Origin of the sequence: Myroides gitamensis, assembly GCF_029894455.1 — a bacterium.
Classification (GTDB): Bacteria; Bacteroidota; Bacteroidia; order Flavobacteriales; family Flavobacteriaceae; genus Flavobacterium; species Flavobacterium odoratum.
Genome location: NZ_JARYHN010000001.1, coordinates 3,862,677 through 3,920,347 on the forward strand (window position 1 = coordinate 3,862,677; position 57,671 = coordinate 3,920,347).

General features: G+C 36.6%; 60 protein-coding genes, 2 tRNA genes and 3 rRNA genes (2 of these 65 cut by a window edge). 60 read left to right on the forward strand and 5 right to left on the reverse strand.

Annotated elements, in window-relative coordinates; all coding sequences use genetic code 11:
* The 6 genes in view from M2306_RS17135 to M2306_RS17160 are tightly spaced (at most 53 nt apart) and all read left to right on the forward strand, a layout consistent with a single transcriptional unit that may run on beyond the window.
* A protein-coding gene (locus M2306_RS17135; RefSeq protein ID WP_002987540.1) for a Na+/H+ antiporter subunit C crosses the window boundary here: on the forward strand, positions 1-267 show its 3' portion. The gene continues 87 nt to the left of window position 1, outside the view; only the last 267 of its 354 coding nucleotides appear in the window; the start codon falls outside the window, past its left edge; its stop codon occupies positions 265-267.
* Complete coding sequence (locus M2306_RS17140; protein WP_259188811.1) at positions 264-1,775, forward strand: proton-conducting transporter transmembrane domain-containing protein; 1,512 nt, start codon at positions 264-266, stop codon at positions 1,773-1,775. The genes M2306_RS17135 and M2306_RS17140 overlap by 4 nt, the downstream gene beginning before the upstream one ends.
* A gap of 8 nt (positions 1,776-1,783) precedes the next feature.
* Positions 1,784-2,269 (forward strand): Na+/H+ antiporter subunit E, encoded by a 486-nt coding sequence (locus M2306_RS17145; protein WP_002987538.1) that lies wholly within the window; start codon positions 1,784-1,786, stop codon positions 2,267-2,269.
* A complete protein-coding gene (locus tag M2306_RS17150; protein WP_002987537.1) occupies positions 2,266-2,541 on the forward strand; it encodes a cation:proton antiporter in 276 nt (91 codons plus the stop codon). The genes M2306_RS17145 and M2306_RS17150 overlap by 4 nt, the downstream gene beginning before the upstream one ends.
* Positions 2,534-2,938 (forward strand): monovalent cation/H(+) antiporter subunit G, encoded by a 405-nt coding sequence (gene mnhG / locus M2306_RS17155; protein WP_115091714.1) that lies wholly within the window; start codon positions 2,534-2,536, stop codon positions 2,936-2,938. Before M2306_RS17150 ends, mnhG begins: the two co-directional genes overlap by 8 nt.
* Positions 2,939-2,991: 53 nt before the next feature.
* Entirely contained in the window at positions 2,992-5,148 is a 2,157-nt protein-coding gene (locus M2306_RS17160) for a S46 family peptidase (protein ID WP_259188804.1), read from the forward strand.
* A gap of 491 nt (positions 5,149-5,639) precedes the next feature.
* On the opposite strand, the gene M2306_RS17165 is transcribed toward M2306_RS17160, so the two are convergent.
* Positions 5,640-6,080 (reverse strand): DUF4190 domain-containing protein, encoded by a 441-nt coding sequence (locus tag M2306_RS17165; protein WP_002987533.1) that lies wholly within the window; start codon positions 6,078-6,080, stop codon positions 5,640-5,642.
* Positions 6,081-6,353: 273 nt separating this feature from the next.
* Here M2306_RS17165 and M2306_RS17170 point away from each other — a divergent pair, with 273 nt between their 5' ends.
* The 3 genes from M2306_RS17170 to M2306_RS17180 all read left to right on the forward strand — a co-directional run bounded on the left by M2306_RS17170 (position 6,354) and on the right by M2306_RS17180 (position 9,336).
* Positions 6,354-7,706 carry a UDP-N-acetylmuramate--L-alanine ligase gene (locus tag M2306_RS17170; protein ID WP_259188803.1) on the forward strand — a complete coding sequence of 451 codons (1,353 nt, stop codon included), beginning with the start codon at positions 6,354-6,356 and terminating at the stop codon, positions 7,704-7,706.
* A gap of 133 nt (positions 7,707-7,839) precedes the next feature.
* Entirely contained in the window at positions 7,840-8,580 is a 741-nt protein-coding gene (locus tag M2306_RS17175; RefSeq protein ID WP_259188801.1) for a JAB domain-containing protein, read from the forward strand.
* A 57-nt stretch (positions 8,581-8,637) separates the two neighbouring features.
* A complete protein-coding gene (locus M2306_RS17180) occupies positions 8,638-9,336 on the forward strand; it encodes a YjjG family noncanonical pyrimidine nucleotidase (protein ID WP_259188800.1) in 699 nt (232 codons plus the stop codon).
* 15 nt (positions 9,337-9,351) lie between these two features.
* On the opposite strand, the gene M2306_RS17185 is transcribed toward M2306_RS17180, so the two are convergent.
* Positions 9,352-10,629: a replication-associated recombination protein A gene (locus tag M2306_RS17185; RefSeq protein WP_259188798.1), complete on the reverse strand. Its 1,278-nt coding sequence runs from the start codon at positions 10,627-10,629 to the stop codon at positions 9,352-9,354.
* Between the two features lie 153 nt (positions 10,630-10,782).
* Here M2306_RS17185 and M2306_RS17190 point away from each other — a divergent pair, with 153 nt between their 5' ends.
* Positions 10,783-11,523, forward strand: a complete 741-nt coding sequence (locus tag M2306_RS17190; RefSeq protein ID WP_115091706.1) for a rhomboid family intramembrane serine protease — start codon at positions 10,783-10,785, stop codon at positions 11,521-11,523.
* Between the two features lie 462 nt (positions 11,524-11,985).
* On the opposite strand, the gene rlmB is transcribed toward M2306_RS17190, so the two are convergent.
* Complete coding sequence (rlmB, locus tag M2306_RS17195) at positions 11,986-12,720, reverse strand: 23S rRNA (guanosine(2251)-2'-O)-methyltransferase RlmB (RefSeq protein WP_002987526.1); 735 nt, start codon at positions 12,718-12,720, stop codon at positions 11,986-11,988.
* Positions 12,721-12,741: 21 nt separating this feature from the next.
* Entirely contained in the window at positions 12,742-14,478 is a 1,737-nt protein-coding gene (locus tag M2306_RS17200; protein WP_498882904.1) for a BamA/TamA family outer membrane protein, read from the reverse strand.
* Between the two features lie 183 nt (positions 14,479-14,661).
* On the opposite strand from M2306_RS17200, the gene rpsL reads away from it, so the two are divergent.
* The 43 genes from rpsL to M2306_RS17415 all read left to right on the forward strand — a co-directional run bounded on the left by rpsL (position 14,662) and on the right by M2306_RS17415 (position 44,985).
* Positions 14,662-15,042: a 30S ribosomal protein S12 gene (rpsL, locus tag M2306_RS17205; protein WP_002987523.1), complete on the forward strand. Its 381-nt coding sequence runs from the start codon at positions 14,662-14,664 to the stop codon at positions 15,040-15,042.
* Positions 15,043-15,067: 25 nt separating this feature from the next.
* Complete coding sequence (gene rpsG / locus M2306_RS17210) at positions 15,068-15,544, forward strand: 30S ribosomal protein S7 (protein WP_002987522.1); 477 nt, start codon at positions 15,068-15,070, stop codon at positions 15,542-15,544.
* Between the two features lie 21 nt (positions 15,545-15,565).
* A complete protein-coding gene (gene fusA, locus M2306_RS17215; protein ID WP_115091704.1) occupies positions 15,566-17,701 on the forward strand; it encodes an elongation factor G in 2,136 nt (711 codons plus the stop codon).
* A gap of 12 nt (positions 17,702-17,713) precedes the next feature.
* The gene (gene rpsJ / locus M2306_RS17220) at positions 17,714-18,019 is read left to right on the forward strand and encodes a 30S ribosomal protein S10 (RefSeq protein ID WP_002987520.1); all 306 of its coding nucleotides are present in this window, start codon (positions 17,714-17,716) and stop codon (positions 18,017-18,019) included.
* A 113-nt stretch (positions 18,020-18,132) separates the two neighbouring features.
* Complete coding sequence (rplC, locus tag M2306_RS17225; protein WP_115091703.1) at positions 18,133-18,750, forward strand: 50S ribosomal protein L3; 618 nt, start codon at positions 18,133-18,135, stop codon at positions 18,748-18,750.
* Complete coding sequence (rplD, locus tag M2306_RS17230) at positions 18,750-19,379, forward strand: 50S ribosomal protein L4 (RefSeq protein ID WP_002987518.1); 630 nt, start codon at positions 18,750-18,752, stop codon at positions 19,377-19,379. The genes rplC and rplD overlap by 1 nt, the downstream gene beginning before the upstream one ends.
* Before the next feature lie 7 nt (positions 19,380-19,386).
* Positions 19,387-19,677, forward strand: coding sequence for a 50S ribosomal protein L23 (gene rplW / locus M2306_RS17235; protein WP_002987517.1), 291 nt, complete (start codon positions 19,387-19,389; stop codon positions 19,675-19,677).
* A gap of 6 nt (positions 19,678-19,683) precedes the next feature.
* Positions 19,684-20,508, forward strand: coding sequence for a 50S ribosomal protein L2 (gene rplB / locus M2306_RS17240; protein WP_115091702.1), 825 nt, complete (start codon positions 19,684-19,686; stop codon positions 20,506-20,508).
* A gap of 11 nt (positions 20,509-20,519) precedes the next feature.
* Positions 20,520-20,798 (forward strand): 30S ribosomal protein S19, encoded by a 279-nt coding sequence (gene rpsS, locus M2306_RS17245; protein WP_002987514.1) that lies wholly within the window; start codon positions 20,520-20,522, stop codon positions 20,796-20,798.
* A 9-nt stretch (positions 20,799-20,807) separates the two neighbouring features.
* On the forward strand, positions 20,808-21,218 hold the full coding sequence (gene rplV / locus M2306_RS17250; RefSeq protein ID WP_115091701.1) for a 50S ribosomal protein L22: 411 nt from the start codon (positions 20,808-20,810) through the stop codon (positions 21,216-21,218).
* 8 nt (positions 21,219-21,226) lie between these two features.
* Positions 21,227-21,949, forward strand: coding sequence for a 30S ribosomal protein S3 (gene rpsC / locus M2306_RS17255; protein WP_115091700.1), 723 nt, complete (start codon positions 21,227-21,229; stop codon positions 21,947-21,949).
* 18 nt (positions 21,950-21,967) lie between these two features.
* Positions 21,968-22,387, forward strand: coding sequence for a 50S ribosomal protein L16 (gene rplP, locus M2306_RS17260; RefSeq protein ID WP_002987510.1), 420 nt, complete (start codon positions 21,968-21,970; stop codon positions 22,385-22,387).
* Positions 22,388-22,399: 12 nt separating this feature from the next.
* A complete protein-coding gene (rpmC, locus tag M2306_RS17265; RefSeq protein ID WP_002987509.1) occupies positions 22,400-22,591 on the forward strand; it encodes a 50S ribosomal protein L29 in 192 nt (63 codons plus the stop codon).
* A 17-nt stretch (positions 22,592-22,608) separates the two neighbouring features.
* Positions 22,609-22,866: a 30S ribosomal protein S17 gene (rpsQ, locus tag M2306_RS17270; protein WP_002987508.1), complete on the forward strand. Its 258-nt coding sequence runs from the start codon at positions 22,609-22,611 to the stop codon at positions 22,864-22,866.
* Positions 22,867-22,868: 2 nt separating this feature from the next.
* Positions 22,869-23,237, forward strand: coding sequence for a 50S ribosomal protein L14 (rplN, locus tag M2306_RS17275; protein ID WP_002987507.1), 369 nt, complete (start codon positions 22,869-22,871; stop codon positions 23,235-23,237).
* 12 nt (positions 23,238-23,249) lie between these two features.
* Positions 23,250-23,567, forward strand: a complete 318-nt coding sequence (rplX, locus tag M2306_RS17280) for a 50S ribosomal protein L24 (RefSeq protein ID WP_115091699.1) — start codon at positions 23,250-23,252, stop codon at positions 23,565-23,567.
* Between the two features lie 2 nt (positions 23,568-23,569).
* Positions 23,570-24,121, forward strand: coding sequence for a 50S ribosomal protein L5 (rplE, locus tag M2306_RS17285; RefSeq protein WP_002987504.1), 552 nt, complete (start codon positions 23,570-23,572; stop codon positions 24,119-24,121).
* A 5-nt stretch (positions 24,122-24,126) separates the two neighbouring features.
* On the forward strand, positions 24,127-24,396 hold the full coding sequence (rpsN, locus tag M2306_RS17290; RefSeq protein WP_002987503.1) for a 30S ribosomal protein S14: 270 nt from the start codon (positions 24,127-24,129) through the stop codon (positions 24,394-24,396).
* 22 nt (positions 24,397-24,418) lie between these two features.
* Positions 24,419-24,817, forward strand: a complete 399-nt coding sequence (gene rpsH, locus M2306_RS17295; RefSeq protein ID WP_002987500.1) for a 30S ribosomal protein S8 — start codon at positions 24,419-24,421, stop codon at positions 24,815-24,817.
* Positions 24,818-24,834: 17 nt separating this feature from the next.
* Entirely contained in the window at positions 24,835-25,377 is a 543-nt protein-coding gene (gene rplF, locus M2306_RS17300; RefSeq protein ID WP_259188788.1) for a 50S ribosomal protein L6, read from the forward strand.
* A gap of 11 nt (positions 25,378-25,388) precedes the next feature.
* Complete coding sequence (gene rplR, locus M2306_RS17305) at positions 25,389-25,739, forward strand: 50S ribosomal protein L18 (protein ID WP_002987498.1); 351 nt, start codon at positions 25,389-25,391, stop codon at positions 25,737-25,739.
* 6 nt (positions 25,740-25,745) lie between these two features.
* Positions 25,746-26,270: a 30S ribosomal protein S5 gene (rpsE, locus tag M2306_RS17310; protein WP_002987497.1), complete on the forward strand. Its 525-nt coding sequence runs from the start codon at positions 25,746-25,748 to the stop codon at positions 26,268-26,270.
* A gap of 11 nt (positions 26,271-26,281) precedes the next feature.
* Positions 26,282-26,464: a 50S ribosomal protein L30 gene (rpmD, locus tag M2306_RS17315; protein WP_002987496.1), complete on the forward strand. Its 183-nt coding sequence runs from the start codon at positions 26,282-26,284 to the stop codon at positions 26,462-26,464.
* Between the two features lie 12 nt (positions 26,465-26,476).
* Positions 26,477-26,929: a 50S ribosomal protein L15 gene (gene rplO, locus M2306_RS17320; protein WP_002987495.1), complete on the forward strand. Its 453-nt coding sequence runs from the start codon at positions 26,477-26,479 to the stop codon at positions 26,927-26,929.
* Between the two features lie 16 nt (positions 26,930-26,945).
* A complete protein-coding gene (secY, locus tag M2306_RS17325; protein WP_002987494.1) occupies positions 26,946-28,292 on the forward strand; it encodes a preprotein translocase subunit SecY in 1,347 nt (448 codons plus the stop codon).
* Between the two features lie 5 nt (positions 28,293-28,297).
* Complete coding sequence (gene infA / locus M2306_RS17330; protein ID WP_002987492.1) at positions 28,298-28,513, forward strand: translation initiation factor IF-1; 216 nt, start codon at positions 28,298-28,300, stop codon at positions 28,511-28,513.
* A 13-nt stretch (positions 28,514-28,526) separates the two neighbouring features.
* Positions 28,527-28,643 (forward strand): type B 50S ribosomal protein L36, encoded by a 117-nt coding sequence (ykgO, locus tag M2306_RS17335; RefSeq protein ID WP_002987490.1) that lies wholly within the window; start codon positions 28,527-28,529, stop codon positions 28,641-28,643.
* 2 nt (positions 28,644-28,645) lie between these two features.
* Positions 28,646-29,020, forward strand: a complete 375-nt coding sequence (gene rpsM / locus M2306_RS17340; protein ID WP_115091697.1) for a 30S ribosomal protein S13 — start codon at positions 28,646-28,648, stop codon at positions 29,018-29,020.
* A gap of 11 nt (positions 29,021-29,031) precedes the next feature.
* Positions 29,032-29,415 carry a 30S ribosomal protein S11 gene (rpsK, locus tag M2306_RS17345; RefSeq protein WP_002987484.1) on the forward strand — a complete coding sequence of 128 codons (384 nt, stop codon included), beginning with the start codon at positions 29,032-29,034 and terminating at the stop codon, positions 29,413-29,415.
* 84 nt (positions 29,416-29,499) lie between these two features.
* A complete protein-coding gene (rpsD, locus tag M2306_RS17350) occupies positions 29,500-30,105 on the forward strand; it encodes a 30S ribosomal protein S4 (protein WP_002987483.1) in 606 nt (201 codons plus the stop codon).
* Between the two features lie 25 nt (positions 30,106-30,130).
* Entirely contained in the window at positions 30,131-31,123 is a 993-nt protein-coding gene (locus M2306_RS17355) for a DNA-directed RNA polymerase subunit alpha (protein ID WP_060874048.1), read from the forward strand.
* Between the two features lie 33 nt (positions 31,124-31,156).
* Complete coding sequence (gene rplQ / locus M2306_RS17360; protein ID WP_115091696.1) at positions 31,157-31,636, forward strand: 50S ribosomal protein L17; 480 nt, start codon at positions 31,157-31,159, stop codon at positions 31,634-31,636.
* 101 nt (positions 31,637-31,737) lie between these two features.
* Positions 31,738-32,847, forward strand: coding sequence for a glutamine-hydrolyzing carbamoyl-phosphate synthase small subunit (gene carA, locus M2306_RS17365; RefSeq protein ID WP_259188759.1), 1,110 nt, complete (start codon positions 31,738-31,740; stop codon positions 32,845-32,847).
* Positions 32,848-32,956: 109 nt separating this feature from the next.
* A complete protein-coding gene (gene eno, locus M2306_RS17370) occupies positions 32,957-34,246 on the forward strand; it encodes a phosphopyruvate hydratase (protein ID WP_259188758.1) in 1,290 nt (429 codons plus the stop codon).
* A 280-nt stretch (positions 34,247-34,526) separates the two neighbouring features.
* Positions 34,527-35,813 carry a citrate synthase gene (locus M2306_RS17375; protein WP_115091694.1) on the forward strand — a complete coding sequence of 429 codons (1,287 nt, stop codon included), beginning with the start codon at positions 34,527-34,529 and terminating at the stop codon, positions 35,811-35,813.
* Positions 35,814-36,041: 228 nt separating this feature from the next.
* Positions 36,042-36,956 (forward strand): dimethylarginine dimethylaminohydrolase family protein, encoded by a 915-nt coding sequence (locus tag M2306_RS17380; RefSeq protein WP_115091693.1) that lies wholly within the window; start codon positions 36,042-36,044, stop codon positions 36,954-36,956.
* Positions 36,957-36,966: 10 nt separating this feature from the next.
* The gene (gene ctlX, locus M2306_RS17385; RefSeq protein WP_115091692.1) at positions 36,967-37,902 is read left to right on the forward strand and encodes a citrulline utilization hydrolase CtlX; all 936 of its coding nucleotides are present in this window, start codon (positions 36,967-36,969) and stop codon (positions 37,900-37,902) included.
* Between the two features lie 141 nt (positions 37,903-38,043).
* Entirely contained in the window at positions 38,044-40,167 is a 2,124-nt protein-coding gene (locus tag M2306_RS17390) for a TonB-dependent receptor plug domain-containing protein (protein ID WP_115091691.1), read from the forward strand.
* 2 nt (positions 40,168-40,169) lie between these two features.
* Positions 40,170-41,618, forward strand: coding sequence for an HmuY family protein (locus M2306_RS17395; protein WP_259188752.1), 1,449 nt, complete (start codon positions 40,170-40,172; stop codon positions 41,616-41,618).
* A 250-nt stretch (positions 41,619-41,868) separates the two neighbouring features.
* Positions 41,869-42,525, forward strand: coding sequence for a class I SAM-dependent methyltransferase (locus tag M2306_RS17400; RefSeq protein ID WP_259188750.1), 657 nt, complete (start codon positions 41,869-41,871; stop codon positions 42,523-42,525).
* 143 nt (positions 42,526-42,668) lie between these two features.
* Positions 42,669-43,235, forward strand: coding sequence for a xanthine phosphoribosyltransferase (gene xpt, locus M2306_RS17405; RefSeq protein ID WP_259188747.1), 567 nt, complete (start codon positions 42,669-42,671; stop codon positions 43,233-43,235).
* Between the two features lie 155 nt (positions 43,236-43,390).
* Positions 43,391-44,398 carry an LLM class flavin-dependent oxidoreductase gene (locus tag M2306_RS17410; RefSeq protein ID WP_115091688.1) on the forward strand — a complete coding sequence of 336 codons (1,008 nt, stop codon included), beginning with the start codon at positions 43,391-43,393 and terminating at the stop codon, positions 44,396-44,398.
* A 38-nt stretch (positions 44,399-44,436) separates the two neighbouring features.
* Complete coding sequence (locus M2306_RS17415) at positions 44,437-44,985, forward strand: hypothetical protein (protein WP_259188743.1); 549 nt, start codon at positions 44,437-44,439, stop codon at positions 44,983-44,985.
* 35 nt (positions 44,986-45,020) lie between these two features.
* On the opposite strand, the gene M2306_RS17420 is transcribed toward M2306_RS17415, so the two are convergent.
* On the reverse strand, positions 45,021-47,186 hold the full coding sequence (locus tag M2306_RS17420) for a M3 family metallopeptidase (RefSeq protein WP_259188742.1): 2,166 nt from the start codon (positions 47,184-47,186) through the stop codon (positions 45,021-45,023).
* 1,227 nt (positions 47,187-48,413) lie between these two features.
* Here M2306_RS17420 and M2306_RS17425 point away from each other — a divergent pair.
* From M2306_RS17425 to def, 7 genes are all read left to right on the forward strand, one after another.
* A 16S ribosomal RNA gene (locus tag M2306_RS17425) occupies positions 48,414-49,931 on the forward strand.
* Between the two features lie 71 nt (positions 49,932-50,002).
* Positions 50,003-50,076 (forward strand) — tRNA-Ile (locus M2306_RS17430).
* A gap of 87 nt (positions 50,077-50,163) precedes the next feature.
* Positions 50,164-50,237 (forward strand) — tRNA-Ala (locus M2306_RS17435).
* Positions 50,238-50,359: 122 nt separating this feature from the next.
* Positions 50,360-53,238 (forward strand): 23S ribosomal RNA (locus tag M2306_RS17440).
* Between the two features lie 116 nt (positions 53,239-53,354).
* Positions 53,355-53,464: ribosomal RNA gene (rrf, locus tag M2306_RS17445) — 5S ribosomal RNA — on the forward strand.
* Together the 16S, 23S and 5S rRNA genes with 2 tRNA genes alongside form the textbook arrangement of a ribosomal RNA operon.
* Positions 53,465-53,844: 380 nt before the next feature.
* Positions 53,845-57,108 carry an AsmA family protein gene (locus tag M2306_RS17450; protein ID WP_259190750.1) on the forward strand — a complete coding sequence of 1,088 codons (3,264 nt, stop codon included), beginning with the start codon at positions 53,845-53,847 and terminating at the stop codon, positions 57,106-57,108.
* Between the two features lie 95 nt (positions 57,109-57,203).
* On the forward strand, positions 57,204-57,671 hold the 5' portion of the coding sequence (def, locus tag M2306_RS17455) for a peptide deformylase (protein ID WP_002987451.1). The gene runs 123 nt beyond the window's last position; 468 of the gene's 591 nt are visible here — the first part of the coding sequence; it begins with the start codon at positions 57,204-57,206; its stop codon lies off the right edge, out of view.

The window sequence follows — 57,671 nt, forward strand, 5'->3', positions numbered from 1 at the left end:
CTCGGATTAATGATGTTGGGAAATGGTGCCAATATCCTTATTTTCTTAATGGGAGAATTAACCAAAGGAAAAGCACCAATTATTGATGAAGAACATAAACAGTTCTTTGATGCTTATGCCGATCCCGTGCCACAAGCACTAATTTTAACCGCAATTGTAATCAGTTTCGGTTTAACCGCTTTCGCTATTGTTTTATTGAATAAGGTATATAGTACAACCGGTACAGATGATTTAGATTCCCTTAATATTCAAGATTTAGATATATGATTTCAAACTTCATATTAGCGCCAATTTTTGCTCATATGTTTACGGCGGTTGTTTTATTAATTTTTTGGAAGAATGTCAAAATCCAAAAAATAATAAGTATCGTTGGTAATAGTATTGCTTTTCTGTTGTGTTGGAATTTATTTGCCGCAACGTGGGAACATGGCGCAATTACATTACAATTGGGGAGTTGGAAAGCTCCTTTTGGTATCACCTTTGTCGCTGATACACTGAGTGCGGTGATGGTACTCCTCACAGCAACCGTAGCACTAGCCGTAGGGATTTACTCTACATCTGCGATTAATATTAGCCGCATCAAATTCGGGTATTTTATTATTTTCCACTTTTTGATTATGGGATTGTTAGGTGCTTTCTTAACGGGAGACATCTTTAATTTATATGTTTGGTTTGAGGTCGTGATTATCTCTTCCTTTGTCTTGTTAACCTTGGGAGGTAAAAAAAGACAAATGGAATCTGCGGTCAAGTATGTGACCATGAATATGCTAGCTTCAACTATTTTCCTAACGGCTATTGGAATTTTATACGGAATTACGGGAAGTTTAAATATTGCCGATTTAGCGCATCAAGTGTCTATTGTTGAAAATAGAGGATTAGTGTCCGTAACGGCTTTGCTATTCTTTGTCGGGTTTGGTATTAAATCCGCCGTATTCCCGATGTATTTCTGGTTGCCTTCTTCTTATCATACACCGCCATCGGCAATTGGTGCTATTTTTGGTGGATTGTTGACTAAAATGGGAGTGTACTCCATGTTCAGAGTGTTTACCATTATATTTCAACCAGACGATTTTGTCTTAGGTGTTTTTGTGGTGATCGCTATTCTAACTATGATTAGTGGTGCTTTAGGGGCCATTAATAAAAGAAATATCCGCCGTATCCTTTCTTACTTTATTGTATGTCACATCGGATACTTAATTGCGGGATTTGGTTTATATACAGAACTCGCTTTTGTAGGGGTTGTCTTCTACTTAATTCACGATGTCATTGTAAAAAGTAACCTTTTTATGATGAGCGGATTGATACAGAAAATTAGAGAAACACAAGATATTAACCGTTTAGGAGGATTGTATAAAGACTATCCAAAATTGTCCATCTTGTTCGCTGTTATTTTGTTTTCTTTGGTAGGAATTCCTCCTTTATCTGGATTCTGGCCTAAAATCATGTTATTCCAAGAAGCATTCCGATTAGAACAGTACGTTTTATTAGGGACGTTAATCTTTGCGAGTTTCGTTACTTTATTTATCGTGGCGCGAATCTGGTCTGAAGTGTTTTGGAAAGACCTACCTAAACCCAATAGTGAAGAAATTGACCACTTTGCACCTTTTGTGAGCTCTGGAAAAGTAGCCTTAATTTTACCAGTAGTCGCCTTAGCAGGGGTATCCCTCTTTATAGGATTAAATGCGCCATTAATTTTCAAGGTTTCTGAACGTGTAGCACATGAAATGATGAATCCTTCGATATATATAGAATCAGTTTTACAAGGCATAAAATAACGAGAAGTATGTTAAAATATTTTTTACTTAATATCTTATTGACCTTTGTTTGGGTTGCGCTAACAGGACAACTAAACTACGCCAACTTCTTCTTTGGAGGGGTAGCTGGTTTCTTTATCCTATGGATGTTAACGAAAACCTCTTCCAATAAAGCCGATAAGGAATACTTTTATCGCGTACCTAAAATTATCGTTTTTATTTTTTACTTCTTTGTGGATATGCTACAGGCAAATTTACAAGTGGCGATTGATGTAATTACACCCAATTACCATACAACGCCAGGAATTATTAAATACGAAATCGATGCGGAAACAGATTTTGAAATTACCATGTTAGCGAATATTATTGCACTTACACCCGGAACAATGGTAATTGATATTGCAGACGATAAAAGCCATATCTTTATTCATACCATGTATCTGAAGGATAAGGATAAATTCATTCAACGCATGAAAGAAAGAACTGAAAAGAAACTATTAGCTATTTTACGATGAGAGTAGAAACCTATTTAATCTATGTGGTAATGCCTATCATCTGTTTGTCCTTAATCTTAATTTTTATTCGATTTTTAAAAGGACCAACAGTGGCGGATCGCGTCGTGGCTATTGATTTACTTATAACCGTAGGCGTTGGATTTATTGGACTATTTAGTTTAATCGCCAATAACCCTATTTTCTTAGACGTGGCGGTCATCATGGCGCTAATTGCGTTCTTGAGTACTGTAGCCTTTTCGTTTTACCTAGATAAAAGAGATAGAGATGACTGATTTACTAATCATGATATTGAGCACACTAGGAGCAATTTTTATTTTAATTGCTTCTATCGGTATTTTTAGAATGCCCGATTTTTATACAAGACTTTCCATCACAATCAAAGCCGCAACATTGGGAATCGGATGTATTCTCGGAGCTGCAGCAATTCACTTTTCAGAGTTCTCTATTACAACCAAAGTGTTTGCGATTGTCTTCTTTTTGTTTATTACCTCACCAGTAGCTGCATTCTTAATCGCAAGAACTGCGTATATGACAGGAATTAAACTGTGGAACAAGTCTGTAATCGATGAACTAAAAGACAAATATGGTTTTGATGAATCTTGTGAAATAGAGGAGAAAAATACCAATTTGAACCCGAATACCAATAAAAATGATGAAGAGAAGGATTAATTATTTTGTTTATTAAACTATCTTCGCAAACTAAGTAACATACTATTATAATTATGAAAAAAATCGTTTTATTACTGACCGCATTTTTACTTGTTGCGCCTATCAAATTGAAGGCTGATGAGGGAATGTGGTTTTTAATGTTCATTGAGCGTTTGAATCAACGCGATATGGAAAAAATGGGATTACAGCTTACGGCTGAAGAAATTTACAGTATTAATAACCACTCATTAAAGGATGCAATTGTGCAATTTGATGGAGGGTGTACTGCAGAAATAATCTCAAATCAAGGACTGGTTTTGACAAACCACCACTGTGGATATGATAAGATTGCAAGCTTATCTACACCAGAAGATGATATTTTAACTAACGGGTTTTGGGCGAAAGACAAAGCATCAGAAAGACCAGCAAAAGGTTTATCTGTTCGTTTCTTCGTTCGTATGGATGACGTGACTAAACGCATCATCTCTCAGGTTAATAATAACATGACGGAAGAGGAAAGAGAAAAAGTAATCAACCAAGAGATTGCTAAAATTCAAAAAGAAAATGATGGCGGTGGAAAATATACCGTATCAGTAAAGTCTTTCTTCCAAGGAAATGAATACTACTATTTCGTATATGAAGATTACAATGATGTTCGTTTAGTAGGTACACCTCCTAATAGCATTGGGAAATTTGGTGGAGATACTGACAACTGGGAGTGGCCACGTCACACAGGAGATTTCTCTATGTTCCGTGTTTACACAGATAAAAATGGTAACCCAGCAGAATATGATGCTGCAAACGTTCCAATGAAACCGAAACATGCGTTACCAGTTTCTATCGCTGGAATTAAAGAAGGTGACTTCTCTATGATCTTAGGATATCCTGGAAGAACAAACCGTTGGATGCCTGCACAAGGAGTAGAGCAAAATATTAAATTCGCATACCCAGCTTGGGTAGAGGGATCTAAATTAGGAATGGATGTGATGAAAAAACACATGGCTAATGATGATGCAGTGCGTTTAAATTATGCTTCTAAATATGCAGGTGTAGCAAACTACTGGAAAAACAGACAAGGGATGATTGATGCTTTAAATCAACACCAAACAGTAGCGACGAAAACAACAGCAGAAAAAGAATTCCAACATTGGGCTGATAAGAAAGATAATAAAGCAGAATTCGGAAACGTAATTAGCGATATTAACGCGTTTTATAATGCAACTAACGCAAAAGCTCGTCATGATAATTATTTGATGACTTTATTGCGTACTTCAGGATTAGCTGCTGCTCCTTACCGTTTATCTGGTGGAATGGAAGCTTATGCTGCTGGTGATGATAAGAAAAGAAAAGAAATGCACGATGAGTTCGTAGCTTATGTAAATGATATCTATGACGGACAAAGTGAAGCATTAGAAAAAGAAATGTTGGCAAAACAATTAGAATTGTATGCTACAAAATCTGAAGGATATGCAATCGCTCCTTATGTAGCGCAAATTCAAAAAGAATACAACGGTGACTTCGCTAAATTTGTGGATAAAGCATTTGAAGAAAGTGTTTTTGCAAACAAAGAAAGAGTGTTAGCTTTCATCGCTAAACCAACAAGTGCAACAATTAGTAGAGATCCATTATTGAAATTATCAGTTTCTATTATGGAGCAATACCGTGCGAAAAGTGATGAATTGGCTAAACTAGAAGATAAGTATCAAAAAGCATATCGTTTGTTTGTTGATGGTGTAAGACGTAGTAACCCAACAGGAAAATACTACCCAGATGCTAACTCAACATTGCGTTTAACTTATGGAACAGTAAAAGGTTTGCCAAGAGGCGAAAAAGCGAATGATGCAAAAGAAAACTGGTATACAACATTAAAAGGTACAGTTGCTAAACATATACCAGGAGATGAAGAGTTTGATGTACCACAGAAATTAATGGATTTGTATAAAGCTGGTAATTATGGTATGTATGCAGATAAAGAAGGACACTTACCAGTAAACTTCCTAACAAACCACGATATTACAGGAGGTAACTCTGGTTCACCTGTATTAAACGGAAAAGGAGAGTTAATTGGATTGGCTTTTGACGGAAACATCGAAGCAATGGCAGGAGACGTAATTTACGACCCAGAATTGCAACGCACAATCAACGTTGATATCCGTTATGTGTTGTTTATTATTGACAAGTTTGCTGATGCAAAACACATTATCGAAGAGATGAACATTGTGAAAAAATAAATAGAGAGACAGTAGTAAACATTGGTTTACTACTGTTTTTTTTATATCGGCTTTATGTTTTCAAACAATAGGGCACAAATAAAAACAGCTTGCATTTGCAAGCTGTTTTTATTTTTTTAAGTCAATCCTAACAGAGGTAGAAAAGCATATAAAAAGAAAAGACAAAGTATAACGATATCAACGACTAGTATTTTTTTGTTGTAAAGTCTAGTAGGTAGTAAAAGTAACATACCTCTTGAAACCCCAACATAAACAAAAAATAAAAATATCGAATAGCTATAAGGATTAATCAACTCTTTTTTACCCCTTACTAAGGCCATAAAGTCTCGGGTTAATCCTCTACTTTTACACAAAGCTTCTGGTAGTCCTTCACAGGCGGAACGAATGCTTAGCGTGGTTGAGGTTGTGGTAGTGAGTAGAAAAATATACCCAAACAAGCACAACATTAGCAAGAAAAAAATCCAATTGATAATCCTGTAATTTGTCACTCTTTATTCTGCTACTTGTTCTTCTATGTATAAACTGTCTTCTTGATTTTGAAGTGAATCTGACTCATCTTCTTCGTAGTATTCGTAATCTTGATTATTCATACTATCTAACTCTTTCTGAACTTCATCAATGTTTTTGATTGCTGCTGTTGTTACAGATGCAAATAGAAGTCCCCAAAGTAAAATGATAGTGAAGCTAATCGCTCCAAGAACTAGACCAGCAACTCCTAAACCTTTAGATTCGCTGTGTTTTTTAGCGCTAGAAATAGCCAAGATTCCCAATACAATAGCTGCGATTGAAACAATAATTGCAATCATTCCAAAGCAAGGGATGAAAGAAGCAGGTAAAGCAATAATACCTGAAACAAGTGATATAATACCTAAAACTTGTGTGTTATTACCACTTTTCTGTGGTGGTAATGGTGGTGGAATGTAATTGTCCATAGGGCGATTTTTTGAATAAAATTTTGACGAAAATACGATATATTTTTTCTTAAATGTTAATAAAATAGTAAAAATGACGGGTGAGTAGGGAACTTAAAGTTGAATTTGACGGCAAAACACCTGAAAGTAAAGAAGTAATGTGTTAGAGAAATTAAAAAAATCAAAGACAAGAATCAGCTGTTTTTTCATGAAGCATTGTGAAAATTAACCTGTTTTTCAGTAATAAAATCGTAATTTTAACGCCAATTACAAATCGACTTAAATAGATAGATAATGCGCATACATTTTATTGCAATCGGAGGAAGTGCCATGCACAATTTAGCTTTAGCCTTACATGCAAAAGGCGATGTTGTTACTGGAAGTGATGATGCTATTTTTGAACCCTCTAAAACACGATTGGCAAAACAAGGATTGTTGCCAGAACAAGAAGGATGGTATACAGAGAAAATTACAGCTGATATTGATGCCGTAATCTTGGGTATGCATGCAAAAGAAGATAATCCAGAGTTGATTAAAGCAAAAGAATTAGGGCTCAAAATATATTCGTACCCCGAGTTTATTTATGAGCATGCAAAAAATAAAACGCGTGTAGTCATTGGAGGATCTCATGGTAAAACAACCATTACTTCTATGGTGTTACACGTATTGAATTACCACGGTGTTGAGGTAGATTACCTAGTAGGTGCACAACTAGAAGGATTTGATCGTATGGTCAATCTAACAGATGAGAATGATTTTATGCTGATAGAAGGGGATGAATACTTATCTTCTCCTATTGATAGACGACCAAAGTTTCATCTATATGAACCCAATATAGCTTTGCTTAGTGGTATCGCTTGGGATCATATTAATGTGTTTCCAACATTCGAGAACTACGTAGATCAATTCCGTATTTTTATTGATAAAATTACCAATGGTGGTATTTTAATCTACAACGAAGAGGATGCTATAGTGAAACAAATTGCAGAGGAAAGCACAAACCCTATTCGCAAAATTCCTTATACAACATTGGAAAATGAAATTGTAGATGGAGTCGCTTATCTAGTTACTTCAGAGGGACCAATGCCATTAGAAGTATTTGGTCAACACAATATAAATAATATTAGTGGAGCTAAATGGGTATGTCAAAACATGGGAATTGACGAGGATGATTTCTTCGATGCAATTACAAGTTTTAAAGGGGCTTCTAAACGCTTAGAAAAATTGTATGATGACGGAACTACAGTAGTGTATAAAGACTTTGCACATTCACCAAGTAAAGTAAAAGCAACAATGAAAGCAGTTCGTGAACAATACCCCAACAAGCAGTTAGTGGCTTGTTTAGAATTGCATACCTATAGCAGTTTAAATGCGGACTTCTTATCAGAATATAAAGGAAGTTTAGAGACGGCTGATCAAGCAGTGGTGTTTTATTCTTTGCATGCATTAAAGATCAAACGCATGCCTGAAATTACGGCCGAGCAAATGAAGACAGCTTTTGAATTGCCTGCTTTGACAACGTATACCAATGCAGATGATTTTAAAACCTACATCAAAGCGTTAGATTTAAAAGATAGTGTATTGCTATTTATGAGTTCTGGAGATTATGGCGGACTTGATTTGAATGAATTTGTTCAAACCTTATAACTAAAACAAACAATCCTTTCATTGAAAGGATTGTTTGTTTTTAGATATTTACTAATCGAAGAATTAGAGCAAGGGTATGGAGTTGTGGAGTGATTTTTGAAGTAGATAGAGTAATCCTACTAAGTAAACAATCATGTCCGATACAAAAAAACCGATTAACGCTTGGGCTGAAGACGATCGCCCTAGAGAAAAACTTATGCTCAAAGGAAAAAGCGCTTTGAGTGATGCTGAGCTAATTGCGATTTTAATTGGTTCCGGAAATAAAGAGGAATCCGCAATTGACCTTAGTCGTCGAATTTTAAAAGACAATGAATCCAGTTTGGCAGAACTAGCGAGACAATCCGTCTTAAACTTGCAGCGCTTTAAAGGAATTGGAGAAGCCAAAGCAATTGCTATTGTAGCCGCATTAGAACTAGGACAACGTCGACGAATCGCAGATAAAGTGAGTAGAAATAAAATAGGCTCCAGTCAAGATGTATTTGAATTGATGCAACCTAAAATAGGAGAGCTGACGCATGAAGAATTTTGGGTTATCTTTTTGAATAATGCCAATCACGTCCGAGGGGTTGTGGCTAATCATACTGAACCTTTCATCAAACACCAGCTCATTGATACAGTCAATATCAGCAAAGGAGGTATGACAGGAACGGTAGTTGATTTGAGAATTTTATTTAAACTGGCATTGGAAAAACAAGCTACGGGCGTAATTCTAGTGCACAACCATCCTTCGGGTAAACTTTTACCCAGTGAAGCAGATCTTCAGATTACAAAAAAAATTAAAGAAGCTGGGAACATCATGGATATTGCCATTTTAGACCATCTCATCATTACGGAGTACGATTATTATAGTTTTGCCGATCATGGGCGATTCTAATAGGTCTTGTTTTTTTCAAAATGTGTACTTTTGTAACTTTAATTGGAAATAGTACCGATGTATTTAAAAAAGTTTGAACATAAAACCGATATATTTTTTGACCTGGATCATACGCTATGGGATTTTGAAAAGAATTCAGCTTTAGCTTTTGAGCAAGTGTTACACGAAATGAAATTGCCTTTTACCATTGAGCAATTCTTGAATTACTATGTAAGTATCAATGCGGAGTATTGGGATCGCTACAGCTTGAATCAAATTTCACAAGCTGAGCTTCGCATAGGAAGAATTCGCGATACTTTCAATTCCCTAGATTATACAACATCTGTGGATCGTATGTTGGAAGTAGGGGATCGATACCTTTCTTACCTGCCAGACTACAACCATTTATTTGATGGGGCAATCGAAATTTTAGAATACTTGCAAGAAAAATATAAGCTGCATATCATCACCAATGGATTCGATCAAGTACAAGCGAGAAAAATAAAAAACTCAGGGATGGAAGGGTACTTTCAAACCATTACCAATTCCGATTTAGCAGGAGTGAAAAAACCAGATGCTAAAATCTTTACTTACGCGTTGCAATTGGCAAAAGCTCAAGTACAAGATACGGTTATGATTGGAGATAATCTTTTAGCAGATATCGAAGGAGCACAAAATGTAGGTATGGATGTGATTTATTACAATGAACACCATAAAACAGTTCCGACAACGTTGCCTCAAGTCAATACCTTATTAGATATAAAAAGCCTGCTCTAAAAGCAGGCTTTTGTATTAATAGTTGTATTTGAATTGCCATCTGTTTTTCAAGAAATCACGTGTCCCGTTTTCTCGGCTGTTCTGTCCAGGTTCATATAAAACAGTTCCACTTAATTCTGTTGGCAGGAACTCCTGATTGACAAAATTGTTGGGATAATCATGGGAGTACTTGTAGTCTTCCCCATATCCTAATTCCTTCATTAATTTGGTAGGCGCATTGCGCAAGTGAATGGGAACAGATAAATCCCCCGTTTGTTTTACGAGTTGTTGGGCTTTGCCAATAGCCATATAGGTAGAATTGCTTTTGGGTGAAGTCGCTAAATAAATGGCACATTGGCTCAATAAGATTCTACTTTCTGGATACCCAATCACAGACACAGCCTGAAAGGTATTTGTCGCCATAATTAAAGCCGTTGGGTTCGCATTGCCTATATCTTCAGAGGCAGCAATAACCAAACGACGAGCAATAAATTTTACATCTTCCCCGCCTTCAATCATACGAGCTAACCAATAGACAGCCCCGTTGGGATCGCTCCCGCGAATAGACTTGATAAAAGCCGATACAATATCGTAGTGTTGTTCTCCCGTCTTGTCATAAAGCACCGTGTTTTTCTGAACAACCTGCATGACATAGTCATTCGTCAATACCACATCGTCTCCTGTTGTAGCATTCACAATCAGTTCAAAGGTGTTTAATAACTTTCGCCCATCTCCACCCGATACGCGAAAGAGCGCTTCGGTCTCTTGTAAGGTGATGCGTTTCGATCGCAAGAAAGAATCTTTTTCAATCGCTCGATCCAATAAAGCGCGTAAGTCCTCTTTTGTAAAGGCATGTAGGGTGTAAACCTGACATCTAGAAAGCAAAGCAGGGATGACTTCAAAACTAGGGTTTTCTGTAGTTGCTCCAATAAGGGTAATCCAACCGCGTTCAACTGCAGCTAAAAGAGAATCTTGTTGCGATTTGCTGAAGCGGTGAATCTCATCTATAAACAAGATGGGATTGCGAGCCGTAAATAAGCCGTGATTAGACTTGGCCTTCTCAATAACTTCTCGCACATCTTTAACACCAGAATTGATTGCACTCAAAACATAAAAAGGACGCTGACTCTCTTTAGCCATAATTTCAGCTAACGTTGTCTTTCCTGTACCTGGAGGCCCCCAAAATAGCAAAGAAGGAATAAAGCCAGTTTGTAATTGCTTCGTTAATATGCCTTGTTCACCCACTAAATGTGCCTGACTAACATAGTCAGCCAAGGTTTGTGGTCGTACTCTTTCTGCTAATGGTGCATCCATGACAATATGATTTTGAGAAACACAAAAATACAACCTATAATGCCGAATAAAAAACAGTCAACCAAAATTGTGCGGAAAACCATGTGGTTTGTATGGTTGATTTGAAAGACTATTTTATATCTTTATGTTTTATGTACTAACGAAAGCATGCGAATGAAAGATAAACAACTTGTAGTGACAGCTGATCTAATTATACTGCCCATACTATTCATGATGGTGATATGGAGCGTGTATTGGTTGGATTGGAAGGACTATTTACAACTCTATCAATATGGCGTTTATCCTCGTACCTTGACAGGATTGAGAGGAATTCTTTTTAGTCCTTTTATCCATGGAGGACTGAAGCATATTTACAACAACTCAGTGGCTTTATTTGTCTTGTTATTGCTGTTGCAATTTTTTTATAAGAAACAAGTATGGCAAGTGCTAGGGTGGGGGATTTTGTTATCTGGATTTGGAACATGGTTGATCGCTCGTGAAAGTTATCATATCGGCGCAAGTGGATTGATTTATGTATTAGTGAGCTATATGTTTTTCAAAGGAATACAAACCAAGTACTTTCGTCTAGTCGCCCTCTCACTTTTAATTGTTGTCCTCTATGGAAGTATGATTTGGTATGTCTTTCCGGATATTGAGGAAGGAATCTCTTGGGAAGGACACTTGAGTGGGTTTATTACGGGAATGATTTTGTCTTTTGTATTGAAGAATCCCGTATACGTAGAGGCTGTGTATAAATACGATTGGCAATCGCCAAATTATAAACCAGATCTTGATCCCTTTATGCAGTGTTTCGATGAAAATGGAAACTTTATAGTTATTCCAAAGGAAGTCCAAGAAGCAATAGATGTAAAAAATCCCTATCGGACAACATTGCCTATTGTTTATGGGAAATGAGAAAATAGAGATAAGATGATGAGAGGGTGAGGCGATGAGAGGTAAAAAAGTATGAAGTGTGGGAGTTTTGCAAAAGCAAAAAAATAACTTCATTCCGAAACCAACAATATAAAACATCATCTTAAGGTGTTGTGTAGGGTTTCTTCGACTTTCCTTGGAGATTCCTTCGATATTCCTTCGACAAAAGGGGGTGTTTTCCTAGGAATCTCCAAGCATTGTCCAAGGAATGTCCAATAAAACTACTACTAACCACTAATAAGCTATTACTAAGGTATTACTAAGGTATTACTAAGTCTTTGCGATAGACAAAAAAAGAATAGAACACATTCTTGTACTTGTATGGCTTTTACCCTTGCATTTTTCAGCGTGAAATAAAAGAATATCTTTTTATGTTTAAACTTTACTATAAGTTCACGCTCTTCTCATAACCCATAACCATAACTCATAACCTTCACTAACAACTTACCTACGCTGTCTGATAATTTCATATAGAAATGCACCACAAGCAACAGATACGTTTAGAGAATCAATGTTACTAAACATAGGAAGTTTAGCTTTCTCATCGATAATTTTTAATACAGATGGATTGATTCCTCTGTCCTCACTACCCATGATAATAGCCAAAGGAATATTTAAATCTACATCGTAAATTTCCTTTTCTGCCTTTTCAGTTGCGCCTATAGTCATCACTCCAGATCCTTGTAAATAGAAAACAGCATCTTTAATGTGGTCTACTTTACAAATTGGAATGTTGAATACAGCACCAGCAGAAGTTTTGATGGTATCTCCATTTACAGGAGCAGCGCCATTTTTAGAAATGATAATCCCATCAGCTCCACAACAAACTGCTGTACGGATGATAGCACCAAAATTACGCGCATCTGATAATTGATCCAAAACAACAAATAGCGGTTTTTCTTTTTGCTCTAATGTCGTTTCAACTAACGTTTCTAAAGTAACAAAAGTAATAGGTGCAATCGTTCCGATAGCCCCTTGGTGATTTTTCTTCGTTAAGCGATTCAGCTTCTCAATAGGCACATAAGAGAAATTAATGTTATTTCTCTTCAATGACTTGATTAACTCATTCATTAACTCACCTTGAGCATCCTTTTGTAAGAATACTTTATCTATATCTTTTCCTGCTTCGATGGCTTCGATTATCGCACGAATACCAAAAATTTGATTCTCCTGATCCATGGTGCAAATGTAGCTATATTTTTAATAATCATTTGATGTTTTTTGTTTTACAATCAAACTTTTATATCCTCTCCTAAGTGAATTGTGAAAGAGGATTGAAAAGAGGGTTTTAAACCCAATGTGTATGGTCGTATTGTCAAAGGAAAAAGGAATCCCTGGCTGTTTACCATTGGCAAAAGAAAGATTAAAGTAACTAGAAGAGGTAATGAACCCCAAGCCCATACCGACACTATATAAGGTGTTCTTTTGATTTAAAGGTTTATATTCCTGTATGGCGTAGTCAAATATTGTATGCAAATACAAACTAGGATGAACTAAAAAGCGATACTCCGTATTAATTAAGTTGAGCTGATTGGCCAGTAAACTGTTTTCTTGAAAACCACGGAGCGATTGTGTACCTCCAAAACGATACATTTCATTCACGAGGTAATCCTTACTAAAGAGGGAGTAATAGGTCCAGTTGATATAGAAAAAGTGCTTAGGCGCTAACTCAATATTTTTATTCGCTTGAAGCTGGATGATGTACTGCGATTCTTTCTCCTCTTCTGTGGTACGACTACCTGTGCCGACTAAGGCGTCTAAAGAATAATTGACAGGAAATAAAGGGAGGTAACTTCTCTTTTTAATTAGAGTATAATTAAGCGTATAAAATTTGCTGTCAAAATTCTCCATGGACGGCAAGATACTATTGGTGGTCGACGAAGTACTTTGATAACCAACTTTGATATTCTGGTTGTACTGAATTGCATAACCGATTTGCAGCGCTAGCTTGGTGTTTTGGTAAATCGTATCTTGTTTTTGTATATTTAGTTGACCACTTAGATTGAGTGGAGTATTAAATAAGTAAACAAAAGAAGTCTTGAAGTCAAATTGTGTTTGTTTGTTCGCATCGCTTCTCCAATAGAGTTGAAGCGTTTCTCCTTTATTCAATACATTGTTTAGGGCTAAATCCAAATAACCCGCTAATGTAAATTTTTCATTTTCATCTGTGCTAAACCCCATAAAACCATCAAAAGTATTGGTGTTTACTTTATCTAGGTAGAGATATAACGTGGTATTATCAGCAGTAAATAACGTTTCGGGTGTTTTATACTGCTTTAAGAAATCCAATTCATTTAAGGTTTCAGTTAAATTGGAAACGAGTTGGTCGCTATACGGTTTATTGAGGTAGCGCTTCGTTACCTGTTTAATGATTTTTTCGGGAACCTTACCACTGCTTTGAATCGCAATGTCATTTAATTTTCTACTTTGTGCTAAATTGAGTTGGAGGTCACAATATAAAGTGTTATTTTGGACGTTATGATTGCTCAATTGTAGAGCAGACATCCCTAAACCTTCTTGATCTAATTTCAGGGTATATTGTTGCAGCTTCGCTGAGAGCAATTCAAAATCGAAGCGAATACTGTCTTGGGTAAAACCAAGTCGTTGTTGAAGGGATGAATCTAAGTTCTTATTTGATAAAACAACTTGACGAATAGGATCACCTAATATATAGGTATAGACTAAGGCTTCTTCTTGTTGTTCTTTCTCCTTTTTGAAAGACAAAAAACCTTTTCGATACAACAGTTGGTCAACGCTATCTACTGTTTGCTTAATGGATTGTAAATCAGGATGATTTTTTTTGTATCCCAAGTTGTGAAGTAATTCACGCTCTTTCGCTTGTGCTGAAGTTAGTTCAAGTGTCAGGTTTGTATTTTGACCATAAGAGCCTAAACACAGGAATAGCAAGAAAAAAAAAGGGAGAATAGACTTGAACACTTGGACGATATATTTACGTGTAAAGTAAAATAAAAAAAGTAAGAAGCTGAGACTTAAAGAATAAAATAAATAAATTACTTGAAAATTAATAAATTGTCTTTTGAAAAAAGAAAAAAACTTTCTACATTTGCAACCCCGTATATAGTGGGGAATAATATATTGTAGAAATTATTAATAAACATTATGCCAACAATTCAACAATTAGTAAGAACAGGGAGAACCCAATTAACTAAGAAGAGTAAATCGGTTGCTTTGGATTCTTGTCCTCAAAGAAGAGGAGTTTGTACGCGTGTTTATACTACTACACCTAAAAAACCTAACTCTGCAATGCGTAAAGTTGCAAGGGTACGTTTGACAAATGGTAATGAAGTAAACGCTTACATCCCAGGAGAAGGACACAATTTACAAGAGCACTCGATAGTATTAGTTAGAGGAGGAAGGGTAAAAGATTTGCCAGGTGTTAGATACCACATCGTACGTGGAGCTTTGGATACTGCTGGAGTAAACGGTAGAACTCAAAGAAGATCTAAATATGGTGCAAAACGCCCTAAAGACAAAAAATAATCGTTTAAACGTTTAAGAAAAAGACATGAGAAAAAGACAGGCGAAAAAGAGACCTCTTTTACCAGATCCGAAATTTAATGATCAATTAGTGACGCGTTTTGTAAATAACTTAATGTGGGACGGTAAGAAGTCTACGGCTTTTAAAGTATTTTATGATGCTTTAGCAATCGTTGAAGAGAAAAAACAAGATGAGGAGAAAACTTCATTGGAAATTTGGAAAGAAGCTTTAACTAATGTTATGCCACACGTAGAGGTTCGTTCTCGTCGTGTTGGAGGTGCTACATTCCAAATTCCTATGCAAATTCGTCCAGATAGAAAAATTTCTATGGCAATGAAATGGATGATTTTGTATGCGAGAAGAAGAAATGAGAAATCCATGGCTGCAAGATTAGCTTCTGAAATTTTAGCTGCTGCTAAAGAAGAAGGTGCTGCGGTTAAAAAGAGAATGGATACGCATAAAATGGCTGAGGCTAATAAAGCGTTCTCTCACTTTAGATTTTAATCCATACAGAAAAATTATACAATGGCAAGAGATTTAAAATATACAAGAAATATTGGTATCGCTGCTCACATCGATGCTGGTAAAACAACTACTACAGAACGTATTTTGTTCTATACAGGTAAAAACCATAAAATGGGAGAAACTCACGAAGGGTCTTCTACTATGGACTGGATGGAGCAAGAAGCGGAAAGAGGTATTACTATTACTTCAGCAGCGACTACTTGTACTTGGAATTTCCCAACAAAACAAGGTGAGAAGATAGCTGAGTCTATGGAGTACCACTTCAATATTATTGATACTCCGGGTCACGTTGACTTTACAGTAGAGGTGAACCGTTCTTTACGTGTATTAGATGGATTAGTATTCTTATTTAGTGCAGTTGATGGTGTTGAGCCACAATCTGAAACTAACTGGAGATTAGCTGATAACTATAAAGTTCCTCGTATGGGGTTCGTTAATAAAATGGACCGTCAAGGAGCTAACTTCTTAGCAGTATGTCAACAAGTTAAAGATATGTTGAAATCAAACGCTGTGCCAATCGTTTTACCAATTGGTGATGAAGCAGATTTCAAAGGTATCGTTGACTTAGTGAAAAACCGCGCAATCGTATGGCATGATGAAAATCATGGTTCTACTTTTGACGTTGTTGATATTCCTGCTGATATGATCGATGATGTTAAACAATACAGAGGTCAATTAATCGAGGAGATCGCGGCTTATGACGAGAACCTTCTTGAGAAATATATGGAAGATGAGAACTCAATTACTGAGGACGAAATTCACAAAGCTTTACGTGCTGCTACATTAGATATGAGCATCATTCCAATGTCTTGTGGATCATCATTCAAAAACAAAGGTGTTCAGTTTATGTTAGATGCTGTTTGTCGTTACTTACCTTCTCCAATGGACAAGGAAGCTATCGAAGGAACAAATCCTGATACTGAAGAGCCAGTTATACGTAAGCCATCAGTTACTGAGCCGTTTGCTGCATTAGCATTTAAAATCGCTACAGATCCTTTCGTAGGTCGTTTAGCTTTCTTTAGAGCTTATTCAGGACACTTAGACGCTGGTTCTTATGTATTGAACACGCGTTCTGGTAACAAAGAGCGTATTTCTCGTATCTACCAAATGCACGCAAACAAACAAAATCCAATCGAATATATTGAGGCTGGAGATATTGGAGCTGCTGTAGGATTCAAGGATATCAAAACTGGAGATACTTTATGTGATGAAAAACATCCTATCGTATTAGAAAGTATGGACTTCCCTGATCCAGTAATTGGTATCGCTATTGAACCAAAAACAAAAGCGGATATGGATAAAATGGGTACTGCTTTAGCTAAATTAGCAGAAGAGGATCCAACGTTTACTGTGAAAACAGATAAAGCTTCTGGACAAACAGTTATCTCTGGTATGGGTGAGTTACACTTAGATGTATTAATCGACCGTATGAGACGTGAATTCAAAGTTGAAGTAAACCAAGGTGAGCCTCAAGTTGAATACAAAGAAACACTTACGCGCGCTGCTCAACACAGAGAGTCTTACAAAAAACAATCTGGTGGACGTGGTAAATTCGCGGATATCGTATTTACAATTGGACCTGCTGATGAAGTGGATGGAAAACCATTCGTTGGATTACAGTTCGTAAATGAGGTAAAAGGTGGTAACGTACCAAAAGAATATATTCCTTCTGTAGAAAAAGGATTCAAAGAAGCGATGAAACAAGGGCCTTTAGCAGGTTTCGAAATGGATTCGATGAAAGTTACTTTAACAGACGGTTCTTATCACGCGGTTGACTCGGATGCATTATCATTCGAATTGGCAGCGAAAATGGGTTACAAAGCTGCTGCTAAAGCTGCTGGTGCTGTAATTCTTGAGCCGATCATGAAGTTAGAAGTATTGACTCCTGAAGAAAACATGGGTGATATCGTTGGGGATTTGAACCGTCGTCGTGGACAAATCAACAGCATGGATGATAGAAATGGAGCAAAAGTTGTTAAAGCTTCTGTGCCATTATCAGAAATGTTCGGATATGTAACTACATTGAGAACGTTATCGTCAGGTAGAGCTACTTCTACAATGGAGTTCTCTCACTACTCTGAAACACCATCAAACATTTCAGAGGCTGTAATCACTAAAGCAAAAGGAAACGCTTAATTTTAGAGAAAAATGAGTCAAAAAATCAGAATAAAATTAAAATCTTACGATCATATGTTGGTTGATAAATCAGCAGAGAAAATCGTAAAAACTGTAAAAAGTACAGGTGCAGTAGTAACAGGTCCAATTCCGTTACCAACTGATAAAAAAATCTTTACTGTATTACGTTCACCACACGTAAACAAAAAAGCTAGAGAGCAATTTGAAGTTAGTTCTTACAAAAGATTGTTAGATATTTATTCTTCTTCTTCTAAAACAATTGATGCTTTAATGAAATTAGAGTTACCAAGCGGTGTAGAAGTTGAGATTAAAGTGTGATAATCCGAAAGTGATTTCAAGAAAAATAAAAGATTAAGGATTAAGTATTAGTGTGGAAATACGCTAATGCTTAATTCTTTTAAATAAGTTTCAAATAATTTAATTAAATATTTATGTCTGGGTTAATTGGTAAAAAAATCGGCATGACTAGTATTTTCGACGAAAATGGAAAAAACATTCCATGTACAGTAATCGAAGTTGGTCCATGTGTCGTTACCCAAGTCAGAACCAATGAGGTTGACGGGTATGAAGCGTTACAACTTGGTTTCGATGACAAGACAGAGAAACACGCTACTAAAGCTGAGTTAGGTCACTTTAAGAAAGCGGGAACATCTGCTAAAAGAAAAGTCGTTGAAATCAAAGAATTCGAAGGAGAACACAAATTAGGTGATGTTATCACTGTAGATTTGTTTGCTGAAGGAGAATTCGTAGACGTTCAAGGTGTATCTAAAGGAAAAGGTTTCCAAGGGGTTGTTAAACGTCATGGATTTGGCGGAGTAGGTCAAGTTACTCACGGTCAAAAAAACCGTTTAAGAGCACCAGGTTCTGTAGGAGCTTCTTCTTATCCATCTAGAGTATTCAAAGGAATGCGCATGGCAGGAAGAACTGGAGGAGAAAATGTAACAGTACAAAATCTTAGAGTTTTAAAAGTAGTGGCTGATAAGAACCTACTTGTTGTAAAAGGAGCTATTCCAGGACACAAAAACTCTTATGTAATCATTCAGAAGTAATGGAAGTAAAAGTTTTAGATATTACAGGGAAAGATACTGGAAGAAAAGTTGAACTTTTAGATTCAGTATTCGGAATTGAGCCAAATAATCACGCAGTATATCTTGATGTTAAACAATATTTAGCAAATCAAAGACAAGGTACACATAAAGCTAAAGAAAGAGCTGAAATCTCTGGAAGTACGCGTAAGATTAAAAAGCAAAAAGGAACTGGAACGGCGAGAGCAGGAAGTATCAAGTCACCAGTATTCAGAGGAGGGGGAAGAGTTTTCGGGCCAAGACCAAGAAACTATTCTTTCAAATTGAATAAGAACTTAAAACGCTTAGCTAGAAAATCGGCGTTTTCAATTAAGGTTCGCGAAGAGAACTTAATCGTTTTAGAAAACTTTAACTTCGAAGCACCAAGCACTAAAAATTTCATTAGTGTATTGAAAGCTTTAGGGTTAGAAAATAAAAAATCTCTATTTGTGTTGGGTGAATCAAATAAAAATGTATATTTGTCATCACGCAATTTAGAGAAGGCTGCTGTTGTAACTAACTCAGAATTAAGTACTTACGCTATTTTAAACGCGGGAAGCTTAGTCTTGACAGAAGGATCTGTGGCTGGAATTGTTGAAAATTTAAGCAAATAATAAGAACATGAGTGTTTTAATTAAGCCTATAATTACAGAAAAAGTGACAAAAGACGGTGAAATTTTTGGCCGTTATGGTTTCGTAGTTGATAGAAGAGCGAACAAAATTGAGATCAAAAAAGCTGTAGAAGCTACTTATGGTGTTAGTGTTGTTAACGTTAATACTATGAACTATGGTGCTAAGCGTTCTGTTAAATATACAAAAAGCGGTATGATTAACGCTAAAACTAATGCTTTCAAAAAAGCAATAGTTGAATTGAAAGAAGGAGATAATATAGACTTTTATTCAAATATCTAATAAATAATGTCAGTTAGAAAATTAAAACCTATTACCCCAGGTCAGCGTTTTAGAGTTGTAAATAGTTTTGACGCTATAACAACTGATAAGCCGGAGCGTAGTTTACTAGCACCGAAAAAAAAATCTGGAGGTAGAAATAGTCAAGGAAAAATGACCATGCGCTACACAGGTGGTGGTCATAAACAAAGATATCGTATCATCGATTTCAAAAGAACAAAAGAAGGAGTTCCTGCAATTGTTAAAACAATCGAGTATGATCCAAACCGTTCAGCATTTATTTCATTACTTGCTTATGCGGATGGAGCTAAAACTTACGTTATCGCACAAGCTGGTCTTAAAGTTGGACAAACTGTAGTTTCAGGACCAGATGCATCACCTGAAGTAGGTAATGCAATGCCTTTAAGTAGAATTCCTTTAGGAACTGTTATTTCTTGTATTGAATTACGTCCTGGACAAGGAGCAGTGATTGCTCGTTCAGCTGGTACTTTCGCGCAATTAGTAGCAAGAGATGGTAAGTATGCAACAATTAAAATGCCTTCTGGTGAAGTGCGTTTGATTTTGTTAACTTGTATGGCTACTATTGGAGCTGTATCGAACCACGATCACCAATTAATCGTTTCTGGTAAAGCTGGTAGATCTAGATGGTTAGGTAGAAGACCTAGAACAAGAGCTGTAGCTATGAACCCGGTAGATCACCCAATGGGAGGTGGAGAAGGTCGTTCTTCTGGAGGACATCCACGTTCAAGAAACGGGATGCCTGCTAAAGGTTATAGAACTCGTTCTAAAGTTAAGTCGAGTAACAAGTATATCGTTGAACGTAGAAAGAAATAAAAGAGTAAAACATGGCACGTTCGTTAAAAAAAGGACCTTATGTTCACTTTAAATTAGAGAAGAAAGTTCTTAAAAATGTAGAGTCTGGAAATAAAGCTGTTATCAAAACTTGGTCAAGAGCTTCTATGATTACTCCAGATTTCGTTGGACAGACTATCGCAGTACATAATGGTCGTCAATTTGTTCCTGTATATGTAACAGAGAACATGGTTGGACATAAGTTAGGGGAATTTTCACCAACAAGATCGTTTAGAGGTCACGCTGGTGCAAAGAATAAAGGTAAAAAATAATAAGAAGCTATGGGAGTTCGTAAAAGAGAAAGAGCTGAGCAAATTAAAGAAGCTAATAAGCAGGTTGCTTTTGCTAAGCTAAACAATTGCCCTACTTCTCCAAGAAAAATGCGCTTAGTAGCGGATTTAGTAAGAGGACAGAAAGTAGAAAAAGCTCTAAATATATTAAAATTCAGTTCAAAACATGCTTCTCGTAGTTTAGAGAAATTAGTTTTGTCTGCAATTGCAAACTGGCAAGCAAAAAACGTGGAAGAAAACATGGAAGAAGCTGGACTTTTTGTAAAGGAAATTAGAGTAGATGGAGGAATGATGTTGAAAAGACTTCGTCCTGCACCTCAAGGAAGAGCACACAGAATAAGAAAACGTTCTAATCACGTGACAATCGTATTAGGATCAAATAATAACACACAAAGCAATTAATAAACAGTATGGGACAAAAAACTAATCCGATCGGGAATCGCCTTGGTATTATTAGAGGATGGGACTCAAACTGGTATGGTGGAAATGATTACGGTGATAAACTCGCTGAGGATCACAAAATCAGAAAGTATATTCATGCTCGTTTATCAAAAGCTAGTGTATCAAAAGTAATCATCGAGAGAACTTTGAAACTTGTAACCGTTACTATCACTACTGCTAGACCTGGTATCATTATCGGAAAAGGTGGACAAGAGGTAGACAAGTTGAAAGAGGAATTGAAAAAGATTACTGATAAGGAAGTTCAAATCAATATCTTTGAAATTAAGAGACCTGAACTTGACGCGTTTTTAGTGGCTGCTAGTATTGCTCGTCAAATCGAAAACAGAATTTCTTACCGTAGAGCAATCCGTATGGCTATTGGTGCTGCGATGAGAATGAATGCTGAAGGAATCAAAGTAATGATTTCTGGTCGTTTGAACGGTGCTGAAATGGCACGTTCAGAATCTTTCAAAGATGGAAGAATTCCATTATCTACTTTCAGAGCCGACATCGATTATGCACTTGCTGAAGCTCATACTACTTACGGTAGAATGGGAATTAAAGTGTGGATCATGAAAGGTGAGGTTTATGGTAAAAGAGATCTTTCTCCGTTAGCTGGTATGGATAAAAAACAGTCTAAATCACCAGCAGGATCTAGTAAAGGTAGACCTAACCAACGCAAAAGAAAGTAATTTTTAAACTGAAGAAAAATGTTACAGCCTAAAAGAACAAAATACCGTAAGGTACAGAAAGGTAAGATGAAAGGGATTTCCCAAAGAGGGCATGAACTTTCTAATGGGATGTTCGGAATTAAATCTTTAGATTCAGCATTTATCACTTCTCGTCAAATCGAGGCTGCACGTATCGCTGCAACTCGTTTCATGAAACGTGAAGGACAATTATGGATCAAGATTTTCCCAGACAAACCAATCACTAAGAAGCCTCTTGAAGTGCGTATGGGTAAAGGTAAGGGTGCAGTAGAATACTGGGTTGCTGTGGTAAAACCAGGAAAAATAATGTTTGAGGTTGGTGGTGTTCCACTATCTGTAGCGAAAGAAGCTTTACGCTTAGCTGCTCAAAAACTTCCTGTGAAAACAAAATTTATAATTGCTAGAGATTTCGAAGCATAATAGAAATTTATCATGAAACAATCTGAAATAGTAAACCTATCTGTAGCTGATTTACAAGAGCAATTAAAAGAGTTGACTAACGCATTAAATAGCTTAAAAGCTACTCATGCAATTTCTCCAATCGAGAACCCTCTTCAAATCAGAAAGGTGAGAAGAACAATTGCTAGAGTGAATACTGAGCTAAGCAAAAGAGAGTTACAATAATTGTATTCTGCCAAAAGATGGAAAATAGAAAAGAAAGAAAAGAAAGAATAGGTGTTGTTACTAGTAACAAAATGGAGAAATCTATTGTTGTTTCTGAAGTAAAAAAAGTAAAACACCCATTATATGGAAAGTTCGTGAAGCAAACTAAAAAATATGTTGCTCACGACGAAACGAACAACTGCAACATTGGTGATACAGTTAGAATTATGGAGACTCGTCCATTATCTAAATCAAAATGTTGGAGATTAGTTGAAATCATTGAAAGAGCGAAATAATTATGGTACAACAAGAATCTAGACTTAAAGTAGCAGATAACACGGGAGCAAAAGAGGTTTTGACTATCCGTGTATTAGGTGGGACAAAGCGTCGTTACGCTTCAGTAGGGGATAAAATTGTAGTAAGTATCAAAGACGCAACTCCAAACGGAAGTGTGAAAAAAGGTACTGTTTCTACTGCTGTAGTTGTTCGCACTAAAAAAGAGGTTAGAAGAGCTGATGGATCATACATTAGATTCGATGATAACGCTTGCGTATTGTTAAATGCTGCAGGTGAAATGAAAGGAACTCGTGTTTTTGGACCAGTAGCAAGAGAACTTCGTGAAAAACAATTCATGAAAATTGTATCATTAGCACCTGAGGTGTTGTAATTCGTTCTAAACATGATTAAGCTAAAGATAAAAACAGGAGATACTGTACGTGTTATCACTGGAGATCACAAAGGATCTGAAGGAAAAATCGTACGTGTATTACGCGAAAAGAACAAAGCTATTGTTGAAGGGGTAAACATCATTTCTAAGCATGTTAAGCCTAGTGCTACTAACCCTCAAGGTGGTATTGTTAAAAAAGAGGCTCCTATCCACATTTCTAACTTAGCGATCGTAGATCCTAAGACAAACGATACTACGAAAGTAGCTATCCAAAGAAATGAAAATGGAAAAAATGTAAGAGTTTCTAAAAAATCAAATCAAGTATTATAGTTATGGCTTATATACCAAGACTTAAAGAAGAATATAATAGCAGAGTGATCTCTGCTCTTAAAGAGGAGTTTGGATACAAGAACATTATGCAAGTTCCTAAACTTGAGAAAATTGTTGTTAGCCGTGGTGTTGGTGCAGCTGTATCTGACAAAAAATTAGTTGATTACGCAGTAGAGGAATTAACTAAAATTACAGGACAAAAAGCAGTAGCTACTATTTCTAAGAAAGACGTTGCTTCTTTCAAATTGAGAAAAGGAATGCCAATTGGAGCTAAAGTTACTTTACGTGGCGAAAGAATGTACGAATTCTTAGACCGTTTAGTTACTTCTGCTTTACCACGAGTGAGAGATTTCTCTGGTATCAAATCTGATGGATTCGACGGTAGAGGAAATTATAACTTAGGTGTAACTGAGCAAATTATTTTCCCTGAAATCAATATTGATAAAGTAAACAAAATCGCTGGTTTTGATATTACGTTTGTAACATCTGCTAACACAGATAAAGAAGCTAAATCTTTACTAGTTGAATTAGGATTACCTTTTAAAAAGAATTAAGAGTTATGGCTAAAGAATCAATGAAAGCCCGTGAGGTTAAAAGACAAGCATTAGTAGCTAAATATGCTGATAAAAGAAAAGCTCTTTTAGAAGCTGGTGACTACGAAGGGTTACAAAAATTACCTAAAAATGCTTCTCCTGTACGTTTACACAACAGATGTAAATTAACTGGAAGACCTAGAGGGTATATGCGTCAATTCGGTATTTCTCGTGTTACTTTCCGTGAGATGGCTAACCAAGGGTTGATACCAGGAGTTAAAAAGGCAAGTTGGTAATTAAGATTTAAAGGTAAAAACAATGTATACAGATCCAATAGCAGATTTCCTTACAAGAATTAGAAATGCTGTGCGTGCAAACCACAAAGTGGTAGAGATCCCAGCATCTAACTTCAAAAAAGAAATCACGAAAATTTTATTCGATCAAGGATATATCTTAAGCTATAAATTTGATGATAGTACAGTTCAAGGTACAATCAAAATAGCTTTGAAATACGATAAAGACACAAAAGAGTCTGTGATTAGAGATATCCAAAGAATTAGTAAACCAGGTTTGCGTAAATACGCTTCTGCAACTGACCTTCCAAGAATCTTAAACGGTTTAGGAATTGCGATTGTTTCAACATCAAAAGGATTGATGACTGGAAAACAAGCAAAACAATTGAATGTTGGTGGTGAAGTAGTTTGTTACGTATACTAATTTAAAAAGACTAAGAAATGTCAAGAATAGGAAAAAGTCCGATAACAATTCCTGCTGGTGTAACAGTTGATGTTCAAGAAGGCGTTATTGTTGTTAAAGGTAAATTAGGAGAGCTTACTCAGAAATTCGATACAGTTAGTGTTAAAGTAGAAGATAATCAAGTTGTTGTAGAAAGATCATCTGACGATAAAGATGAAAGAGCTAAACACGGATTATACCGTAGCTTAATTAACAATATGATTGCTGGTGTTTCTGAAGGATTTACTGTAACTTTAGAGTTTGTAGGGGTAGGATACCGTGCTTCAAACCAAGGGCAAAAGCTAGACTTAGCTTTAGGATTCTCTCACAATATCGTGATGGATATCGCTCCTGAAGTTGTAGTTGAAACAATATCAGAAAAAGGGAAAAACCCTCTAGTAAAATTGACTTCTCACGACAAACAATTAGTAGGTCAAGTAGCTGCAAAAATCCGTTCTTTCCGTAAGCCAGAGCCTTACAAAGGAAAAGGAATCAAGTTTGTAGGTGAGGAATTAAGAAGAAAAGCAGGTAAATCAGCTTAAAAATTAAGACTATGTCATTAACAAAATCTGAAAGAAGACAACGTATAAAGTTCAGAATTAGAAAGACAGTTAGCGGTACACCTGCTAGAACTAGACTTTCTGTATTCAGAAGTAATAAAGAAATCTATGCACAAATCATAGATGACGTAAATGGAGTAACTTTAGTGTCAGCATCGTCAAGAGAAGCTGGGATAACAAGAGGAACCAATGTTGAAACTGCTGCATCGGTTGGAAAACTAATCGCAGACAAAGCTTTAAAAGCAGGTATCGAAACTGTATCTTTTGATAGAAACGGTTATTTATACCACGGACGTGTTAAATCATTAGCAGACGGCGCTAGAGAAGCTGGATTAAAATTCTAATTAGTTATGTATCAAAATTATAAAAACGTAGAATTTGTAAAACCAAGCGGTCTTGATTTAAAAGATCGTTTGGTTAGTGTAAACCGTGTTACTAAAGTAACAAAAGGGGGAAGAGCTTTTGGTTTTTCTGCTGTTGTTGTTGTAGGTGACGAAAACGGTGTAGTGGGTCACGGTTTAGGTAAATCTAAAGATGTATCTGAGGCTATTGCTAAAGCAGTTGAAGATGCTAAGAAAAACTTAGTTAAAGTTCCATTAAACGGACATACTATTCCGCACGAACAAAAAGGTAAATTCAGTGGAGCGCGTGTATTGTTGATGCCAGCATCATTAGGTACGGGAGTTATTGCTGGAGGTTCTGTGAGAGCGGTAGTTGAAGCTGTAGGAATTACAGATTTATTATCTAAGTCTCAAGGTTCTTCGAATCCACATAACGTGGTGAAAGCTACTTTCGATGCTTTATTACGATTAAGAAGTGCTTCTACAGTTGCAAAACAAAGAGGAATTTCTTTAGAAAAAGTATTTAAAGGTTAATTTGAAAGATTATGTCGAAAATCAAAATAAAACAAGTAAAAAGCCAAATTAAATGTCCTCTTAACCAAAAGAGAACATTAGAGGCTTTAGGACTTCGTAAGATTGGTCAAGTAGTTGAACATGATGCTTCTACTGCAATCTTAGGAATGGTAAATAAAGTTCAACACTTAGTTTCTGTAGAAGAAATTAAATAATATTCGCAATAGATGAATTTAAGTAATTTACAACCAGCAAACGGTTCAGTACACAACCAAAACAAACGTGTTGGTCGTGGTGAAGGTTCTGGAAAAGGAGGAACTTCTACAAAAGGACATAAAGGTGCTAAATCACGTTCAGGTTATTCGAAAAAGATCGGATTTGAAGGAGGGCAAATGCCACTTCAAAGACGTGTACCTAAATTCGGTTTCAAAAACATTAACAGAGTTGAGTACGCTGTAATTAACCTAGAGGCTTTACAAGGTCTTGTTGATAGCGGAAAAGTAACTGATACTGTAGATTTTTCTCAATTAGTTGATTTAGGATTAGCTACTAAAAACAGTTTAGTTAAGGTTTTAGGACGTGGAGAGCTAAAAGCAAAATTAAAAGTTTCTGCTCATAAATTTTCAGCTTCTGCCCAAGCAGCTATTGAAGCAGCAGGAGGAGAAGTTGTAACGTTATAAAATCTTAGTGAACAGGATGAAGAAGTTTTTTGAAACATTAGCCAGTATCTGGAAAATTGAAGAGTTAAAAAATAAAATCTTAATCACATTAGGACTATTACTTGTGTACCGTTTTGGTACACAAGTTACTCTACCAGGTATTGATGCAACGAAATTGCAAGCGTTGACTGATCAAACGGATCAAGGAATCGGATGGTTAATTAACGTTTTTACAGGTGGTGCATTTGCACAGGCATCTGTTTTTGCTTTAGGTATTATGCCTTACATTTCTGCTTCCATTGTGGTGCAGCTGATGGGAATTGCGGTTCCTTATCTGCAAAAATTACAAAATGATGGAGAAAGCGGTAGAAAGAAAATGAATCAAATTACAAGATGGTTAACTATCGGTATTACCTTATTACAAGGACCTAGTTACATTTATAACTTGTATGTGCAATTGCCATCAGATGCATTTTTGCTAGGTTTTAATTCTTTCTCATTCTTGTTTTCTTCAGTAATGATACTAACTGCCGGAACTATCTTTGCCATGTGGTTAGGAGAAAAAATTACTGATAAAGGGATTGGAAATGGTATTTCGTTATTAATTATGGTTGGTATTATTGCAAGACTTCCAATGTCTTTCATCCAAGAATTCCAATCACGTATTACAGAAAATAACGGAGGACCAATGTTAGTTGTTATTGAAGTAATTTTATGGTTATTGATTATCGTAGCTTGTATCTATTTGACATTAGCTGTACGAAGAATTCCAGTACAATACGCTCGTAGAAGCGCTTCTGGAACGTATGATCAATCCATGTTAGGAGGAAACCGTCAGTGGATTCCTTTGAAACTAAATGCTTCAGGAGTTATGCCAATTATTTTCGCGCAAGCGATCATGTTTGTGCCTGCTGCTGTAGCTGGTTTGTCAACTTCGGATACTGCAAAATCAATTAGTAATACATTCCACAATGTATTTGGTTGGGAGTATAATTTACTTTTTGCTTTATTAATCATTATTTTTACGTACTTTTACACCGCGATTACAGTACCTACTAATAAAATGGCAGATGACTTGAAGCGAAGTGGTGGTTTTATTCCAGGGGTTAAGCCTGGTTCTGAGACTGCAGATTTCTTAGATAGAATTATGTCATTGATCACTTTTCCTGGGTCTTTATATCTTGCAATCATTGCTGTTTTCCCAGCAATCATTGTTAGCATCTTAGGGGTTCAACAAGGATGGGCGATGTTTTATGGTGGTACTTCACTATTAATTATGGTGAGTGTTGTAATTGATACAATCCAACAAGTTAACTCATATCTATTAAACAAACAGTATGATAGTATGATGACAAGTGGTAAAAATAGAAGAGCGACAGCTTAAATTTTATGGCAAAACAATCAGCAATAGAACAAGACGGAGCAATAATCGAAGCATTGTCTAATGCAATGTTCCGTGTAGAATTAGAAAATGGTCACGTTGTTATCGCGCACATCTCAGGTAAAATGCGTATGCACTACATTAAGTTGTTGCCTGGTGATAGAGTGAAACTGGAAATGAGTCCATATGACTTGACCAAAGCAAGAATTACTTATAGATATTAAAGAGGCTATTAAAATGAAAGTAAGAGCATCAGTTAAAAAAAGAAGTGCCGAGTGCATCATAGTACGTAGAAAAGGTAGACTTTACGTTATTAATAAAAAGAATCCTAGATTTAAACAAAGACAAGGATAATTATGGCAAGAATCGCAGGGGTAGACATACCTAAATACAAAAGAGGAGTTATTGCTTTAACTTATATCTTCGGGATTGGTTCTAGTAGAGCTAAAGAAATTTTAGCAGCAGCTAATGTTGATGAAGATAAGAAAGTACAAGATTGGAATGATGACGAGATCGGAGCTATCCGTGAAGCAGTAGGTCATTTCAAAATTGAAGGTGAATTACGTTCAGAGATTTCTTTAAACATCAAACGTTTAATGGATATCGGTTGTTACAGAGGAATCCGTCATAGAACTGGACTTCCATTAAGAGGACAAAGAACGAAGAATAACTCGAGAACGAGAAAAGGTAAAAGAAAAACTGTTGCTAACAAGAAAAAAGCAACTAAATAATAAGTAGTAATATGGCTAAAGCGAATACAAAAAAGCGTAAAGTTGTTGTAGAAACAACAGGTGAAGCTCATATTAATGCAACATTCAACAATATCATTATTTCTTTGACTAACAAGAAAGGTGAAGTAATCTCTTGGTCGTCTGCAGGTAAAATGGGATTCAGAGGTTCTAAAAAGAACACTCCGTATGCTGCTCAGATGGCTGCTGAAGATTGTGGTAGAGTTGCACTTGAGGCAGGATTGAAAAAAGTAAAAGTTTATGTAAAAGGTCCAGGAAACGGAAGAGAATCTGCAATCAGATCTTTACATAATGGTGGAATCGAAGTAACTGAGATTATCGATATTACTCCAATCCCACACAACGGATGTCGTCCTCCTAAGAGAAGAAGAGTTTAATTTATAGTATAACCAAAGGTAGGATAGATTATCGGAGGAAAGTGACCTGAATTCATAATCCCTACCTTTTTTTTATTTTGAAAAATGGCAAGATATACTGGTCCACAAACAAAAATCGCTCGTAAATTCGGCGAAGCTATTTTCGGAGATGATAAATCATTCGAAAAAAGAAACTACCCTCCAGGACAGCACGGATTAGCTAAAAAAAGAGCTAAAAAATCTGAATATGCTATCCAGTTAATGGAGAAACAAAAAGCAAAATACACATACGGTATCTTAGAAAAGCAATTCCGTAATATTTACAAGAAAGCTGCGGCTGCTCGTGGAGTTACTGGTGAGGTATTGATTCAATTGTGTGAATCGAGATTAGATAACGTAGTTTACAGAATGGGAATTGCTCCTTCTCGTAGAGCTGCACGTCAAGTAGTTTCTCACAGACATATCACAGTGAACGGTGAAGTAGTGAATATTCCTTCTTACCAATTAAAAGCTGGTGATAAAGTTGCTGTTCGTGAAAAATCTAAATCTTTAGAAGTTATCGAACGTTCGTTATCTAATTCTAGTTCTGTTTACGAATGGATTACTTGGAATCCTGAAACTTTAGAAGGTACTTTCGTTGCTGTACCTCAAAGACTTCAAGTTCCAGAAAACATCAAAGAACAGTTAATCGTAGAGTTGTACAACAAATAATAATTGACATTCAGTCGAAACAAATATGGCAATATTTAATTTTCAAAAGCCCGATAAAGTTATCATGATTGATTCGACCGATTTTAGAGGTAAATTCGAATTTAGACCTTTAGAACCGGGATATGGATTGACTATTGGTAATGCATTGAGAAGAGTACTTCTGTCTTCGTTAGAGGGGTATGCTATTACTTCAGTACGTATCGAAGGAGTTGATCACGAATTTTCTACCATCGCTGGTGTTGTTGAGGATGTTACTGAAATTATCCTTAACCTTAAGCAAGTACGTTTTAAACGTCAGGTGGAAGATATAGATAATGAATCTGTAAGTATCACTTTTTCAGGGAAAGAACAAATGACTGCTGGTGATTTCCAGAAGTATATTTCTAATTTCCAAGTATTAAATCCGGAGTTAGTTATCTTCAATTGCGAAAGCAGTGTAAGTATTACAATGGATTTAACAATCGAAAAGGGTAGAGGTTACGTTGCTGCAGAGGAGAATAGAAAACCAAATGCACCAATCGGAACAATTTTCACAGATTCGATTTATACTCCAGTTAAGAACGTTAAGTATGCTATAGAAAATTACCGTGTAGAGCAAAAAACTGACTACGAAAAGTTAGTTTTTGATATCATTACAGACGGTTCTATTCATCCAAAAGACGCCTTAACAGAAGCAGCTAAAACATTGATTCATCATTTTATGCTGTTCTCAGACGAGAGAATTACTTTAGAGGCTGATGAAATTGCTCAAACTGAATCATACGATGAAGAATCATTGCATATGAGACAGCTTCTAAAAACTAAATTGGTAGATTTAGATCTTTCAGTTCGAGCGTTAAATTGTTTAAAGGCGGCTGAAGTAGATACATTAGGAGATTTAGTATCTTTCAACAAAAATGATTTGATGAAATTCAGAAACTTCGGTAAGAAGTCATTATCTGAATTAGAAGAATTAGTTGCTGTGAAAGGATTAAATTTTGGTATGGATCTATCAAAATACAAATTAGATAAAGAATAATCTAGACCGCTAAAGTCTAAATTCGATAACGCAATGAGACACGGAAAAAAAATAAATCACTTAGGTAGAAAAGCTGGACATAGAAATTCTATGTTAGCTAATATGGCTTGTTCTTTGATTGAGCACAAGCGTATCAATACTACTGTAGCTAAAGCAAAAGCATTAAAACAATATATTGAACCTTTAGTAACTAAATCTAAAACTGACGATACTCATAATCGTCGTGTTGTTTTCTCTTACTTGAGAAGCAAAGAAGCTGTTACTGAATTGTTCAGAGAGGTTGCTCAAAAAGTTGGTGATCGTCCAGGAGGATATACACGTATCATCAAGTTAGGTAACCGTTTAGGAGATAACGCTGATATGGCTATGATTGAATTCGTTGATTTCAACGAAATCTACAATGTAGCTAAGAAAGAAGCTAAGAAAACTACTCGTAGAGGGAAGAAGAAAGCTGAAACTGTTGACGCTCCTCAAGCTGAAGCTACTACAACTGAAACAGAAACAAATGAATAATAATTCATTATATATGTTTTCATTATAAAATTAAAAGGACATTCTTTTTAGAATGTCCTTTTTTTTGCTTTATTTTTGCATCACTACAATACAACTTACACATGGAATATAAAAGAAAAGAAGACGGTATCATTGTTTTAGCAGATGGCACCGTTTTTTATGGGAAATCAATTGGTATTAAAGGAACAGCTTTTGGTGAAATTTGCTTTAATACTGGAATGACAGGGTATCAAGAAGTATTTACTGATCCGTCATACTACGGACAAATTATGCTTTCTACTAATCCTCATATCGGTAACTACGGAGTTAATGCAGATGAAGTAGATTCTGATGGAATCAAGATTGCTGGATTAGTATGTAAGAACTTTAGCTACGAATATTCTCGCCCTGGTGCAGATGGTAGTTTATACGATTATTTTGATGCACATCAATTAGTTGCTATCTCAGATGTGGATACAAGAGCTTTGACTGCTTATATCCGTGACAATGGTGCAATGAACGCAGTTTTGAGCACAGATGGTAAATCAGTTGAAGAACTAAAAGCTTTATTGAAAGAAGTGCCTTCTATGGAAGGATTAGAACTTTCTTCTGTGGTTTCTACAAAAGAACCTTATTTTTATGGTAACCCAGAAAGCAAATACCGTGTATCTGTTTTAGATCTTGGTATCAAAACAAATATCTTACGTTGTTTAGCGGAGCGTGATTGCTATATCCAAGTATTTCCATACAATAGTTCGTATGAAGACTTATTGGCTTTCAATCCAAACGGGATCTTCTTATCTAACGGGCCTGGTGACCCACAAGCTTTAGCTGATAAAGGAGTATTAACGGTAGTTAAACAAGTTGTAGAAGGAAAATTACCTGTTTTTGGTATTTGTTTAGGGCATCAGTTAATTTGTTTATCTCAAGGTGTAGGAACTTACAAAATGTTCAGTGGACATAGAGGAGTAAACCACCCAGTATTAAATGTATTGACTGGTAAAGGAGAAATTACGTCTCAAAACCATGGATTTGCTGTGATTAAAGAGGAGTTGACAAACCACCCAACCTTAGAAATTTCACATTTGCATTTAAATGATCAAACGGTGGCTGGTGTACGCATGAAAAACAAAGCAGTTTTCTCTGTTCAATACCACCCAGAATCTAGCCCTGGACCACACGATTCAAGATATTTATTCGACGATTTCGTTTCGAATATGAGTAAAAATTAAGACCTCCTTTTCTTGCTAAAAGGATTTGAAAAAGTAAAATACACAACACAAGAGTCGACGGTAATCTACCACAGATACCCTAGACTAATTAATAACACACACTTTAATTATGAGTACAATTTTAAGCGTTCACGCACGTCAAATTTTAGATTCTAGAGGTAATCCAACTGTTGAAGTTGATGTGATTACAAGTAATGGAAGTTTAGGAAGAGCTGCTGTTCCATCAGGAGCTTCTACAGGAGAGCACGAAGCTGTCGAATTAAGAGACGGTGGAAAAGCTTTTATGGGTAAAGGCGTTTTAAAAGCTGTTGAAAACGTGAACACGATTATTGCTGAAAATATTGTAGGTTTAAGCGTATTTGAACAAAATTATATCGATCAGTTGATGATTGACTTAGATGGTACACCAAATAAAGGAAATTTAGGTGCTAACGCAATTTTAGGAGTTTCTTTAGCTGTAGCTAAAGCTGCTGCTGCTGAATTGGGGATGCCTTTATATCGTTACGTAGGTGGTGTTTCTGCGAATACGTTGCCTGTACCCATGATGAATATTATCAATGGTGGATCTCACTCTGATGCCCCGATAGCATTTCAAGAATTTATGATTATGCCTGTAAAAGCAATCACGTTTTTACACGCGATGCAAATGGGAACAGAAATTTTCCATCACTTGAAAAAAGTATTACACGACAGACAGCTAAGTACTGCTGTTGGTGATGAAGGAGGATTCGCTCCAGCTTTAAAAGGAACGGAAGATGCTTTAGATTCTATTAAAGTAGCAGTAGAGAATGCTGGATACCGTTTCGGTGATGAAATCATGCTAGCTTTAGACTGTGCAGCTTCTGAATTCTATGTAAATGGAAAATACGATTATACTAAATTTGAAGGTGATTTAGGTAAAGTACGCAGTTCACAAGAGCAAGCGGACTATTTAGCGGAATTAGCTGCTAAATACCCTATTATCTCTATTGAGGATGGAATGCATGAAGATGACTGGGAAGGATGGAAATACTTAACAGAAAAAATCGGAGATAAAGTACAATTAGTAGGAGATGATTTATTCGTGACAAATGTTACGCGTTTAGAAAGAGGAATCAATGAAGGTATTGGAAATTCAATTCTAATTAAAGTAAATCAAATTGGAACGTTAACAGAAACGATTGCAGCAGTTAATATGGCGAAAAATGCTGGATACACTTCTGTAATGTCTCACCGTTCAGGAGAAACTGAAGATAGTACAATTGCAGATTTAGCAGTAGCTTTAAACTGTGGTCAAATTAAAACAGGTTCGGCTTCACGTTCGGATCGTATGGCAAAATACAACCAATTACTTCGTATTGAGGAAGAATTAGGCGATGTTGCTTATTATCCACAAGAAAAGGCATTTAAAATCAACTAATTTTATCAAATTAATAAAAAGGCTCCAACTTATCATGTTGGAGCTTTTTTTGTAAAAAATCTACTTATTTATTATTTTTTTAATAGTATATTGTAGATTGAAATACAATTGTTTCTAACAATATATTTTTATAGAAATAGTACCGAAAATGTTGTGAATCAATGATTATTATTAGCTTTTATATCTTGTATGTAAGCATAATATTTCTTATCTTTCCAACTGCAAAAAACATTTTAAATGTTTTAATTATATAAATAAAAAGTAAATAAAAAATAACAATATGTCTAAAACAGCTTTTATAGAAGTTGATGGTCAAAGACACGAACTGCCAGTATTAGTTGGTACTGAAAACGAAGTAGCAATTGATATCTTAAAATTACGTGCTTTAACAGGGGCTATCACTTTAGATCCAGGGTATAAAAATTCTGGTTCATGCCAAAGTGCAATTACTTTCCTAGATGGAGAACAAGGAATTTTAAGATATAGAGGCTATTCAATCGAGGACCTTGCTGCTAAATCTAACTTTTTAGAAGTTTCTTATTTAATTATTTTCGGAGAGTTACCAACGCAAGAGCAATTAACTCAATTTGAAAAAGATATTCGCAAGTATTCGTTAGTAAACGAAGAAATGAAAAATATCATTGACGGATTCCCGAAAACAGCACACCCAATGGGTGTATTAGCTTCTTTAACAAGTGCACTAACTGCTTTTAACCCAAAAGTTGTTGATGCAGACTGTGAAAAGAGCTTATATGAAGCTGTATGCAAAACGATGAGTAAATTCTTAGTTATTGCAACATGGACATATAGAAAAGCAAAAGGATACCCATTGAACTATTACGATAACACAAAAAGTTATGTAGATAGTTTCTTACAGTTAATGTTTGCTTTGCCAACTGAACCATATGAAATGGATCCAGTTATTAAAAACGCAGTAGATAAATTATTTATATTACATGCCGATCACGAACAAAACTGTTCTACTGCTACAGTAAGAATGGTAGGTTCATCGCATGCTGGATTATTCGCTTCAATTTCAGCTGGAGTATCTGCACTTTGGGGGCCACTTCACGGTGGTGCTAACCAAGCAGTACTTGAGATGTTAGAAGCAATCCAAAATGACGGTGGTGATGTTGCGAAATATATCAACAAAGCAAAAGACAAAGATGATCCATTCCGTTTAATGGGATTCGGTCACCGCGTTTACAAAAACTTTGATCCAAGAGCACGTATCATTAAAAAAGCTGCAGATGAAGTATTAGCTAAATTAGGTGTTGATGATCCTGTTTTAGATATTGCTAAACAATTAGAAGCAGCAGCATTAAAAGATCCTTACTTCGTAGATCGTCACTTATATCCAAACGTAGATTTCTACTCTGGAATTATTTACAGAGCATTAGGTATCCCAACGGAGATGTTTACTGTAATGTTTGCTATCGGTCGTTTACCAGGATGGATCGCACAATGGAAAGAAATGAGAATCAACAAAGAACCTATCGGACGTCCACGTCAATTGTATGTTGGAGAACCTTTAAGAGAATTTGTTCCAATGGACCAAAGAAAATAATTTGCTGTCCAGTATAAAATAGAAAAGGAAATGAGTAATCATTTCCTTTTTTTATTGATTATGAGTGATGGGAGATTTGGAAATGCCTGATCTAATTGAACAGTTGTTTCGATGAAAGCCTAACAGGATTATCTATACTTTCATCATATCGCTAGAAAAAAGTAAAAACACACAAAAACAACTTTTTATCAAAAGGGGTTTTACTATATTTGTACAAAATGACAGCATATGTTACAATTAAATGTAAAAAATGAAACCTCTCGTTTGCGGGCTGTGGTCCTAGGCACTGCCGTTAGTAATGGACCCACCCCTACAATAGAAGAAGCTTATGATCCGAAATCACTGGAACATATCAAAGCAGGTACCTATCCAGTTGAAGCTGATATGGTACGTGAGATGGAAGCTTTTAATCAGGTTTTTGAAAAATACGAGGTAAAGGTATATCGACCTGAAATCATTGAAGACTACAATCAAATCTTTACTCGAGACATTGGATTCGTGATTGATAATAAATTTATCAAAGCCAATATACTTCCCGATCGAGACAGAGAATTAGACGCTATAAACTACGTTTTAGACCAAATAAATCCCAACGATATTATATCCGCACCAGAGGAAATGCATTTCGAAGGTGGTGATGTAATGTTGTGGAATGATCATATCTTTATTGGATCATACAAACGTCCAGATTATCGCAATTATATTACTGCTCGTACCAACGAATTAGGCGTTGAATTTATCCGTGAATTATTTCCAAACAAGATAATCAAGAGCTTTGATTTAGTTAAATCAAAAGTAGAACCAAGAGACAATGCCTTACATTTAGATTGTTGTTTCCAACCCGTAGGTTTGGATAAAGCGATTATCTATAAAGGAGGTTTTTATGATGAGAAGGAATATCAATATTTAGTTGATATCTTTGGTGAAGCGAATTTGTTCCAAATTACAAGAGAAGAAATGTATCACATGAATTCAAATATCTTCTCTATCGCTCCAGACGTTGTTGTTTCTGAACGAAACTTTACGCGTTTGAACAATTGGTTAAGAAGCCATAATATTACAGTAGAGGAAATCCCATATGCCGAAATTGCAAAACAAGAAGGTTTATTGAGATGTTCTACACTGCCTTTAATAAGAGATTAATTTGAATAGTATGAAACAGATAACAAATAATATTCTGATGATTCGTCCTGTTGCTTTTCGTATGAATGAGCAAACAGCAGTGAATAACTATTACCAAAAGGTTTTAGACAATTTAACTCCAGCAACAGTAAATGCAAAAGCACAACAAGAATTTGATGCTTTCGTTGAGAAGTTACGCGCTGTAGGAGTACATGTTACGGTAGTAGATGATACAGTAGATCCGGATACACCAGATAGTATTTTTCCAAACAACTGGATTTCTTTCCACGAATCTGGAGAAGTTGTTTTGTATCCTATGTTTGCTGAAAACAGACGACTAGAAAGACGCGAAGATATCTTGGATATTTTAGAGGAACAAGGATTTGAAATCAACGATATTTGGGATTATACTTCTGCGGAAGAAGATGATTTGTTTTTAGAAGGAACAGGAAACCTTTTATTAGACAGAACCAATGAAATCGCTTATTGTGCTTTATCTCCACGTGCAGATGAAGGCTTAGTGATTGAGTTTTGTGAAGATTTTGAAATGAACCCTGTTATCTTTGAAGCATTCCAAACCGTTGATGGAGAGCGTAAAAATATCTACCACACCAACGTAATGATGTGTTTAGGGGATACATTCGCCGTTATTTGTGCTGATACAATTGATGATAAACAAGAGAGAAAAATTGTTTTGAATCACTTAAAAGAATCTGGAAAAGAAGTTGTTCTTATTACAGAAGATCAAGTAAACAATTTTGCAGGTAATATGTTACAAATATTAGGTGCAAATGACGAAAAATACTTGGTGATGTCTACACAAGCTTATAATAGCTTAACAGATGGACAGATTAAAACACTTGAAAAACACGCAAAAATTCTACACAGCAGCTTAGATACTATTGAAGCATGTGGTGGTGGAAGTGCAAGATGCATGATGGCGGAAGTGTTCTTACCTAAAAACTAGAAGCTCAGCGTATAGATCAAAAAGCGAAGTTGTTAACTTCGCTTTTTTTATTAAAAATATATTATTTAAAATCAATTTAAATAATATATTTTCTTATCTTTGCAATTAAGAATCCATCTAAATAAAAGACTTTACATATAAATGAAACGTTCACTACTGCTTGCAACAGGTACCTTACTTACTTTAAGTTCTACTGTAGTTGCTCAAACAAATGATACGATCAAAGAGCCAGACCAAAAGTTGGAAGAAATTGTAATTTCGGGTCAATATAATCCTCAGTCGATCAATAAAGCTGTCAATAACGTAACTGTTCTAAATAGGCAAAGAATTGAAAATTTAGGCGCTGTTACTTTAGCGGATGCTTTAAATCAAGTAATGAATATTTCTATTTTACCTAATGCAGGTACAGGTCGTTCAACCGTTAAAATGTTCGGTTTAGACGCCCAATATTTTACTATTCTTATTGATAATGTACCGATGATTTCAGATGAAGGATTCGGAAACAACACGGACTTAACGCAAATCAACCTTGACGATATTGAGCAGATTGAAATCGTTGAAGGAGCAATGGGAGTTGACTATGGCGCTAATGCAGTAACGGGAATTATCAATATCATCACCAAAAAGAATAACATCAACGATTGGAATGTCAATTTCTTTGTACAAGAAGAAACTGTAGGAAGTGAATATGACCTAAAGAATAAAGGGAAGCATATTCAGGGTATTACGTTGGGACATAACATCAATGATAATTTATATGCTAGTATCTCGTATACGCATAATGATTTTAAAGGGTGGTATGACGATAGAAAGGGATTTACCTATTATGGTGATGAAGATAAAAGAGGACATGAGTGGTTGCCAAAAAATCAGAATAACGTAAAAGGTTTTTTAAACTATCACCATAAGTCTTATCGTGTATATTATAAGTTTGAATATTTTGATGAGCGCATGAAAGACTATGCTAAACTGTTCAATATTAATGAAGATCCAATCTTTGAAACAATAAACCCAGTAGCTGTAGATCGTATTTTGAATACACAGCGTTGGTCGAATGTATTGAATACATCTGGAAATTGGAATGATTGGTTGCGATTTGATTTATCTTTCTCTTATCAAAAACAAGAAAGAGAAACCAATAAATATAGATATCGTATTATGTACGATGAAAAATTCGATAAAAGCTCATTTAAAAGTGAAAGTAGAGAAGTGTTTTTCTCAAGAGGTACGTTTAGTGACTTTATCAAATTAGATGCAGCGAAATTTCAAGTAGGATATGAAATAGCATATACGAATGGTTTTTCTGCCATGTCAGAACAGCTAGCTGAAAATCCACAGAAAAAAGCATTGGGAAGCTATGATTTTTATGCTTCTTCTGAAATCAATGTTTTACCGCGCTTGATGGTGCGTCCAGGGTATCGCTTGATGACTTCAAATACATTTGACAGCCAACATGCTATGAGCTTGGTATTGAAATACGTTCTTCCAGGTGATTATGAGATTCGTGGTACAATTGGTACTTCTCCTCGTTTGCCAAATTATGAAGAATTGTATACGTACTTTGTAGATGTGAATCACGATTTACAAGGGAATGAAAATTTAAAACCAGAAAAAGGAAAAACGTTATTTCTAAACTTTAAGAAAACGTTTTCATTGGGAGATAATATTGAATTGAGCAACAGTTTAACAGGTCGTTATTTAGAGGTTTCGGATAAAATTGATTTAATTGAAGTTGTAAATCCAGATGGATTGAAATTCATTTATGAGAATACAGATTTATACCGCAATATTGGAGCAACGTTCTTGAGCCAATTGAGCTGGAATTCTTTTGATTTTGGTCTTGGTTTTACGATGTCAGGAGTTTCTCAAGAAATTCACAAAGCACCTAAAGGAACTGATAAGTATTTATATACCCCTGAAGTAACGGCAAATATCAACTATCGTTTGGAGAAAACGGGAACTAATTTTTCTTTGTACTATAAATTTAATGGAGAAGAGGAACGTTTCAAAAAAGGATCGGATGAATTTGGTGAGTATTATGCAAAAGGAAAACAAGAAAGTTATTCTTGGTTAGACTTTAGTGTAAGACAACCTTTCTTCAAAAATATGTTGTATGCAACAGTTGGAGTAAGAAACTTATTTGATATCAAAGATATTCGCTCAACAACGAGTGGAGCTACAGCACACGCAGGAGGCTCAACAACAAATCCAATTGGATATGGAACGAGCTTCTTTATTAAGTTACAGTATAAATTAGGATTTTAATTATGAAGAAGTATAAATTAGGAAAACTTGTTATTGCAATTGTTGCACTTGTTTTTTTCAGTTCATGTGAGAAAGATTCTAATAATGGAAATAGCGATGTTCGCGATTTCATTGTAGCTTTTGATAATCCTTCTATCCCTTATAGAGAAATTGAAACAACACGTCAAGTGGAGTTAGTTTTTTCTGAAATAGCACAAGGAGAAGGAACCATTGAAATTCAGATTATTCCTAGTAAGGCTATATATGGGGTAGATTTTGCTACCATTCCAGCAGCAGCCAATCATAAATTAATCGTTCCTTTTTCTAAAGGAATGAAAGGTACATCGTTTACTTTTGAAAATTTAATTTTTCCATATGATCGAATGGATAAGACCATTCAGTTTAATATCGAAAAAGTAAATTACAGCGAGAAGACACCAAAGATCCAAGGGTATAATGTCATGATGATTAGTTTTGACACCTCATTGGGTGGTATTATGGCACCGAATGTGGGTGGTCCAACACAACCAAACCAGGTTTATGTCGATTTAGGTGGAAAAGCAATGTATGAAGTGAAGCGCAATTCATGGGATTTAGCCTTTGATAGTGGAAATGAATTTAGAGTTCGTCTGAATGGTTCTGTATATATGGCTGCGGGTACAATCAAAGGAGTGAATACAATCGATGATGTACGCGATGACAATACGATTCGCGAGATGAAAAATGTAGTGAAAATCGGAACTTTTGATCCAGCGAATTTAGAATATATTGACGACCCATCGGGTGATCCTTCTAAAACGGCGATTCACGCAATTTCTGATATTGATGCAAATAACAAAGTATATTTGGTTAATATGGGCTTTGATCCAGGAATGGATGCGGTTGAACCAGGATCGGTTTTAGTGACTGGTAAAGAACGCGGTTGGAAAAAAGTACGTATCCTAAAACGCGAAGGGGGTTATCTATTGCAGTATGCAGATATCAATGATAGTACACATAAAGAGGTAATGATACCAAAATCACCTGGATTTAATTTTACTTTCTATAGTTTCAATACAAATAGTATCGTACAAGTTGAACCAAGTAAAGCAAAATGGGATTTAAACTTTACGGTCTTTACAAATAAAGTAGACCAAGCTGGAGATCCAAAAGGATCATATGGATACTCAGACTTTATTGTACAGAATAGTTATGGTGGTGTAAAAGCGTATAAAGTAACTATACCAGCAGGTGATAAGAATTTCTATAAAGCTTATAATCTGCAAAGTGTAGATGAAAGCGCATTATCTAACGATTTTACCACAATTGGTGGAACATGGAGAGAAGTAGCAAATGCAAAAGTGTTGTATAAAAATGTCTTTTATGTCATCAAAGATGCAAAAGGGAATTATTATAAAATGAGAATGCTAGATTTCTTCAATGAAAAAGGAGATCGTGGATACCCAAAATTTGAATATGCTCTATTGAGATAAAAAATAGTTAAGAGTATATAGAGGTTAGTTGTCGCACTCTATATGTTGAATTCAATCGAATGGCAAATAGCTTTTTGTATTTGTTCTTTATTGAGTTGTTAGTTTATTTTTGTTAGGAAAACCCCGAAATGATCTTTCGGGGTTTTTCGTTTACAAATCCTTCTTTTTTAGTGGAATAACTGAAAAATAATATGCTTTTATATTATGTGGACTCATTCTAAATAACTATATTTGAACAAAATTAAAAGGAATGAATAATTTAGATTTAAATGAGGTAGCAAATCAACTGCGATGCCCTTCAGGACAGGCAGGTGAAGAGTTGGCAGAAGTAATGTTTAAATCAAATAGCAACATGATTTACAAAACGGTAGATCGGTTGCAACTGCACCAAGAGGATATTGTCTTAGAAATTGGATTTGGCAGTGCCAAACATCTGCCTTACATTTTTTCAACGGCTAAAGATCTTCAATATTATGGCGTAGAAATTTCGAGCTTAATGTTAGAAATGGCGACAAAAGTAAAGGAATCGTTGAGTCATGAAAAAATTGAATTGCAATTGTCAGAAGAATTAAACACGCTTTCTTATCCAGATAAATTTTTTAATCATTGCTTTTCCGTAAATACAGTTTATTTCTGGAAGGACCCAGTTAAGTATTTTACAGAAATTTACCGCGTACTCAAACCAGGAGGAAGTATAGCGCTGTCGTATATACGAGAAGATTTCGCGCAACAACAACCATTTGCTAAAGAAGATGTTTTTCACTTTTACCGTACAGAGTGGTTAATCCGTATTATGACCAATATAGGTTATAGCCATGTAGAACGTTGGCAGTATATTGAAAACACATTAGATAAACTAGGTAATAAAGTAATTCGACCTTTTGTTGTTTTGAAAGGGAAGAAGTAAGTTTTAAGTTAGGTTTATTGTTAAAAATGAGTTTGCGAATTTTGTAAACGAGTTTATATTATTTTAACTTCGCGTAATTATATTACCTAAAAAGGAGATTCAAATTGATCTCCTTTATTTATTCATAGACAACACACAAAATAATGGAATTATTACGTCAACGAATTCTTCAAGATGGTAGATGTTTTGAAGGAGGAATCTTAAAAGTAGATAGCTTTATCAATCACCAAATGGACCCTGTATTAATGAAGTCTATTGGAGTAGAGTTTGTCCGTCGATTCGCAGGAACTAAAGTAAATAAAATCATGACCATTGAAGCAAGTGGAATTGCACCTGCAATCATGACAGGATACTTGCTCAATCTTCCTGTGGTATTTGCAAAGAAAAAGAAACCGAGTACGATGGAGCATATGTTGCACACGCAAATCCACTCTTTTACAAAAGATAGAACGTATGATGTAGTGATTAGCAATGACTTTCTAACTCCTGATGATCATGTACTTTTTGTAGATGACTTCTTAGCGTATGGAAATGCTGCTGTAGGAGTATTAGATTTGATCGAACAATCTGGAGCTACTTTAGTTGGAATGGGCTTTATCATTGAAAAAGCTTTTCAAGAAGGACGAATGCTACTAGAAGAAAAAGGTGTTCGCGTTGAATCCTTAGCTATTATAGATGATCTTTCTAATTGTACGATTACAATTCGATAAAAATACGAAGCCTCTTCATCAGGAAGGGGCTTTTTTTATAGGGAGCAGCAGCTTGGGAATTTAGATATGTTAAACTATTTCTATTGGATTAGTGTATTCTTTTTTTATTGATTACTTTAATAGCTTACAAAAACTAATTCACCAGATTAAGTATTATGAATAAAAATATAGCCTATTCTTTCCTCGATTTAGCCGTTATTGGCGCCGAAAAATCGACGAAAGAAACATTAAACAATGTCTTAGTTACCGCTCAACATGCAGAGCAACTAAATTATACTCGTTTTTGGGTAGCTGAACATCACAACATGCCGCATATCGCAAGTTCTGCTACTTCAGTTTTAATTGGGTATATCGCAGGAGGAACAGAAAAAATACGCGTGGGATCGGGGGGGATTATGTTACCCAATCACCCTCCTTTGGTAATTGCAGAGCAATTTGGTACTTTGGAATCATTGTATCCCAATAGAATTGACTTAGGATTGGGAAGAGCGCCAGGTACGGATCAGCTCACTGCAATGGCGTTGAGAAGAAATGATACGATGAGTGCCAATTTCTTTCCGCAGCAAATTCAAGAATTAAAAACGTTTTTTAGTGCCTCTAATGCTGAAGCAAAAGTAAGAGCCTTTCCTGGAGAAGGATTGGATATTCCGTTTTGGATCTTGGGATCGAGTACGGATAGCGCATATTTGGCTGCCGAATTGGGATTGCCTTATGCTTTTGCTAGTCACTTTGCTCCTGATCAAATTCAAATGGCTGGTAAAATCTATAGAAATAATTTTAAACCTTCAGCACAATTAGATAAACCGTACTTTATGCCTTGTGTCAATGCTATTTTAGCAGACTCTGCACATGAAGCTGAAAAATTAGCAACTTCATTTTATCGCATGTTTTTGGGAATTATCAGAAATGATAGAAAACCATTACAACCGCCTATTGAATCTATGCAAGGAATATGGAATGTACAAGAGGAGGCCGCTGTTTACAATATGACTGCTTGTTCCTTTATTGGAACGAAAGAAGAGATGCTACCAGAACTCAACCGCTTCTGTGAAGTGCTAGAAGTAGATGAACTAATGATTACAACACCAATCTATGATTATGACAAGCGCAAGTACAGCATGCAACTATTTGCAGAAGTCATGCAAAATTTGGAACAATCTTAATTTTGTATGTATTTTTGTTGGACTAAATCAAAACGCATATGATCAAGAAAATTGGAACCTTAGTACTTCTTCTTACGGTATTGGTGGGATGTAATAATAAAACCGCTTATACGGAAATTGTACATGATGATAAATTTAGTGTTGAAGTTCCCAGCACTATGCAAAAGACTAGAGGACTAAATGGAGATGCAACGCTTCAATTGCAAAATGTACAAGAAGAACTTTACATGATTGTCATTAGAGAAAATAAAAATGAGATTGATGAGTTATTCAAGGGAACAACACAAGAAGGAGAAGATATATTCACTCAGTTTTCAAGTACAACACTGGAATATTTGACTTCTACGTTAGAACAACTTGAGCCAAGTGAATTGAAACTTCAAGATCGTCCAATTCATAACTTACCTGCAAGAGTAGCTGATTTTACATCTCGAATTGGAGGATTAGATGTTTATTATAAGTTTGCTGCTTTTGAAGGAAAAGAAGATTACTATCAAGTATTGGTTTGGACTTTAAAAGAATACAAAGACAAGAATCAAGAGCAAATAAATAAAATGGTTGATAGCTTCAAAGAAGTTACAAAATAAAAAAAAGTCAGAGCAAATCGCTCTGACTTTTTTTGTTAGATTTTAGCATCTAATTTATTGTTGTTTTTAAAAGTGGTTTTTTGATCAAACCCTTTCATTTTTAAATAAGCATCAATGGTAGCATCTTTTCCTCTAAACTCGCGATACATTTCATCTGATGGTTTTGTATTTCCTTTTGATAAAATCTTATCTCTGAAGATTTGACCATTTTTACGGTTCATTCCGCCGTTGTCCATCAACCATTGGAAAGCATCATTGTCTAGTGTTTCTGCCCAAGTGTACGAATAGTACCCTGCTGCGTAGCCTCCTCCAAATACGTGATTGAAGAATGAAGAGCGGTATCTTGGGGGTACTGTAGCTAGATTAATGCCGTATTTTGCTAAAGCTTCTTGTTCAAATGTAGCTACATCCTTAATATCAGCTGTAGAAGAAATCGTATGCCATTCCATATCTAATAAAGAAGCACTTAAAATTTCAGTTAAGCCATACCCAATATTAAAGTTTTGAGCTGCTTTCATTTTTGCAATTAAACTCTCTGGAATTACTTCTCCTGTTTTATAGTGCTTTGCATAGTTGGTTAATACCTCAGGTAAAAAAGCAAAATGCTCGTGGAACTGTGATGGCAATTCAACAAAATCACGCGATACACTTGTACCAGCAACAGTTGGATAGGTTACATCTGATAAGAATCCATGAAGTCCATGTCCAAATTCATGGAACATTGTGATTACTTCATCTGGAGATAAAAGTGTCGGTTGACCTGCAGCAGGTTTCTGGTAGTTACAAACATTGTAAACAACAGGAGCTTGGTTTAATAATTTTGATTGCGTTACGATATTACTCATCCATGCACCTCCGCGTTTTGATTCACGTGCATAAAAGTCAACGTAAAATAATCCAATCGGACTTTTATCTTCATTGAAAATTTCAAAAACACGTACATCTTCTTGCCAAACAGGAATATCCTTGCGTTCGTGGAATGTAATTCCGTATAGTTTTTCAGCCATATAGAAAACACCCTGTTCCAATACAGCATTCATCTCGAAGTATGGTTTTACTTCATTTAGATTCAACGCGTATTTCTGTTCTCTAATTTTTTCAGCATAATAATCCCAATCAGCTGCAGTTAAAGTAAACGGATCAGCTTCTTTGTTGATTAAGTCTTGGATTTCTTTCGCTTCTTGTGTAGCTGAACCAACTGCATAAGGACTTAATTGATCCATTAATTTTTTTGCTTGATCTGGTTTGTTCGCCATACTTCCTTGTAGGCTCCATTCCGCATAGTTTTTGAAACCTAATAATTCCGCTTTTTCTGCACGTTTCTTTGCAATCGTAATTAAAGTTTCTCTAGTATCATTGTCATCTCCTTTTTCTGTGCGATTCCAACCTGCATCAAATAACTTTTTGCGTGACTCTTTTTTGTGTAAAGAAGCAGCAATTGGTTGTTGCGTTGTATTATTTAAAGGAATTGCGTATGTTCCATCTTCCTGTTTGAATGCTTCTAGTTCAGATTCACTCAACCCATCTAATTCCTCTTTCGTGAATATAACACTTCCAGATTTAGTAGCAGCTAATAATTGATCCCCAAATTTTGTGGTAAGTGAAGCCAATTCCTGATTCAATTTTTTCAGTGTTTCTTTTTGTTCCGGTTTTAAGTTAGCCCCAGAACGAACAAATTCTTGATAGTATACATCAAGTACACGTGCTTGTTCACTCGTTAATCCCAAAGAAGCTTGTTGATCATGTAATTGTTTTACTCTTTGAAAAAGAGCATCATTCAGGTAGATCCCATCGTTATGTGCGGCAAACTTTGGAGATAATTCTTGGTTGATAGCTTTAATCTCATCATTGGTATGTGCACCTACTAATAAATGAAAAACAGAACTCACGCGTTTCAATAAAGCACTAGACTTTTCTAATTCTGTAATTGTATTGTCAAAAGTAGGAGCTTCTGTATTTGCAGTAATCTTGTCGATGGCTTCTACTTGACGACGCATCCCTTCTAAAATAGCAGGCTTAAAGTCTTTGTTTTTGATTTTTTCAAAATCGGCTGTTTGATAAGGTAGTGTACTCTCAGCAAAAAAAGCATTGCTTTCATCCCAATTTGGATTTGCATCAGCTTGATCTGGATTTTGCTTACACGACATACTAAATAAAGTTATACCAGTTAAAGTACCTACAATAGCTTTTTTTACATACATAATAAGTAAAGTTTAAAAATATGAAGCTCAAAGATAAAAATATATTATTAGGATTAAGAAGAACAGGGGAGGAGGAAGGCTTTTTGTTGCTTTTTTGTTTTTTGTGAAGTTGCTTGATTATCTTTTTATAGGGGCACATGGCAATGTGCCCCTACCTATATATAAGGAGAGCATCAAAATAAAAAATATCTTTTCCCCGCCCGTAGGGGCACATTGCCATGTGCCCCCATGCTCGAACCACCTTTTTCAAAAGAAAATCTTCTTTTATCAGATGCATTCCGCAAAAGCGCCTCTTGCAAAAAGGCAAAAAAGCGTTTACCTACATATAAGGAGAGCATCAAAAAACAAAAAATATCTTTCCCCCGTACGGGCACATGGCAATGTGCCCCTATGCTCGAAACACTTTTTTCAAAAGATATTCTTCTTTTATCTGATTCATTCCGCAAAAATGCCCCTTACGAAAAGGCAAAAAGCGTTTATCTATATATAAGGAGAGAATAAAAACAAAAATATCTTTCCCCCGTACGGGCACATGGCCATGTGCCCCTATGCTCGAAGCACCTTTTTCAAAAGAAAACTTTCTTTTGCTTGATGCATTTTCCAAAAAAGCCCCTTGCAAAAACGCAAAAAAGCAACATCATCGCTCCACGCGATCCCAAACCATGAAAAAGTCAAAAAAAACTTTTAGATGTAACGTGTATGATAATAGCGAGTTGCGACAATTATCGAAAATACTTTTAAAAAAAGGTTGCGTAAAGTTTGGAAGTGGCGAAAAAGGTGCTACTTTTGCATCCGCATTAAACAAGCAGACGTTCATAGAAAAGCAGTAGAAAAGACTTGAGATTAGCTAAAAAATATTTTTAAAAATAAATTTGGATAATCGAAATAAAGAGTCTTATCTTTGCAGTCCGCTTCAGTAAATACTGGGGTTAGCGAAAAGGGATGAAAAAATATTTTTCAAAAAAGTTTTGCTAATTCAAATAAAGTTTTTACTTTTGCACTCGCTTTGGTAAACAAGGGATGACGAAAAGAGGGAAAGAAAAAAATCTAAATTTTTTTTGTCAAATCAAAAAAGTTGTTTACTTTTGCACTCGCTTCGAAATTTAAGTAGAAGAGAGTTTGAAACACGATCATAGACATATTGGACAACAGCATACAAAATAAAGAGAGTAAGGTGATTTTAGGATCACGAATAAACTAGCTAACTTTTTACAATATTAAAAATATACGATGAAGAGTTTGATCCTGGCTCAGGATGAACGCTAGCGGCAGGCCTAACACATGCAAGTCGAGGGGTATAGAGAGCTTGCTTTCTAGAGACCGGCGGATGGGTGAGTAACGCGTATGCAACCTACCTTTTACAGGGGAATAGCCCGGAGAAATTCGGATTAATGCTCCATGGTTTATATGAGTGGCATCATTTATATAATAAAGATTTATCGGTAAAAGATGGGCATGCGTATCATTAGCTAGTTGGTGTGGTAACGGCATACCAAGGCGACGATGATTAGGGGTCCTGAGAGGGAGATCCCCCACACTGGTACTGAGACACGGACCAGACTCCTACGGGAGGCAGCAGTGAGGAATATTGGTCAATGGAGGCAACTCTGAACCAGCCATGCCGCGTGCAGGATGACGGTCCTATGGATTGTAAACTGCTTTTGTACGGGAAGAAATGTAATTACGTGTAATTATTTGACGGTACCGTAAGAATAAGGATCGGCTAACTCCGTGCCAGCAGCCGCGGTAATACGGAGGATCCGAGCGTTATCCGGAATTATTGGGTTTAAAGGGTTCGTAGGCGGTTTAGTAAGTCAGTGGTGAAATCTTATAGCTTAACTATAAAATTGCCGTTGATACTGCTAAACTTGAATAGTATGGAAGTAATTAGAATATGTAGTGTAGCGGTGAAATGCTTAGATATTACATGGAATACCAATTGCGAAGGCAGATTACTACGTACTTATTGACGCTGATGAACGAAAGCGTGGGTAGCGAACAGGATTAGATACCCTGGTAGTCCACGCCGTAAACGATGGATACTAGCTGTTCGGTTTTCGGACTGAGTGGCTAAGCGAAAGTGATAAGTATCCCACCTGGGGAGTACGTTCGCAAGAATGAAACTCAAAGGAATTGACGGGGGCCCGCACAAGCGGTGGAGCATGTGGTTTAATTCGATGATACGCGAGGAACCTTACCAAGGCTTAAATGTAGATTGACAGGTTTAGAGATAGACTTTTCTTCGGACAATTTACAAGGTGCTGCATGGTTGTCGTCAGCTCGTGCCGTGAGGTGTCAGGTTAAGTCCTATAACGAGCGCAACCCCTATTGTTAGTTGCCAGCGGGTCATGCCGGGAACTCTAACAAGACTGCCGGTGCAAACCGTGAGGAAGGTGGGGATGACGTCAAATCATCACGGCCCTTACGTCTTGGGCTACACACGTGCTACAATGGCCAGTACAGAAAGCAGCTACCAGGCAACTGGATGCGAATCTCAAAAACTGGTCTCAGTTCGGATTGGAGTCTGCAACTCGACTCCATGAAGCTGGAATCGCTAGTAATCGGATATCAGCCATGATCCGGTGAATACGTTCCCGGGCCTTGTACACACCGCCCGTCAAGCCATGGAAGCTGGGGGTACCTGAAGTCGGTCGCCGCAAGGAGCTGCCTAGGGTAAAACTGGTAACTAGGGCTAAGTCGTAACAAGGTAGCCGTACCGGAAGGTGCGGCTGGAACACCTCCTTTCTAGAGAAAAAAAGAGGTTGGTTTATTTACTCTCGCTGTTTGTTCAAATAAAAAAAATAAGTAATATACAGAGTCTCGTAGCTCAGCTGGTTAGAGTACTACACTGATAATGTAGGGGTCGGCAGTTCGAGTCTGCCCGGGACTACTAAGTATTACAAAGGAAATTCTAGAGGTTAGTTAAACCGTTGAAAGTTACTGTTGACTGTAAACTGTTAACCTGTAACCTTATAATGGGGGATTAGCTCAGCTGGCTAGAGCGCCTGCCTTGCACGCAGGAGGTCATCGGTTCGACTCCGATATTCTCCACAAGAACGCAAGTTCAAAACGATCATTGACATATTGTAACGACAAATACAGTTAGATAGTAATAGTAATATTATTATTTTAATAAAAATTTATAGAAAGTACGATTCGAAAGAATTGTAAGCACATAAGCAAAATAAGGGCGTATGGGGAATGCCTAGGCTCTCAGAGGCGAAGAAGGACGTGATAAGCTGCGAAAAGCTACGGGGATCGGCACACACGACTTGATCCGTAGATATCCGAATGGGGCAACCCACTATGTTGAAGACATAGTATCCGAATAGGAGGCGAACCTGCTGAACTGAAACATCTAAGTAGGCAGAGGAGAAGAAAACAAAAGTGATTCCGCTAGTAGTGGCGAGCGAACGCGGAATAGCCCAAACCAATGTTGTTACGGCAATATTGGGGTTGTAGGACCACGATATTTCTTGCGGATTGAATTAGAATTACCTGGAAAGGTAAACCGAAGAGGGTGATAGTCCCGTATAAGTAAGAGAAGATAAGGATAGTGGTATCCTGAGTAGGTCGGGGCACGTGAAACCCTGATTGAAACTGGCGGGACCATCCGCTAAGGCTAAATACTCCTGAGAGACCGATAGTGAACCAGTACCGTGAGGGAAAGGTGAAAAGAACCGTGAATAACGGAGTGAAATAGATCCTGAAACCATACGCCTACAAGCGGTCGGAGCCCCTTTGTGGGGTGACGGCGTGCCTTTTGCATAATGAGCCTACGAGTTACCGTTGCTGGCAAGGATAAGTGATTAAGTCATGGATCCGTAGCGAAAGCGAGTCTTAATAGGGCGCTTTAGTCAGTAGTGGTAGACGCGAAACCGTGTGATCTACCCATGGGCAGGTTGAAGTTTAGGTAACACTAAATGGAGGACCGAACCGTTTAACGCTGAAAAGTTTTCGGATGACCTGTGGGTAGGGGTGAAAGGCCAATCAAACTCGGAAATAGCTCGTACTCCCCGAAATGCATTTAGGTGCAGCGATGATCATAGTTACTTAGAGGTAGAGCTACTGATTGGATGCGGGGGCTTCACCGCCTACCAATTCCTGACAAACTCCGAATGCTAATTAATGATAATCATCAGTGAGGGCATGGGTGCTAAGGTCCATGTCCGAGAGGGAAAGAACCCAGACCATCAGCTAAGGTCCCCAAATGTATGCTAAGTTGAAAAAACGCGGTTTGATTGCCCAGACAGCTAGGATGTTGGCTTGGAAGCAGCCATTCATTTAAAGAGTGCGTAACAGCTCACTAGTCGAGCGATCGAGCATGGATAATAATCGGGCATAAGTATACTACCGAAGCTATGGATTTACGTTTTAAACGTGAGTGGTAGGGGAGCATTCTATCGACGTAGAAGCCGTATTGTGAGATATGGTGGAGTTTATAGAAAAGAAAATGTAGGCATAAGTAACGATAAGGGGTGCGAGAAACACCCCCGCCGTAAGACTAAGGTTTCCTGAGCTATGCTAATCAGCTTAGGGTTAGTCGGGACCTAAGGCAGACCCGAAGGGGGACGTCGATGGCCAACGGGTTAATATTCCCGTACTACTAATAATTGTGATGGAGTGACACAGTGATGAAAGCACCGCGAACTGACGGAATAGTTCGTTGAAGCACGTACCTATATTCCCTATAGTAAAATGCGTAGGGGATGGAGAAATGCGATAGTACTCAGCGTTTTCGAACAACGAGATAGTGTGCCTAAGGGCTGTCAAGAAAAGCTTCTAAACTTAGATTATTAGTACCCGTACCGTAAACCGACACAGGTAGTCGAGGAGAGTATCCTAAGGCGCTCGAGAGATTCATGGCTAAGGAACTAGGCAAAATAGACCTGTAACTTCGGGAGAAAGGTCGCCAGCGCAAGCTGGCCGCAGTGAAAAGGTCCAGGCGACTGTTTATCAAAAACACAGGGCTCTGCAAAATCGTAAGATGAAGTATAGGGCCTGACACCTGCCCGGTGCTGGAAGGTTAAGAGGAGATGTTATCTTCGGAGAAGCATTGAATTGAAGCCCCAGTAAACGGCGGCCGTAACTATAACGGTCCTAAGGTAGCGAAATTCCTTGTCGGGTAAGTTCCGACCTGCACGAATGGTGTAACGATCTGGACACTGTCTCAGCCATGAGCTCGGTGAAATTGTAGTATCGGTGAAGATGCCGATTACCCGCAGTGGGACGAAAAGACCCTGTGCACCTTTACTATAGCTTAGTATTGTTCTTGGATAAGTGATGTGTAGGATAGGTGGGAGACTTCGATCCTGCGTCGCCAGGCGTAGGTTAGTCATTGTTGAAATACCACCCTTTGCTTATTTGAGATCTAACTCTGCACTGCAGAGGACATTGCTTGGTGGGTAGTTTGACTGGGGTGGTCGCCTCCAAAAGAGTAACGGAGGCTTCTAAAGGTTCCCTCAGCACGCTTGGTAACCGTGCGTAGAGTGCAATGGCATAAGGGAGCTTGACTGGGAGACTAACAAGTCGATCAGGTACGAAAGTAGAGCATAGTGATCCGGTGGTTCCGCATGGAAGGGCCATCGCTCAAAGGATAAAAGGTACGCCGGGGATAACAGGCTGATCTCCCCCAAGAGCTCATATCGACGGGGGGGTTTGGCACCTCGATGTCGGCTCGTCACATCCTGGGGCTGGAGAAGGTCCCAAGGGTTGGGCTGTTCGCCCATTAAAGTGGCACGCGAGCTGGGTTCAGAACGTCGTGAGACAGTTCGGTCTCTATCTACTGTGGGCGTTAGAAATTTGAGTGGATCTGATTCTAGTACGAGAGGACCGAATTGGACCAACCTCTAGTGCATCTGTTGTCTCGCCAGGGGCATCGCAGAGTAGCTACGTTGGGCAGGGATAAGCGCTGAAAGCATATAAGTGCGAAACCCACCACAAGATGAGATTTCTTTAAAGAGCCGTTGAAGATGACAACGTTGATAGGCTATAGATGTAAAGGCAGTAATGTCATAGTCAAGTAGTACTAATAGCTCGTAAGCTTATGTGTACTCCCTCTACTAATAAGTAGAGGGAGGGCAACTTTCTAAAATGAAATAAGTATTTGTTACGTTATAATATACCGAATTAGTTATAGGATCCGAGAGGAATTTATAACAACCGCTTTAGGGTGGTTATTGCGGCGGGGCTCACCTCTTCCCATTTCGAACAGAGAAGTTAAGCCCGCTAGCGCAGATGGTACTGCCACATGGTGGGAGAGTATGTCGTCGCCCTTCTTTTGAAAAGCCTGATTACGTAAGTAGTCAGGCTTTTTTGTTTTATACCGGTTTGGAAAGACGTAGGGGCCAATGGCAATTGGCCTTCTTACATGATATATATTGTATCACAGTAAAATATCGTGATGAAACGCTGCACCGTAAGGGCCAATGGCAATTGGCCTTCTTACATGATACATATCGTATCGCAGTAAAATATCCTTATAAACGCTGCACCACAAAAAAACAAAAAAGCAAAACAACAAAAAAGCATTCCCACAATAATCGCTGTATGCGAAAAAAATATTTTTCTTTTTCTAAATGAATAAGATGTTCTAATTTTGTGTCTTAATTTGTGAAATAATATGTTTATTTGTACGCAATTTGTATAGAGTTAAAGTATGGGGTTTTCTGGAAAAAAAGTTGTTAAACGAATAGCTATTGCCTTAGGGGCTTTGGTTGTTTTTATTTTGGGGTTAATGTTGATTGTACCTGTTTTCTTTAAGGATACAATTAATGAAGAAATTAAAAAATTATTAGCGGATTCAATCGAAGGTGAAGTAGCCTTTGAAGATATCAATGTATCATTTTTTAAGAATTTCCCTTATCTAACTGCAACTGTTGTAAAGCCTAGTATTGAAGGTGTTCAAGTTGATTCTCTACAACCAATGAAGTTATTGGAGGCTAAAGAATTAGGACTTGGAATTAATATGATGAGTTTAATGGACTCGAAGATTAGTTTTGATCGTGTGTTCATTGATTCTCCCGTGATTGATTTATTGGTTAATGAGAAAGGTGAAGCAAACTATATGGTCATGAAACCTACTGACGAGGTAGAAGATGACGATAAAGGGTTTGATTTACAGATTGATCGATTGGAAATAAAAAATGCCTTATTGCGTTATTGCGATGAAGCTGGTAATTTATATTTTTCTGCTGTTAATTTTGATTACTTAGGTAGTGGAAATATGAGTGAAGCTGTGTTTCAGCTGAAGAGTAAAATTCGCATTCACTCATTTGATTTTAGTTTTGATAATGTATTTTATGTCAAAGAGAAACCAATCTTGGCAGATTTAGAAACTTTAATTGATACCAAGTCATTAACTTTTGAATTTCAGAAAAACAATTTGAAAATTAAGGACTTATTGGTCAGCTTTATCGGGCGTTTTGGTTTTATTGAGAATGGGTACGATATGTTGTTTGATATCAATACAGAACAAGCAAGCTTAAATGAGCTTCTTTCTTTAGTACCACCAGAATACCAATCGTGGTTGGATCAAACAAAATTTGAAGGAGTTGTAGATGGAAAATTCAAGCTTGAAGGTAAGTTCTTAGCTTTGGATACGATTATGCCTTCGATTAACTTGGATTTGGCTATTGCTAATGGAGTTATTCAGCATGGGAATGTAATGGATCCAATTAAAGATTTGGCGTTGAAATTTCAATTTAAAATGCCTTCTTTGGATATGGAACAAAGTGAAGTATTGATTGATCAGCTCGATTTTTCAATCGCAGGACGCAAAAGTAACTTTACTTTACATACCAAAGGTTTTGAAAAACCAATTGTGCAAAGTGCAATGGATTTGAATATGGATCTTGATCTTATTCAACAAGCATTAGGAGTATCGGGATTCGATTTGAAAGGAGACTTGCAGCTGAAAGGTAACGTTGATGGACAATTCGCAAGAGGCGTTGTTGAAACGAGAACACTTCGTACTGTAAAACGCGATACTGTCATTACGAGTATTCCTACGTTTACTATTGATGGAATGATTCGCAATGGGTACTTTAAATTAGATAGCTTGCCACAAGCGTTAAAAGAAATAAGCTTTGATGTTAAAGCAGAAGGACCAACAGAAAAAATAAAAGATATTAAGTTGCGCATAGACAATTTGAACCTATTGGCGATGGATAATTTCGTTAAAGGGCATTTTGCGGTAAATAATTTGACTACGTATGATGTTGATGCTCGCATAGAAGCGAATGTTGACTTTGAGAATATTAAAGAGTTTATTCCATTTGATGAAGCTGTCTTACGAGGAAACTTCATGATTGATGGAACTGTAAAAGGAAGTTATGAACCTAAGCGCAAGCGTTTTCCTCTACTTAATACTGAAATTAAGCTGAATAATGGATACGTACAATTGAAGCGCTTACCAGAATTACCGATTGAAGATATTCAAATTCACACGATTATTAAAAGCTCTAGAGGTTCTATTAATGACTTGTCTATTGAGGTTTTACCAATTAATTTTAAAATTGCGAAAGAACCTTTCCAATTGGCTGCGAGTTTGTACAACCTAAATAATTTGAATTACAATATTCAATCCAAAGGGACAATTAATATTGGAGATATCTACAAGATTTTTAAAGTAGACGGTATCGATGTTCACGGGAAAATTATTACGAGTTTATTCTTAAAAGGATTACAAAGTGATGCGATTAAGGGCGATTTTGATAAATTGAAAAATGGAGGGAAATTTGAAGTAGATAATATTCGTATCCGTTCGGAGATGTTTCCTTACCCATTACATATCAAAAAAGGAGTATTTAAGTTCTTTAAAGAAAAGATGGGCTTCGAGAAGTTTGTGGCTACCTACGGTAGTTCAGAAATTAACATGAAGGGATATTTGACAAACGTTATTGATTATATCTTAAAAGAGGATACATTACAAGGAAAGTTCACTTTTGAGAGTCCTTATTTTAATGTAGATGAATTCATGATGTTTGATTCTAAAAGTGCTTCTGGAAAAGCTGCAACAGCATCTTCTTCTGGAACAGGGGTAATCCAAGTACCTAAGAATTTAAATATTCTTTTTGATGCAACCGCTCAGAAAATAAAATATACCGAATATAATTTAGATAATTTCACCGGTAGTTTATTGATTAATGCAGGAAAGATAGACCTTCAAAATACTAATTTTGGATTGATAGGAACAAAAGTAAATATGAATGGTACTTATGAACCTACTGGATTTAGAAAAGCGAAATTTGACTATGCGATTCAAGCTTCAGAATTTGATATTCAACGTGCATATAAAGAAATTACTTTGTTTAGAGAAATGGTCAGTATGGCCAAAGATGCCTATGGCCAAGTTTCATTAGATTATAAGTTGAAGGGAGATTTAGACAAAAATATGTTTCCTGTGTTTCGTTCTTTAGTTGGAGGAGGATCTTTGACTTTAGAAAATATTGAATTCAAAGGATTTAATTTATTTGGAGCAATTGCAAAAGAAACCAATACAAAATCTTTAGAAGAAGGAAAGGCAAAAGATGTTGAAATCAAGACAACAATTCAAGACAATGTCATGACGATTGAACGTACTCGTATGAAGATGGCTGGATTTAGACCTAGATTTGAAGGACAGATAAGTTTAGATGGTGAGATGAATATTGGGTTTAGATTAGGATTACCGCCAATGGGAATTATTGGAATCCCAATGAAGATTCAAGGAACTTCGGATGATTTTAAAATCAAATTGGGACGTTATAAACCAAGTGAAGTTTTAGGAAGAGCTACGGACGACGATGAAGAAGATGAAGATGAACAACCAGAAGCAGGCGAAGTAAATGGAGTAACGCCAGAAGGAGAAAGTACAGCTCCTACAGGAGAAACACCAAAAGAAGAAAAGCCGAAAGAAGAAACAGTAGTACCTGCTGTTTAAATTATAAAAAGCCAGAGTGTAATCTCTGGTTTTTATTTTTTTTGCTAACGTTAGAAATAGTATTTTTACTCCCTAGATTTCGAAATAAGACCGACATGACAGTAAGTAATTCCTTAACGACAGAAGAATTAGCCTTAATTTTTGAAGGAGATCAAACGCAACCGATGTATGTGTATCAGGATACTGTTCCTGCAGAACTACAAGTGCTTAAAAGCAATTGTATAGCAATCGATCCTCAAGATGCCAACGTGAAGATGTTAATTGCACGTATGTTTAAAACGGTAACGGACGGCGATCGTGCAGGTGTTGGTATTGCCGCTCCTCAAGTGGGATTAAATAGAAGATTATTCTTGGTGAAGCGTTTTGATAAAGCCAATGAACCATTTGAGTTTTTTATTAATCCTCAAATTACTTGGTATTCTGCTGTATTGCAACAAGGAGAAGAAGGATGTTTATCTATCGAAGATCGCTACGATGCTGTATACCGCAGTTTAGCTGTCCAAATTACGTATTTTGATTTGGAAGGGAATCACTATCAAGAAGTAGTAGAGGGTTATACGGCA

Excerpts from the sequence above, each read along its gene's own strand:
- M2306_RS17140 (WP_259188811.1), top strand. The coding sequence starts at position 264 with ATGATTTCAAACTTCATATTAGCGCCAATTTTTGCTCATATGTTTACG.
- M2306_RS17145 (WP_002987538.1), top strand. The coding sequence starts at position 1,784 with ATGTTAAAATATTTTTTACTTAATATCTTATTGACCTTTGTTTGGGTT.
- M2306_RS17150 (WP_002987537.1), top strand. The coding sequence starts at position 2,266 with ATGAGAGTAGAAACCTATTTAATCTATGTGGTAATGCCTATCATCTGT.
- mnhG (WP_115091714.1), top strand. The coding sequence starts at position 2,534 with ATGACTGATTTACTAATCATGATATTGAGCACACTAGGAGCAATTTTT.
- M2306_RS17160 (WP_259188804.1), top strand. The coding sequence starts at position 2,992 with ATGAAAAAAATCGTTTTATTACTGACCGCATTTTTACTTGTTGCGCCT.
- M2306_RS17165 (WP_002987533.1), bottom strand. The coding sequence starts at position 6,080 with ATGGACAATTACATTCCACCACCATTACCACCACAGAAAAGTGGTAAT.
- M2306_RS17170 (WP_259188803.1), top strand. The coding sequence starts at position 6,354 with ATGCGCATACATTTTATTGCAATCGGAGGAAGTGCCATGCACAATTTA.
- M2306_RS17175 (WP_259188801.1), top strand. The coding sequence starts at position 7,840 with ATGTCCGATACAAAAAAACCGATTAACGCTTGGGCTGAAGACGATCGC.
- M2306_RS17180 (WP_259188800.1), top strand. The coding sequence starts at position 8,638 with ATGTATTTAAAAAAGTTTGAACATAAAACCGATATATTTTTTGACCTG.
- M2306_RS17185 (WP_259188798.1), bottom strand. The coding sequence starts at position 10,629 with ATGGATGCACCATTAGCAGAAAGAGTACGACCACAAACCTTGGCTGAC.
- M2306_RS17190 (WP_115091706.1), top strand. The coding sequence starts at position 10,783 with ATGAAAGATAAACAACTTGTAGTGACAGCTGATCTAATTATACTGCCC.
- rlmB (WP_002987526.1), bottom strand. The coding sequence starts at position 12,720 with ATGGATCAGGAGAATCAAATTTTTGGTATTCGTGCGATAATCGAAGCC.
- rpsL (WP_002987523.1), top strand. The coding sequence starts at position 14,662 with ATGCCAACAATTCAACAATTAGTAAGAACAGGGAGAACCCAATTAACT.
- rpsG (WP_002987522.1), top strand. The coding sequence starts at position 15,068 with ATGAGAAAAAGACAGGCGAAAAAGAGACCTCTTTTACCAGATCCGAAA.
- fusA (WP_115091704.1), top strand. The coding sequence starts at position 15,566 with ATGGCAAGAGATTTAAAATATACAAGAAATATTGGTATCGCTGCTCAC.
- rpsJ (WP_002987520.1), top strand. The coding sequence starts at position 17,714 with ATGAGTCAAAAAATCAGAATAAAATTAAAATCTTACGATCATATGTTG.
- rplC (WP_115091703.1), top strand. The coding sequence starts at position 18,133 with ATGTCTGGGTTAATTGGTAAAAAAATCGGCATGACTAGTATTTTCGAC.
- rplD (WP_002987518.1), top strand. The coding sequence starts at position 18,750 with ATGGAAGTAAAAGTTTTAGATATTACAGGGAAAGATACTGGAAGAAAA.
- rplW (WP_002987517.1), top strand. The coding sequence starts at position 19,387 with ATGAGTGTTTTAATTAAGCCTATAATTACAGAAAAAGTGACAAAAGAC.
- rplB (WP_115091702.1), top strand. The coding sequence starts at position 19,684 with ATGTCAGTTAGAAAATTAAAACCTATTACCCCAGGTCAGCGTTTTAGA.
- rpsS (WP_002987514.1), top strand. The coding sequence starts at position 20,520 with ATGGCACGTTCGTTAAAAAAAGGACCTTATGTTCACTTTAAATTAGAG.
- rplV (WP_115091701.1), top strand. The coding sequence starts at position 20,808 with ATGGGAGTTCGTAAAAGAGAAAGAGCTGAGCAAATTAAAGAAGCTAAT.
- rpsC (WP_115091700.1), top strand. The coding sequence starts at position 21,227 with ATGGGACAAAAAACTAATCCGATCGGGAATCGCCTTGGTATTATTAGA.
- rplP (WP_002987510.1), top strand. The coding sequence starts at position 21,968 with ATGTTACAGCCTAAAAGAACAAAATACCGTAAGGTACAGAAAGGTAAG.
- rpmC (WP_002987509.1), top strand. The coding sequence starts at position 22,400 with ATGAAACAATCTGAAATAGTAAACCTATCTGTAGCTGATTTACAAGAG.
- rpsQ (WP_002987508.1), top strand. The coding sequence starts at position 22,609 with ATGGAAAATAGAAAAGAAAGAAAAGAAAGAATAGGTGTTGTTACTAGT.
- rplN (WP_002987507.1), top strand. The coding sequence starts at position 22,869 with ATGGTACAACAAGAATCTAGACTTAAAGTAGCAGATAACACGGGAGCA.
- rplX (WP_115091699.1), top strand. The coding sequence starts at position 23,250 with ATGATTAAGCTAAAGATAAAAACAGGAGATACTGTACGTGTTATCACT.
- rplE (WP_002987504.1), top strand. The coding sequence starts at position 23,570 with ATGGCTTATATACCAAGACTTAAAGAAGAATATAATAGCAGAGTGATC.
- rpsN (WP_002987503.1), top strand. The coding sequence starts at position 24,127 with ATGGCTAAAGAATCAATGAAAGCCCGTGAGGTTAAAAGACAAGCATTA.
- rpsH (WP_002987500.1), top strand. The coding sequence starts at position 24,419 with ATGTATACAGATCCAATAGCAGATTTCCTTACAAGAATTAGAAATGCT.
- rplF (WP_259188788.1), top strand. The coding sequence starts at position 24,835 with ATGTCAAGAATAGGAAAAAGTCCGATAACAATTCCTGCTGGTGTAACA.
- rplR (WP_002987498.1), top strand. The coding sequence starts at position 25,389 with ATGTCATTAACAAAATCTGAAAGAAGACAACGTATAAAGTTCAGAATT.
- rpsE (WP_002987497.1), top strand. The coding sequence starts at position 25,746 with ATGTATCAAAATTATAAAAACGTAGAATTTGTAAAACCAAGCGGTCTT.
- rpmD (WP_002987496.1), top strand. The coding sequence starts at position 26,282 with ATGTCGAAAATCAAAATAAAACAAGTAAAAAGCCAAATTAAATGTCCT.
- rplO (WP_002987495.1), top strand. The coding sequence starts at position 26,477 with ATGAATTTAAGTAATTTACAACCAGCAAACGGTTCAGTACACAACCAA.
- secY (WP_002987494.1), top strand. The coding sequence starts at position 26,946 with ATGAAGAAGTTTTTTGAAACATTAGCCAGTATCTGGAAAATTGAAGAG.
- infA (WP_002987492.1), top strand. The coding sequence starts at position 28,298 with ATGGCAAAACAATCAGCAATAGAACAAGACGGAGCAATAATCGAAGCA.
- ykgO (WP_002987490.1), top strand. The coding sequence starts at position 28,527 with ATGAAAGTAAGAGCATCAGTTAAAAAAAGAAGTGCCGAGTGCATCATA.
- rpsM (WP_115091697.1), top strand. The coding sequence starts at position 28,646 with ATGGCAAGAATCGCAGGGGTAGACATACCTAAATACAAAAGAGGAGTT.
- rpsK (WP_002987484.1), top strand. The coding sequence starts at position 29,032 with ATGGCTAAAGCGAATACAAAAAAGCGTAAAGTTGTTGTAGAAACAACA.
- rpsD (WP_002987483.1), top strand. The coding sequence starts at position 29,500 with ATGGCAAGATATACTGGTCCACAAACAAAAATCGCTCGTAAATTCGGC.
- M2306_RS17355 (WP_060874048.1), top strand. The coding sequence starts at position 30,131 with ATGGCAATATTTAATTTTCAAAAGCCCGATAAAGTTATCATGATTGAT.
- rplQ (WP_115091696.1), top strand. The coding sequence starts at position 31,157 with ATGAGACACGGAAAAAAAATAAATCACTTAGGTAGAAAAGCTGGACAT.
- carA (WP_259188759.1), top strand. The coding sequence starts at position 31,738 with ATGGAATATAAAAGAAAAGAAGACGGTATCATTGTTTTAGCAGATGGC.
- eno (WP_259188758.1), top strand. The coding sequence starts at position 32,957 with ATGAGTACAATTTTAAGCGTTCACGCACGTCAAATTTTAGATTCTAGA.
- M2306_RS17375 (WP_115091694.1), top strand. The coding sequence starts at position 34,527 with ATGTCTAAAACAGCTTTTATAGAAGTTGATGGTCAAAGACACGAACTG.
- M2306_RS17380 (WP_115091693.1), top strand. The coding sequence starts at position 36,042 with ATGTTACAATTAAATGTAAAAAATGAAACCTCTCGTTTGCGGGCTGTG.
- ctlX (WP_115091692.1), top strand. The coding sequence starts at position 36,967 with ATGAAACAGATAACAAATAATATTCTGATGATTCGTCCTGTTGCTTTT.
- M2306_RS17390 (WP_115091691.1), top strand. The coding sequence starts at position 38,044 with ATGAAACGTTCACTACTGCTTGCAACAGGTACCTTACTTACTTTAAGT.
- M2306_RS17395 (WP_259188752.1), top strand. The coding sequence starts at position 40,170 with ATGAAGAAGTATAAATTAGGAAAACTTGTTATTGCAATTGTTGCACTT.
- M2306_RS17400 (WP_259188750.1), top strand. The coding sequence starts at position 41,869 with ATGAATAATTTAGATTTAAATGAGGTAGCAAATCAACTGCGATGCCCT.
- xpt (WP_259188747.1), top strand. The coding sequence starts at position 42,669 with ATGGAATTATTACGTCAACGAATTCTTCAAGATGGTAGATGTTTTGAA.
- M2306_RS17410 (WP_115091688.1), top strand. The coding sequence starts at position 43,391 with ATGAATAAAAATATAGCCTATTCTTTCCTCGATTTAGCCGTTATTGGC.
- M2306_RS17415 (WP_259188743.1), top strand. The coding sequence starts at position 44,437 with ATGATCAAGAAAATTGGAACCTTAGTACTTCTTCTTACGGTATTGGTG.
- M2306_RS17420 (WP_259188742.1), bottom strand. The coding sequence starts at position 47,186 with ATGTATGTAAAAAAAGCTATTGTAGGTACTTTAACTGGTATAACTTTA.
- M2306_RS17450 (WP_259190750.1), top strand. The coding sequence starts at position 53,845 with ATGGGGTTTTCTGGAAAAAAAGTTGTTAAACGAATAGCTATTGCCTTA.